This is a genomic window from Pseudomonas fluorescens group sp. PF-69 (genome assembly GCF_054481235.1).
The window spans coordinates 4,814,243-4,868,167 of record NZ_JBTMNC010000001.1 but is presented as its reverse complement, the minus strand read 5'-3'; the positions used below and the strand labels follow the sequence as shown (position 1 = coordinate 4,868,167).

61 protein-coding genes, 1 tRNA gene and 1 pseudogene (1 of these 63 running past the window's edge) are annotated in these 53,925 nt (G+C 59.3%); 37 read left to right on the top strand and 26 right to left on the bottom strand.

The features are described from left to right. Positions 1-495 precede the first annotated feature (495 nt). From ACX3YF_RS22980 to ACX3YF_RS22935, 10 genes are all read left to right on the top strand, one after another. Positions 496-687 carry a hypothetical protein gene (locus ACX3YF_RS22980; RefSeq protein ID WP_458974330.1) on the top strand — a complete coding sequence of 64 codons (192 nt, stop codon included), beginning with the start codon at positions 496-498 and terminating at the stop codon, positions 685-687. A 21-nt stretch (positions 688-708) separates the two neighbouring features. Next, positions 709-915 (top strand): DUF551 domain-containing protein, encoded by a 207-nt coding sequence (locus ACX3YF_RS22975; RefSeq protein ID WP_097135530.1) that lies wholly within the window; start codon positions 709-711, stop codon positions 913-915. A gap of 24 nt (positions 916-939) precedes the next feature. After that, positions 940-1,176: a hypothetical protein gene (locus ACX3YF_RS22970; protein ID WP_458974329.1), complete on the top strand. Its 237-nt coding sequence runs from the start codon at positions 940-942 to the stop codon at positions 1,174-1,176. Further along, complete coding sequence (locus tag ACX3YF_RS22965) at positions 1,173-1,406, top strand: hypothetical protein (RefSeq protein WP_458974328.1); 234 nt, start codon at positions 1,173-1,175, stop codon at positions 1,404-1,406. Before ACX3YF_RS22970 ends, ACX3YF_RS22965 begins: the two co-directional genes overlap by 4 nt. Continuing rightward, complete coding sequence (locus tag ACX3YF_RS22960) at positions 1,403-1,537, top strand: hypothetical protein (protein ID WP_458974327.1); 135 nt, start codon at positions 1,403-1,405, stop codon at positions 1,535-1,537. Before ACX3YF_RS22965 ends, ACX3YF_RS22960 begins: the two co-directional genes overlap by 4 nt. A gap of 161 nt (positions 1,538-1,698) precedes the next feature. Continuing rightward, positions 1,699-2,856 carry a hypothetical protein gene (locus tag ACX3YF_RS22955; RefSeq protein WP_458974326.1) on the top strand — a complete coding sequence of 386 codons (1,158 nt, stop codon included), beginning with the start codon at positions 1,699-1,701 and terminating at the stop codon, positions 2,854-2,856. Between the two features lie 53 nt (positions 2,857-2,909). Beyond that, positions 2,910-3,899 carry a RecT family recombinase gene (locus ACX3YF_RS22950; RefSeq protein ID WP_458974325.1) on the top strand — a complete coding sequence of 330 codons (990 nt, stop codon included), beginning with the start codon at positions 2,910-2,912 and terminating at the stop codon, positions 3,897-3,899. After that, complete coding sequence (locus ACX3YF_RS22945) at positions 3,899-4,561, top strand: lambda exonuclease family protein (RefSeq protein ID WP_458974324.1); 663 nt, start codon at positions 3,899-3,901, stop codon at positions 4,559-4,561. Before ACX3YF_RS22950 ends, ACX3YF_RS22945 begins: the two co-directional genes overlap by 1 nt. Positions 4,562-4,563: 2 nt before the next feature. After that, a complete protein-coding gene (locus ACX3YF_RS22940; protein WP_458974323.1) occupies positions 4,564-5,157 on the top strand; it encodes a hypothetical protein in 594 nt (197 codons plus the stop codon). A 69-nt stretch (positions 5,158-5,226) separates the two neighbouring features. After that, positions 5,227-5,706, top strand: a complete 480-nt coding sequence (locus ACX3YF_RS22935; RefSeq protein ID WP_458974322.1) for a hypothetical protein — start codon at positions 5,227-5,229, stop codon at positions 5,704-5,706. On the opposite strand, the gene ACX3YF_RS22930 is transcribed toward ACX3YF_RS22935, so the two are convergent. Beyond that, a complete protein-coding gene (locus ACX3YF_RS22930; protein WP_458974321.1) occupies positions 5,707-6,204 on the bottom strand; it encodes a hypothetical protein in 498 nt (165 codons plus the stop codon). It lies immediately after the preceding gene. A gap of 94 nt (positions 6,205-6,298) precedes the next feature. Continuing rightward, a complete protein-coding gene (locus tag ACX3YF_RS22925) occupies positions 6,299-6,529 on the bottom strand; it encodes a hypothetical protein (protein ID WP_458974320.1) in 231 nt (76 codons plus the stop codon). A 101-nt stretch (positions 6,530-6,630) separates the two neighbouring features. Between ACX3YF_RS22925 and ACX3YF_RS22920 the strand changes: the two genes are divergently transcribed. Next, positions 6,631-7,485: a DNA adenine methylase gene (locus ACX3YF_RS22920; protein WP_458974319.1), complete on the top strand. Its 855-nt coding sequence runs from the start codon at positions 6,631-6,633 to the stop codon at positions 7,483-7,485. Between the two features lie 36 nt (positions 7,486-7,521). Here ACX3YF_RS22920 and ACX3YF_RS22915 read toward each other — a convergent pair whose 3' ends face one another. Next, a complete protein-coding gene (locus tag ACX3YF_RS22915; protein WP_458974318.1) occupies positions 7,522-7,824 on the bottom strand; it encodes a hypothetical protein in 303 nt (100 codons plus the stop codon). A gap of 84 nt (positions 7,825-7,908) precedes the next feature. Between ACX3YF_RS22915 and ACX3YF_RS22910 the strand changes: the two genes are divergently transcribed. Then, positions 7,909-8,832 carry a DNA cytosine methyltransferase gene (locus ACX3YF_RS22910; protein ID WP_458974317.1) on the top strand — a complete coding sequence of 308 codons (924 nt, stop codon included), beginning with the start codon at positions 7,909-7,911 and terminating at the stop codon, positions 8,830-8,832. A gap of 44 nt (positions 8,833-8,876) precedes the next feature. Then, positions 8,877-9,515: a hypothetical protein gene (locus tag ACX3YF_RS22905; protein ID WP_458974316.1), complete on the top strand. Its 639-nt coding sequence runs from the start codon at positions 8,877-8,879 to the stop codon at positions 9,513-9,515. 65 nt (positions 9,516-9,580) lie between these two features. Here ACX3YF_RS22905 and ACX3YF_RS22900 read toward each other — a convergent pair whose 3' ends face one another. Continuing rightward, positions 9,581-10,126, bottom strand: coding sequence for a hypothetical protein (locus tag ACX3YF_RS22900; protein WP_458974315.1), 546 nt, complete (start codon positions 10,124-10,126; stop codon positions 9,581-9,583). 285 nt (positions 10,127-10,411) lie between these two features. On the opposite strand from ACX3YF_RS22900, the gene ACX3YF_RS22895 reads away from it, so the two are divergent. The 3 genes and pseudogenes from ACX3YF_RS22895 (at position 10,412) to ACX3YF_RS22885 (ending at position 11,856) form a co-directional block, all read left to right on the top strand. Beyond that, entirely contained in the window at positions 10,412-10,843 is a 432-nt protein-coding gene (locus ACX3YF_RS22895; protein ID WP_458974314.1) for a hypothetical protein, read from the top strand. Beyond that, positions 10,843-11,485 (top strand): annotated as a pseudogene (locus tag ACX3YF_RS22890) (morphogenetic protein). Before ACX3YF_RS22895 ends, ACX3YF_RS22890 begins: the two are co-directional and overlap by 1 nt. Next, positions 11,482-11,856, top strand: a complete 375-nt coding sequence (locus ACX3YF_RS22885) for a hypothetical protein (protein WP_458974313.1) — start codon at positions 11,482-11,484, stop codon at positions 11,854-11,856. The pseudogene ACX3YF_RS22890 and the gene ACX3YF_RS22885 overlap by 4 nt, the downstream one beginning before the upstream one ends. Before the next feature lie 274 nt (positions 11,857-12,130). On the opposite strand, the gene ACX3YF_RS22880 is transcribed toward ACX3YF_RS22885, so the two are convergent. Continuing rightward, a complete protein-coding gene (locus ACX3YF_RS22880; RefSeq protein WP_454838264.1) occupies positions 12,131-12,430 on the bottom strand; it encodes a hypothetical protein in 300 nt (99 codons plus the stop codon). Positions 12,431-12,665: 235 nt separating this feature from the next. On the opposite strand from ACX3YF_RS22880, the gene ACX3YF_RS22875 reads away from it, so the two are divergent. The 3 genes from ACX3YF_RS22875 to ACX3YF_RS22865 all read left to right on the top strand — a co-directional run bounded on the left by ACX3YF_RS22875 (position 12,666) and on the right by ACX3YF_RS22865 (position 14,490). Beyond that, a complete protein-coding gene (locus tag ACX3YF_RS22875) occupies positions 12,666-12,791 on the top strand; it encodes a hypothetical protein (RefSeq protein WP_454838265.1) in 126 nt (41 codons plus the stop codon). A gap of 459 nt (positions 12,792-13,250) precedes the next feature. Then, positions 13,251-13,457 (top strand): DUF4224 domain-containing protein, encoded by a 207-nt coding sequence (locus ACX3YF_RS22870; protein ID WP_458974312.1) that lies wholly within the window; start codon positions 13,251-13,253, stop codon positions 13,455-13,457. Position 13,458: 1 nt separating this feature from the next. Next, positions 13,459-14,490, top strand: a complete 1,032-nt coding sequence (locus ACX3YF_RS22865) for a tyrosine-type recombinase/integrase (protein ID WP_458974311.1) — start codon at positions 13,459-13,461, stop codon at positions 14,488-14,490. A gap of 82 nt (positions 14,491-14,572) precedes the next feature. On the opposite strand, the gene ACX3YF_RS22860 is transcribed toward ACX3YF_RS22865, so the two are convergent. Next, positions 14,573-14,659, bottom strand: a tRNA-Leu gene (locus ACX3YF_RS22860). Between the two features lie 615 nt (positions 14,660-15,274). On the opposite strand from ACX3YF_RS22860, the gene ACX3YF_RS22855 reads away from it, so the two are divergent. Continuing rightward, positions 15,275-15,817 (top strand): Hsp20/alpha crystallin family protein, encoded by a 543-nt coding sequence (locus ACX3YF_RS22855; RefSeq protein WP_458974310.1) that lies wholly within the window; start codon positions 15,275-15,277, stop codon positions 15,815-15,817. Positions 15,818-15,870: 53 nt separating this feature from the next. Here ACX3YF_RS22855 and ACX3YF_RS22850 read toward each other — a convergent pair whose 3' ends face one another. From ACX3YF_RS22850 to ACX3YF_RS22835, 4 genes are all read right to left on the bottom strand, one after another. Next, positions 15,871-16,296, bottom strand: a complete 426-nt coding sequence (locus tag ACX3YF_RS22850; protein ID WP_458974309.1) for an ATP-binding cassette domain-containing protein — start codon at positions 16,294-16,296, stop codon at positions 15,871-15,873. Between the two features lie 25 nt (positions 16,297-16,321). Continuing rightward, on the bottom strand, positions 16,322-17,695 hold the full coding sequence (locus ACX3YF_RS22845; RefSeq protein WP_196584719.1) for an MBL fold metallo-hydrolase RNA specificity domain-containing protein: 1,374 nt from the start codon (positions 17,693-17,695) through the stop codon (positions 16,322-16,324). A gap of 97 nt (positions 17,696-17,792) precedes the next feature. Further along, positions 17,793-18,713, bottom strand: coding sequence for a universal stress protein (locus tag ACX3YF_RS22840; RefSeq protein ID WP_103404658.1), 921 nt, complete (start codon positions 18,711-18,713; stop codon positions 17,793-17,795). Positions 18,714-18,789: 76 nt separating this feature from the next. Further along, positions 18,790-19,044, bottom strand: coding sequence for an Lpp/OprI family alanine-zipper lipoprotein (locus tag ACX3YF_RS22835; RefSeq protein ID WP_130208169.1), 255 nt, complete (start codon positions 19,042-19,044; stop codon positions 18,790-18,792). Between the two features lie 236 nt (positions 19,045-19,280). Here ACX3YF_RS22835 and ACX3YF_RS22830 point away from each other — a divergent pair, with 236 nt between their 5' ends. Both ACX3YF_RS22830 and ftsH read left to right on the top strand, forming a co-directional pair. Continuing rightward, positions 19,281-19,928: a BON domain-containing protein gene (locus tag ACX3YF_RS22830; RefSeq protein WP_196584718.1), complete on the top strand. Its 648-nt coding sequence runs from the start codon at positions 19,281-19,283 to the stop codon at positions 19,926-19,928. A gap of 20 nt (positions 19,929-19,948) precedes the next feature. Next, entirely contained in the window at positions 19,949-21,790 is a 1,842-nt protein-coding gene (gene ftsH, locus ACX3YF_RS22825) for an ATP-dependent zinc metalloprotease FtsH (protein WP_458974308.1), read from the top strand. 22 nt (positions 21,791-21,812) lie between these two features. Here ftsH and ACX3YF_RS22820 read toward each other — a convergent pair whose 3' ends face one another. Next, complete coding sequence (locus tag ACX3YF_RS22820; RefSeq protein ID WP_448646662.1) at positions 21,813-22,700, bottom strand: universal stress protein; 888 nt, start codon at positions 22,698-22,700, stop codon at positions 21,813-21,815. Between the two features lie 43 nt (positions 22,701-22,743). Further along, the gene (locus tag ACX3YF_RS22815) at positions 22,744-23,667 is read right to left on the bottom strand and encodes a universal stress protein (protein ID WP_288099456.1); all 924 of its coding nucleotides are present in this window, start codon (positions 23,665-23,667) and stop codon (positions 22,744-22,746) included. Positions 23,668-23,954: 287 nt separating this feature from the next. Here ACX3YF_RS22815 and ACX3YF_RS22810 point away from each other — a divergent pair, with 287 nt between their 5' ends. Together ACX3YF_RS22810 and ACX3YF_RS22805 are read left to right on the top strand one after the other, a co-directional pair. Further along, complete coding sequence (locus ACX3YF_RS22810) at positions 23,955-24,881, top strand: universal stress protein (RefSeq protein WP_448646663.1); 927 nt, start codon at positions 23,955-23,957, stop codon at positions 24,879-24,881. A gap of 194 nt (positions 24,882-25,075) precedes the next feature. Then, positions 25,076-25,639 carry a GNAT family N-acetyltransferase gene (locus tag ACX3YF_RS22805; RefSeq protein ID WP_458974307.1) on the top strand — a complete coding sequence of 188 codons (564 nt, stop codon included), beginning with the start codon at positions 25,076-25,078 and terminating at the stop codon, positions 25,637-25,639. A 46-nt stretch (positions 25,640-25,685) separates the two neighbouring features. On the opposite strand, the gene polX is transcribed toward ACX3YF_RS22805, so the two are convergent. Together polX and ACX3YF_RS22795 are read right to left on the bottom strand one after the other, a co-directional pair. Beyond that, positions 25,686-27,458, bottom strand: coding sequence for a DNA polymerase/3'-5' exonuclease PolX (gene polX / locus ACX3YF_RS22800; RefSeq protein WP_458974306.1), 1,773 nt, complete (start codon positions 27,456-27,458; stop codon positions 25,686-25,688). Between the two features lie 8 nt (positions 27,459-27,466). Then, complete coding sequence (locus tag ACX3YF_RS22795) at positions 27,467-28,111, bottom strand: c-type cytochrome (RefSeq protein ID WP_458974305.1); 645 nt, start codon at positions 28,109-28,111, stop codon at positions 27,467-27,469. Positions 28,112-28,384: 273 nt separating this feature from the next. On the opposite strand from ACX3YF_RS22795, the gene ACX3YF_RS22790 reads away from it, so the two are divergent. Continuing rightward, positions 28,385-29,752, top strand: a complete 1,368-nt coding sequence (locus ACX3YF_RS22790; RefSeq protein ID WP_130208187.1) for an erythromycin esterase family protein — start codon at positions 28,385-28,387, stop codon at positions 29,750-29,752. A gap of 12 nt (positions 29,753-29,764) precedes the next feature. Here the strand turns inward: ACX3YF_RS22790 and ACX3YF_RS22785 are convergent, their stop codons facing one another. Next, positions 29,765-30,433, bottom strand: a complete 669-nt coding sequence (locus ACX3YF_RS22785) for a dienelactone hydrolase family protein (RefSeq protein WP_458974304.1) — start codon at positions 30,431-30,433, stop codon at positions 29,765-29,767. Then, a complete protein-coding gene (locus tag ACX3YF_RS22780; protein WP_458974303.1) occupies positions 30,426-31,133 on the bottom strand; it encodes a phosphoribosyltransferase in 708 nt (235 codons plus the stop codon). Before ACX3YF_RS22780 ends, ACX3YF_RS22785 begins: the two co-directional genes overlap by 8 nt. 292 nt (positions 31,134-31,425) lie before the next feature. Between ACX3YF_RS22780 and ACX3YF_RS22775 the strand changes: the two genes are divergently transcribed. Next, the gene (locus ACX3YF_RS22775; protein WP_458974302.1) at positions 31,426-31,992 is read left to right on the top strand and encodes a bifunctional pyr operon transcriptional regulator/uracil phosphoribosyltransferase PyrR; all 567 of its coding nucleotides are present in this window, start codon (positions 31,426-31,428) and stop codon (positions 31,990-31,992) included. Positions 31,993-32,034: 42 nt separating this feature from the next. Then, positions 32,035-33,000, top strand: coding sequence for a ribose-phosphate diphosphokinase (locus ACX3YF_RS22770; RefSeq protein WP_130208195.1), 966 nt, complete (start codon positions 32,035-32,037; stop codon positions 32,998-33,000). A gap of 27 nt (positions 33,001-33,027) precedes the next feature. Here the strand turns inward: ACX3YF_RS22770 and ACX3YF_RS22765 are convergent, their stop codons facing one another. After that, positions 33,028-33,588: a nitroreductase family protein gene (locus ACX3YF_RS22765; RefSeq protein WP_130208197.1), complete on the bottom strand. Its 561-nt coding sequence runs from the start codon at positions 33,586-33,588 to the stop codon at positions 33,028-33,030. A gap of 255 nt (positions 33,589-33,843) precedes the next feature. Between ACX3YF_RS22765 and ACX3YF_RS22760 the strand changes: the two genes are divergently transcribed. The 3 genes from ACX3YF_RS22760 to ACX3YF_RS22750 are packed head-to-tail and all read left to right on the top strand — an operon-like array spanning position 33,844 to position 38,275. Next, complete coding sequence (locus ACX3YF_RS22760) at positions 33,844-34,668, top strand: polysaccharide deacetylase family protein (RefSeq protein WP_458974301.1); 825 nt, start codon at positions 33,844-33,846, stop codon at positions 34,666-34,668. Continuing rightward, positions 34,665-35,933, top strand: a complete 1,269-nt coding sequence (locus tag ACX3YF_RS22755; protein WP_458974300.1) for a putative glycoside hydrolase — start codon at positions 34,665-34,667, stop codon at positions 35,931-35,933. The genes ACX3YF_RS22760 and ACX3YF_RS22755 overlap by 4 nt, the downstream gene beginning before the upstream one ends. Further along, the gene (locus ACX3YF_RS22750; protein WP_458974299.1) at positions 35,876-38,275 is read left to right on the top strand and encodes a serine hydrolase; all 2,400 of its coding nucleotides are present in this window, start codon (positions 35,876-35,878) and stop codon (positions 38,273-38,275) included. Before ACX3YF_RS22755 ends, ACX3YF_RS22750 begins: the two co-directional genes overlap by 58 nt. Before the next feature lie 37 nt (positions 38,276-38,312). Here the strand turns inward: ACX3YF_RS22750 and ACX3YF_RS22745 are convergent, their stop codons facing one another. The 6 genes from ACX3YF_RS22745 to groL form a co-directional block, all read right to left on the bottom strand. Continuing rightward, positions 38,313-38,576: an acyl carrier protein gene (locus ACX3YF_RS22745; protein WP_130208203.1), complete on the bottom strand. Its 264-nt coding sequence runs from the start codon at positions 38,574-38,576 to the stop codon at positions 38,313-38,315. An 11-nt stretch (positions 38,577-38,587) separates the two neighbouring features. Then, positions 38,588-39,706 carry a dihydrolipoamide acetyltransferase family protein gene (locus tag ACX3YF_RS22740; RefSeq protein WP_458945059.1) on the bottom strand — a complete coding sequence of 373 codons (1,119 nt, stop codon included), beginning with the start codon at positions 39,704-39,706 and terminating at the stop codon, positions 38,588-38,590. A 37-nt stretch (positions 39,707-39,743) separates the two neighbouring features. Next, the gene (locus ACX3YF_RS22735; RefSeq protein ID WP_458945058.1) at positions 39,744-40,739 is read right to left on the bottom strand and encodes an alpha-ketoacid dehydrogenase subunit beta; all 996 of its coding nucleotides are present in this window, start codon (positions 40,737-40,739) and stop codon (positions 39,744-39,746) included. Continuing rightward, positions 40,736-41,719 carry a pyruvate dehydrogenase (acetyl-transferring) E1 component subunit alpha gene (gene pdhA / locus ACX3YF_RS22730; protein ID WP_448646675.1) on the bottom strand — a complete coding sequence of 328 codons (984 nt, stop codon included), beginning with the start codon at positions 41,717-41,719 and terminating at the stop codon, positions 40,736-40,738. The genes ACX3YF_RS22735 and pdhA overlap by 4 nt, the downstream gene beginning before the upstream one ends. After that, the gene (acsA, locus tag ACX3YF_RS22725; RefSeq protein WP_458974298.1) at positions 41,716-43,479 is read right to left on the bottom strand and encodes an acetate--CoA ligase; all 1,764 of its coding nucleotides are present in this window, start codon (positions 43,477-43,479) and stop codon (positions 41,716-41,718) included. Before acsA ends, pdhA begins: the two co-directional genes overlap by 4 nt. Before the next feature lie 86 nt (positions 43,480-43,565). Further along, entirely contained in the window at positions 43,566-45,182 is a 1,617-nt protein-coding gene (gene groL / locus ACX3YF_RS22720; RefSeq protein ID WP_130208213.1) for a chaperonin GroEL, read from the bottom strand. A gap of 274 nt (positions 45,183-45,456) precedes the next feature. On the opposite strand from groL, the gene ACX3YF_RS22715 reads away from it, so the two are divergent. After that, positions 45,457-45,954 (top strand): BCAM0308 family protein, encoded by a 498-nt coding sequence (locus ACX3YF_RS22715; protein WP_196585482.1) that lies wholly within the window; start codon positions 45,457-45,459, stop codon positions 45,952-45,954. A gap of 32 nt (positions 45,955-45,986) precedes the next feature. Here the strand turns inward: ACX3YF_RS22715 and ACX3YF_RS22710 are convergent, their stop codons facing one another. Further along, a complete protein-coding gene (locus tag ACX3YF_RS22710) occupies positions 45,987-46,118 on the bottom strand; it encodes a hypothetical protein (protein ID WP_448646677.1) in 132 nt (43 codons plus the stop codon). 72 nt (positions 46,119-46,190) lie between these two features. After that, positions 46,191-46,805 (bottom strand): hypothetical protein, encoded by a 615-nt coding sequence (locus tag ACX3YF_RS22705; protein WP_223272686.1) that lies wholly within the window; start codon positions 46,803-46,805, stop codon positions 46,191-46,193. A gap of 215 nt (positions 46,806-47,020) precedes the next feature. Here ACX3YF_RS22705 and ACX3YF_RS22700 point away from each other — a divergent pair, with 215 nt between their 5' ends. Further along, a complete protein-coding gene (locus tag ACX3YF_RS22700) occupies positions 47,021-48,982 on the top strand; it encodes an alkyl/aryl-sulfatase (protein ID WP_130208217.1) in 1,962 nt (653 codons plus the stop codon). A gap of 318 nt (positions 48,983-49,300) precedes the next feature. Here ACX3YF_RS22700 and ACX3YF_RS22695 read toward each other — a convergent pair whose 3' ends face one another. Further along, positions 49,301-50,380, bottom strand: a complete 1,080-nt coding sequence (locus ACX3YF_RS22695) for a GGDEF domain-containing protein (RefSeq protein ID WP_130208219.1) — start codon at positions 50,378-50,380, stop codon at positions 49,301-49,303. A 1,131-nt stretch (positions 50,381-51,511) separates the two neighbouring features. Between ACX3YF_RS22695 and ACX3YF_RS22690 the strand changes: the two genes are divergently transcribed. From ACX3YF_RS22690 to ACX3YF_RS22670, 5 genes are all read left to right on the top strand, one after another. Further along, positions 51,512-52,354, top strand: a complete 843-nt coding sequence (locus ACX3YF_RS22690; protein ID WP_458974297.1) for an AraC family transcriptional regulator — start codon at positions 51,512-51,514, stop codon at positions 52,352-52,354. Between the two features lie 61 nt (positions 52,355-52,415). Then, positions 52,416-52,631 carry a DUF6434 domain-containing protein gene (locus ACX3YF_RS22685; RefSeq protein ID WP_130208223.1) on the top strand — a complete coding sequence of 72 codons (216 nt, stop codon included), beginning with the start codon at positions 52,416-52,418 and terminating at the stop codon, positions 52,629-52,631. A gap of 170 nt (positions 52,632-52,801) precedes the next feature. Further along, positions 52,802-53,056 carry a helix-hairpin-helix domain-containing protein gene (locus ACX3YF_RS22680; RefSeq protein WP_458974296.1) on the top strand — a complete coding sequence of 85 codons (255 nt, stop codon included), beginning with the start codon at positions 52,802-52,804 and terminating at the stop codon, positions 53,054-53,056. Continuing rightward, positions 53,049-53,762, top strand: a complete 714-nt coding sequence (locus ACX3YF_RS22675; RefSeq protein ID WP_130211625.1) for a helix-turn-helix transcriptional regulator — start codon at positions 53,049-53,051, stop codon at positions 53,760-53,762. Before ACX3YF_RS22680 ends, ACX3YF_RS22675 begins: the two co-directional genes overlap by 8 nt. A gap of 44 nt (positions 53,763-53,806) precedes the next feature. Then, positions 53,807-53,925: the 5' end (the start) of a hypothetical protein gene (locus tag ACX3YF_RS22670; RefSeq protein ID WP_458974295.1), read on the top strand. Its footprint extends 190 nt past the window's final position; only the first 119 of its 309 coding nucleotides appear in the window; the start codon lies at positions 53,807-53,809; its stop codon lies beyond the right edge, outside the window.

Sequence of the window (53,925 nt, the reverse complement as noted above, 5' to 3'; positions counted from 1 at the left end):
AGGTTAATACGGCGCCAGATAATGCTGGTTGCCCCTCCGAGCGGTCGTCCCGAAAGGGTCCGCTCTCGCCGGAATCGCGCCTGGCCATCTGCACCCATTCAATAGGTGTCCACTGCCTGCCCAGTGAGCGAACGAAAGGAGTCACTGCCATGAAGCGCTAACCCGCCGTTGCCGAGCAACAGCATCCCCAGCCGCTACAGTGCTGGGCGCTTGGACCGACGAGAGAATATCGGTTCCGGAGAGCGCGCTTTGTCAGCGCCCCGCAGCGGGTATATCCCACAGGATCTGCTGGTGACATCAGCGCCGGACAAGTAACCGGAACCGCAGGCGAGTCCGAGGGCATAGCTGGCCAGACTCGACGCACGGGAGGAAGCGCTCCCCGCCTGCATCCCATCCCTTCCGACGCCACCCGCATGCACTCCCCTCCGCGCCCAACGGCAACCAGCGGAATGGATGAGTGCAGCCGAGTTTTGTTGGATCAACCAGGAGCGAGTCATGAACGAGCAACGAGCGCCACTTCCACGGTCGGCAGACAACGCTGACCAGATGAATCTGCCCGAGGGCAAGACCTGCAGCGACTGCGTGCATTGCCGCCGTTGCACGCTGATGTTTGGCCATATCCCCGCTGATGAGTCTTGCGACTGGAGCCCATCGCGTTTTCGTGAGGCCGTGCCAGTCACCGCCTAACCCCAAACACTGGAGGTCGCCATGAGCGATTGGATTAAGTGCAGCGACAGACTGCCGCCGATTCGCCAGAGGGTTCTGGTTTATCGCCTGGGCAAGAAGACCAACGACGGTCCGTTCTTCGCCATGACCTGCGGCAACGAGCATCGCCCTTGGCGCTACATCGACGGCGACCGCTGCGACATCACGCCGACTCACTGGCAGCCGCTCCCCGCCCCGCCAACCGAATAACCACCCGCCACTCTGGAGGCGACCATGGCAACCAGCTATGCAGACAGTGCGCAGGCCCGAGAGTGGGACCGGCGTTTCGACCAATACGGGCGACCTAAGCCGACTTCGTCTGAGCTGTACCATGATTATGAGGCCGCCGAGTTGCGCCTTGATCAAAGAAGGCGAATGCAACTTGCCGAGCGTAAGGCTAGCGCCAAGCGGATCAAAGTCGCCGTCGAGCAGATCGGCGACTTCTTCGGCCTGAATGGGGCCAAGCCATGAACGAGCAAGAGAGAAGACACGACATAGCCGTCGGCTGGATCGTGGCCGAGATCGACAACCTGATCTGCGACCTTGGCAAGCCCAATGCCAGTGCAGCAGCTACGTCCTCAATCACCCTGGCCTACATGCTGCGCGCCATTGACGATGCTGAGCACCGGCAGTACCGGGCGCGAATCGACGAGATCTATGTCAACTACAACGCATCGCTAACGCAGGGAGCTGCAGCATGACCATCATCGCCCGAAATGCCAAAGCAATGACCGAAGCCCTGCACCGACAGGGCTTTTTTCTGGTCGCCGACCTGCCAACTCGCATCAGTATCCAGACGCGCCGCGGAATGCTTATCGCGCGGTTGTCGTGACCAGCCGCCAGCGCTACCGGCGCCGCGCCATCCGCTGGACCTCAGCGTTTGTCGGCTTCCTGTTCATCTCCATCGTCCTGCTGGCACCGGCAATCGGCGGCCTTGCAACTCAATAACCCTCACACCTTTCAAGGCTGCGCACCGCGCGGCAAGGAACTGTTATGTCCGCAAATACCAAACAAGCACTGGCACAAGAGTCGCTCGAAACGAGCGAAATCGACACAAAGAACCCTGTTGCTCCTGCAGTTGCCGTCACCGACATCGCCGAGTATCGGCCGCATGAGGAACAGATCGTCCGTTTGGAAACCAGTTACGGGAAGCTCGTCGTTGACTGCTCCACCAGTGAGGGCTTGGCGAGCGCGAAGGAAGTTCGAGTTGATATCCGCGACGTGCGCTACGCCTTGGCAAACACCACCAAGACCGCACTCGTTCCGTATCAGCAGAAAGTCAAAGAGGCCCAGGCTCGCGTCAACCAGGTCAAAGAGTTTGGCGAAACGCTGAAGGCTCGCGTCCTCGTGCTTGAAGAGCCCATCGACGAAGCAATCAAGGCCGAAGAAAAGCGCGTAGCTGACGCCAAGGCCGAGCGCGAGCGTGTCGAGGCTGAGCGAGTCGAAAGCATTCGGGCAAAGATTACTCGCTTCAATTCTGTAGCTGCTGCATATGCGAGCCGTAGCGCTGCCGATATCGCAACAGTCCTCGAAAGCGTCAAGGTATCGGTGATTCTTCCGGAAGAGTACGCCGAGTTCGAAGCTGAAGGCACCATCGCCCGCGACAACGCTATTGAGCAGCTGGAAACGCTGCACAGAGCTGCCGTTGAGCGAGAAGAGGCAGCTGCAAAGCTGCTGGCCCAGCAGAAAGAACTGGACGAACTACGCGAGAAGCAACGCATTGCCGACGCTGAGGCTGAGGAGTTTCGCAAACAACGTGCCGAGGAAGATCGCCTGCGCTTGAAGAAGCAGCAGGACGATCTAGACCAGCAGCGCCGCGACATGGAAGCACAGCAGCGTAAACAGCGTGAGCAGCAGGAAGAGCAACAGCGCCAGCAGCGCGAACGCGATGCACAGTATCAGCGTGACCAGGAAGAGCTGGCCCGTCTGCGTGCCCAGGCTGCCGCACCAGTTCCAGTCACTCCAGTGGCTGCCCCAGTGGTCGCAGCGAAGGCCGATGTTACGCCTGTCAGCGCACATGCAGCCGCTGCCGAATCCGATGACGTCACTACGGCTGCACCATCGGTTGACGACATTGTCGAGGTTGTAGCCCTGGGCTTCGACGTAGACCTCGAGACTGCTCGCGCCTGGCTTCGCGCCATCCGCTTCTAACCCCTCTTTCCATCTAACGGTCGACACACCCCTTGGCGGCCACGGAGAGCGCAATGAACGATTCAGACACCCAAGCACCAACTGGCATCGCCACTTACCACGATCCATCCCACAACGCGGCCGCGCTCATTCTCGACCCAGGCACCATGAAGTCGATGAGCGACCTCGCGCTGATGATGTCGAAAGGCGTGACAACCGTCCCAAAGCACTTGAAGGGCAATCAGGCTGACTGCATGGCAGTTGTGCTGCAAGCGATGCAGTGGCAGATGAACCCATTTGCCGTTGCGCAGAAGACGTTCATCGTCAACGGCGGTGCATTGAGCTACGAGGCGCAGCTCGTCAACGCAGTGATCACCGCGAAGGCGCCAGTCAAGGGTCGCTTGAACTTCGAGTGGTTCGGTGCCTGGGAAAACGTCATCGGCAAGATGCGCGAAGTTACCAGCAGGACCAAGAAGGACGAGGACACTGGCGAGTTCAAGAAGTACCGCGTTCCGGGCTGGAGCTTTGAAGACGAGAAAGGTCTTGGGATCAAGGTCTGGGCGACCTTCAAAGGCGAAGACGAGCCGCGCATTCTTGAGCTTATGCTCACCCAGGTGCGCACGCGTAACTCTACGCTTTGGGCGGAAGATCCCAAGCAGCAGATCGCCTACCTAGTGACTAAAAAATGGGCGCGACTGTTCTGCCCTGACGTCATCCTCGGCGTTTACACCCCCGATGAGTTCGAAGACTCATACGGTGGAGAAATTGACATCACCCCTGTGAAGCAGGCTGAGAACACTGCGGCCGCCTCCAGCGTGTCGTTCGGCCCCAAATCCCCGTCACCGGAAATCGACGGAGTATTCGCCGATCTTTTGGCCGTCGCGAAACAGCAGGACATCGAAGCCTATGCCGCAGCTTGGGCAGGTCTCAAGCCGAAGCAGCGCGCAGCAATCGGCCTGGAGTGCCATGAAGCGCTCAAGGCCATGGCGGCAACTGTTGATGGCGACTTCACCGAAATAACTGGCAACCACGACGACCTGTCGCAGGCCGAGGAGGCGGCGTAGTGAGGGCGGAACTTCAGGGTACAGAGAAGTGGCATGCCGACCGATCAGGCCGAGTGACAGCCAGCCGGTTTAAAGACGTGATGGCCTGGGGGAAGCCTGACAAAAACGGAAAGCGCGAGCCCATGGGCGCGCGTACGTCGTACATGCGTGAACTGTGTTTCGAGCGGCTGGCAAAGAAGTCGAAGCACAACGTCAGCAGCGCTTCCATGAAGTGGGGTCACACCGAAGAACAGAAGGCTCAGGACGCCTACGAGATGCTGACCGGTAACATCGTCGTGCCGTCAGAGTTCATCGTGCACCCGAAGTACGACTGGCTCGGCTGCTCGCCAGACGGCCTGATCAACGATGACGGGGGCACCGAATCGAAGTGCCCCTTCAACGAGGCGATACACGTCAGGACATGGCTCGAAGGCATGCCCGAGGAGCATATGCCTCAGGTCCAGGGCTGCATGTTCGTCACCGGCCGGAAATGGTGGGACTTCCTATCGTTCGATTCTCGCCAGGACGAAGAGTGTCAGCTCTACATCGAGACGATTTACCGCGACGAAGACTACATCGCCAACCTGCATAAGGAACTCGTCCAGTTCAACTTGGAACTAAATCGCATGGTTGATGAGGTCGCAGACCGAGCTCGTGCGCAAGCCCATCGATTGGGAGCTTAATCATGATCAGCAACCACCTCAGTCTGGTCGAGCAGCTTCGACCCAAGTCAAACGAACTGGCAGCCCAGATCGAACAGTACCTGGCCGCTGGCGGCAAGATCGAAGAAGCCGAGCCCTACAACTACAAGCCAAAGCCGATCAGCTACAGCAACCAGATGCCACCGGCACCGAAGCCATTTGTTCGGCGTCGGGTTGAAGCGCATCCCCCGACACCAATCGCACTCGACCCAATCCAGCAAGCGCGCGCAAGGCTGGTCGATCAAGTTCGTGAGTTGAGCAGCACGCACACCCAAGTGGAAGTTGCGGCAGCCGTCGGCATCAGCAGGAAGGCTATCTACAACATCGCCAAAGAGCATGACATCACATTCCAGCGCCCAACCCGGGGCGGCGCGAATGACGCGCTGCGTAAGGAGCAAGCAGATGCCAGAGACGCAAAGTATGCCGAGCGGATCAGGGCCTTCCTGGAGCGTGGAATCTCCCGGCGCCAGTGCTGCGGAAAGCTGGCCATTGGCAACAAAGCCTTCGAGCGAATCATTGCCGCCCACGGCATCGACTACCCGAAAGCGCGCCAAGGCAGAACCTCATGCGTCGCATAGCTCGAGTTCAACAACGCAAACGACAAACCTGGCTGGTATTGCCGGCCAGTGGGATAGAAGAGGTAGGTCATGGCGATGACAGGTCAGCAGCGATCGGCCAAAGCTGCACAAAAGCGTCTGTCAATGAACGAGGTGGAGTTACGGCACTCAGTTCGCTGCGGCATCAAGCAGATGCTGGAAGACCTCATGCGCTGGAACGAGATTAGCGAGATGGGCGAGGCTTTGCAGCTGCTGATCCTAAATGCCAAGCCTGAAAAAGCGCTGCTGTATCGAGACTCGGATATCCCGCTACTGCCGACCGAGATGATTCGGCATCACGCAAGACAAGGCATCCAAGACCGGCTTGATGATCTGGCTGGCCAGATGTTCGGCGCCAGTCATAAGCATGTGATCGAGCTGCTGATCATGTGCGCTCACGGCGCAGGGCCTTCGGGATCAGCTGAATTCCTTCGGGTTCCGCGACACGAAATCACAGTTAGCGAAAACGTGTCGCGGAAACTGGAGCTGGCCTATCGGCGTGAAGAGCTGCGGGTAGGCCTGGATGATTGATTATTCAAACAGGAACCCAGGAAACCTGCTTCTTGCAATTAGCAATGGCTCAAGGGCAGGAACTCCTCGGCGTCCAGCTGTATTGGTATACACCCTTAGACGGCCTCCTTCTGGGGCCGTGATCAGCACCTGGTATGACTCCTCATCCCCTTCAACAGTGTCCTGCCTTGCAGTAATCATCCTGTGAAGCTCTCCAGCTGTCAGTCCGCAGATATCTTGCTCCTCCACGCAGACAAGGCAAACGAACACATTCCGATAGTGCTCTTCAGCGTCCTCAAGCGAGCCTATTTGTTCGGCTGTGAAGGTAAATTGATACTCGCCGGTAGGTTTTGGCTCACTACCGTACTTCAAGAAGATACAGGTGTTGTCATTGATCAGAAATGCGTTTGTAACCTTGTTTCCTCTGACATAGAGCGGGTTGATTGCTGTGAAGCGCTCATGCTCGGCGATCTGCATTAATGCGGCGCCCAGCGTCATATGCTGCGTCCGGATCTTCATAAAACTGTCCCTGTGATATCCCGGCCCCGTGCCGGTCACCCGTAATACCCCAACCCAAACCAAATTGCCACCACCGGTCACGGAGGGCGGCGCCCTAGCCAATATCTCGGTCTACCCAGTGCTTGGCGAGCCAGCTTGGAATCAACAGTGTTCGGGATGCATCAATTTTCTTGTCGGCATCTGGCAACTGAGCAACTTCAACACCGAAGTAAACCATCCAGCTTCCATCGGCCTGCATTTCGAGAGCTGTTAAGTACGTCCCGACCTCTACTTCGGTCAGACCGCTTTGCTCTGCGATCAATTTGTTGGAAGGTTTCCCATCCATTTCAGGCTCCTTGATCCGGCTCCATGCCGGGCCGAACACAAATACCCCACTTCAACGAATCACGCCAGCCAGCGAGGCAAGCGTCTGCATGGAAATCACCTATGACCATCACCGCACCGGTCATCCGCTACCACGGTGCCAAGTTCCGGCTTGCGCCGTGGGTACTGCAACATTTCCCACCACACACGTGTTACGTCGAGTCGTTCGGCGGCGCCGCCGGCGTGCTGATGCAAAAGCCTCGATCGTATGCCGAGGTGTACAACGACCTGGACGGCGACATCGTGAACCTGTTCCGCGTCCTTCAGGATCCGGTCTCGCGGTCGGGACTCACCGAACGATTGGTTTTCACGCCCTACTCCCGGGAGGAGTTCGAGCTTTCCTGGGAGCCAAGTGCCGAACCGATCGAACGAGCCCGGCGGACGATCATTCGCGCCCAGATGGGTTTCGGGTCTGCTGGCGCAACGAAGGGCGTCACCGGTTTCCGCATCGACACGAAGCGACAGTATAGAACTGCGCAAGCACTCTGGGCGACATATCCTGAACAGCTTGCCGAGGTTGGCCAGCGCCTGACAGGTGTACTCATCGAAAACAGGCCGGCGATTGAGGTCATCAAAGCACACGACGGGCCGCACACCTTGCACTATGTCGACCCGCCATATGTGCACGACACCAGGTACAAAGGCGCATCGAGCGGCCGGTACTACAAGCACGAAATGGACGACACGGCGCATCGTGAACTGCTCGGGGTTTTGCTCGAGCTAGAAGGTATGGCCGTTCTGTCGGGATACCCGAGCGACCTGTACGCGGAAATGCTGCCGGGCTGGGCCTGCTACAGCACGTCGGCGCGGATCAGCGCCGGCCGCGGCACTGCCAGCCGAACGGAATACATCTGGCTGAACCCAGCCTGTGTCGATCGCGTCAGTCAAATCGGCCTGGACCTCGGCGAACGTGCCTGACCCCTCGCCTATTGCGCTGAGCGAAGGCCATTTTTGCTAAAACCGCGGGAGATCTTTGATCTTCCTACCAAGATTGTTTCGATCATCGATTCCGAGAACATCGTCGCCAGTTGAGTCAACGCTGACCGTTACATAACCGGTAAGCGCGGCATGCCCATCCGTATTAATCAGGGTATCGATTTTGGCGCCACCTTGAACGGCAGCGACTAACCACGACCTAGTTTCGATCCGGCTTGGACCAGTAGCACTGATTTCACTGCCGGTGAAATGAGCAATTTTGAACAGCTCGGGCACGCCTGACCTGTCGAGCCTTACGCCGACTACGACATCAATAGCCATCTCAATCTCCTTGGTCCGGAACCATTCCGAACCATCAACCAATAGCCCACAAACTCAAATCACGCCAGCCGGCGAGGATCCCCTATGCCCACAGCAATCGATTTGTTCGCCGGCCTCGGCGGATGGTCTACCGGTGCACGCGATGCCGGTATCGACGTTCTTTGGGCCGCCAACCATTGGCCGGTCGCGGTTGAGTGGCACAGCGCCAACCACCCGGAAGCAATCCATATCTGCCAGGACCTGCACCAGGCGGATTGGTCGAAGGTCCCAGCACACGACATCATGCTGGCTTCGCCGTGCTGCCAAGGCCATTCGAAAGCCCGCGGCAAGAAATCCGGAAACGCCCAGCACGACTCCTCCCGCTCGACCGCCTGGGCGGTGGTATCGGCTGCCGAGTTCCACCGGCCTGAAGTGGTGCTGGTTGAGAACGTCGAAGAGTTCACAGACTGGGCATTGTTTCCCGCATGGTCGCAGGCTATGGCCGCACTGGGCTACATGATTGCGCCCCACGTCGTTGATTGCGCCGATCTCGGCGTGCCCCAGCACCGCGTCCGCCTGTTCCTGGTCTGCACACGCAGCAAGTCGCCACTGATGCTCGAGCTGCACCGGCGCCAGCATGTACCTGCTGCCAGTTTCCTCCAATTTGAAGCGGGGCGGTGGTCTCCGATTGAGAAACCGGGCCGGGCCCAGGCTACCCTTGACCGAGTGCGCAACGGCCGGGAGCGCTTCGGCGAACAGTTCATCATGCCGTACTACGGCAAAGGCTCTGGGCTGACCGGGCGCGACATCAACCGCCCGATCGGGACCATCACCACGCTCGACCGCTGGGCATTGGTCCGCGGCGGCGAAATGCGAATGCTCTCGGCAAACGAGGCGCTCGCGGCCATGTCGTTCCCCGCCGACACCCTACGTCCGGACAATCACCGACTGACCATGCACATGGCGGGCAATGCAGTACCACCGCTGGCCGGGCAGCGAATCATCGAAGCGCTCAAAGCAGCCGCATAAACCCACCCTCCACCGCCCGGGCATGCCCCGGCATAGGACGCCCCATGCCCACAGAAAACAAACCGGCCGAGCCGCTGAAGATTGAGCGCTCGACAGTCACGAAGCTGGTGATCACCGGCGCGCCGCGGCTCGACCCGATTACCGTGTTCCTAGAAGACTTTGGCCGGCGCGACTGCCCGACTGAATCGAACCCGAACTACCAGACAGCCCAGGGCAAGATCACCATCAACTGCTGGGACGAGAGCTGGAACGCTTACTGGGGCGGCATGGGGCCGCGCACCGTCGCCGAGTTCGTCGCCGACTGCGGTTGGGACTACGTCCTGAATTGCTTGGATCGTGGCATCAGTTCCACTGTCTTCAGCGGCGACGCGCTGTACGCCCTGGCAAAGAAGTGCATCGTCCAGCGCCGGCGGCAACAGACCGGGCGCCACGACTGGGAGCTCGGCGAACTGAGTAAAGGTGAAGCACGCGAGCTTTGGCAGGACATCGATGTTCTGCGCAGTATCGAGAGTTCAAACGAATGCTGGCATCAAAGCAAGCTACTGACAGAGCTGTTCGGCGAGGAGTGGCATTACCCGATCGATGGCAAGGCTGTCGAAGAGAACCACGAGTTCACGTACCTGCGCCGAGTCGTTGAAGCGGTACAGGCCGCGCTGCGCCAGGAACAACAGATGGCGGCATGAGGCGCATCTACCCCAGCGGCCCAATGACCGGTCTGCACAAAATCGAATTACAGTTTGCATAGACATTATTTGCCTTGCACCACTCGAACATGTGCACGGCTTATGGACTTGTAGACGCGAATCGATCGTAAAAGCGGCCACCAGTCGTATAGAAAAATCTGCATCGGTCGCCACATTGCAACCCAGCCACCTATCACCAGGCTCTCGCGCGCTATGTTGATGACAGGGTCAGCTCCAAGTTGACGAGAAACATCGGCCAAGATTAGGCACACGCTCAAAAACGAGATGCCAATCAATAGGCTAATACGGCCGTCACGAAGGAGATATTTCAACTCGCCGCGTACGAGGCCTGCCTTATGATCAAAGTAATTGTGGATTGCCTCGGCCATGATCGCGCTTGGCTCACCTTCTGCAGGCAGGTGCTCGAGGTGGATTGTAATCCTGAGCCGGCTGCCCGATTTGAATTCCGCTGCCCAGGTCTCGATGAACGCTTCCGCTTCGCGATCGAGATCCTTGTTAAGAAAAGGTGTCGGATCCATCGAGTTGAACAACTGCGCAAGTTCGCGTACCCGGAGTTGAAGGTGATGCTCTGGTGATGACTTTTTTTTCATCGCGCTACTCGATTGTCATGCGTTGGCAGTTTCGAGTCTCGCGACTCACTTTCGCTACGCATCAGTCTAGCGGTCGACCTTTCTCCAACTCTACCGTATCTCGCTGCTCGGGAACCGAACATCTGGTTGGCTATACCTTTGGCGAATATGCACGCGCATTCCAGAAAGGAAATTCAAAAAAATATGCTTAGCAGGCCGGCGAGTAAGTAACGCCTGAGCAACACCTTGCAGTAACTCCCTCCCCCTTCAAAGTCAGCCGCTATAGCGGCAAGGACGAGCTCGCCCATGGAAAAGAAAAAACTCGGCCCGGACCATTACCGCTACGTCGACGAACTCGACCCAAGAGGCCTTGAAGTCACTTGCAAGAAGTACGTGGTTGTCGGTGAAACCCAGCAGTGCTGGTACATCTTGGAAGAATTCCACGACAACCTCTTCGGTGGGTCGCTACGTGAATCCCAGGTCAAGAAGTACCGCAAGCGCGTCCTGAAGGATGGTGGCGATCATGGCCGGCGATTCGCTTACATCGATAGAGCCCTGGCGCTGCGCTCGTACAAACAACGCAAGTCCTGGCAGATCCGCCATGCCCAGCTTTCGCTTGAGCGGGCCCAGGCCGCCATCAGGTATTTCGGCGACACCAAGACCGAAAGCACCGTGCCACCCGACAGCCTGGTGGTCCCGTGCGAATACATCCAAGCCATGAACTGGAGCGAGTGCTGATGACCATCTCACCACAACCGAAAGAACGCCCCATCCTGTTCTCGGCACCCGATGGTGCGCGCCATTCTGGAAGGCCGGAAGACGGTCACGCGGCGGCCGGTGAAGATTCAACCGCGCTCGAAAGCCGACATCGGCAGCTACGGCCTCAGCCAGCCCTTCATCCGCAACCCAGATGTGTCGAAGGCCAACCCGACGTGCCCATATGGCCGGCCTGGCGAGCGGCTGTACGTTCGCGAAACCTGCTTCATCAATGATTATCGCGAAGCGGGCGTGCCGGTGGACGAGCGAGCGGATTGCGAAATCCACTACCGAGCCGACGGGATTCCAGACTTCGAGGGTGAGGAAGAACTTATCCGTTGGCGTCCAAGCATTCACATGCAACGCTGGGCCAGCCGCATCCTTCTGGAGATCACCGACGTACGCGTCGAGCGGTTGCAAGACATCACGCCAGAACAGGTAACCGCTGAAGGCGTAAGCACCCGCGGCGAAGCAATGTGGGGAAGTCGATGGTGGGTAGATGCGCCTGAGCAGGCTATCGAGGACGCTCGAAGGGACTTCGCTGATCTTTGGACTTCCACCGGTGGCAACTGGGACGCGAACTCGTGGGTCTGGGTCGTCGAGTTCAAGCGGGTGACGCCATGAAGCTGACAGAAAAACAGCAGAGCGTCCTCGACGAACTGAGCAAGATCGGACGGGAGAACGCATACCGGTATCGCGGCGTTACGCCTCACCTTCACCGGAATGACTGCGAGAAGCTGGCCAAGGGTGACCAGGCGTGTGTGTTCGGCCTTGGCGGCCTGACCTATCAGGTTGGGCACCGCCTCGGGGTTGCTGCGCCCTCCGTGCTGAGCATCTTCAAGGCGCTTCAGCGGAAAGGACTGGTGATTCGCGAGGAGACCTATCCGGATTACCTGCGAGCGCGGTACTGGTGGCCTGTTGGTCTGGCTGCGGAGTTGGCTGGCGAGTTGACGCCATTATCGCCCTCACCTATATCGCTGATTCCTTCGGAATGAAGGGCTGTTCTCTTGGGCATTTTCAATTTCATTGATCGCTTCTTTCAACAACCCTACCCTGCTCCACTTCAATGATTCGTCTCCCTTAATTACCTCGATCGTCATCCGACATAACTCATTAACATCCACGCCCTGAAGTCTCGCCGTCCCAATGACGTATCTCAGTGCAGTCTCAAGCGCAGTAATTCGATCCTCGGCCATACGCAATACTCTCTACAGATAAAAATCGTAGACAAAAAAACTTCACCGCCCAAGTATGCCCCGGACTCCCTCCCTATTGCGGGGAAGCCGCTCGGCGATAACTCGCACCTCCGGAAGTAGCCAATTGACGAGCTCGACCGACACCCCAAGCCAGAACTCTTGTCATTGATTCTCCTGGGTGTGAGTCATCAGTCTCTTCATGCAGCGCCATGCCATCGGGAGCATAAATCCCGATAAACATCTGAGTCGTTCCGGCACTCGAAAGCCTGACTTTAACGTCAATGTAAGTACCGTCATTGAGAGTTTCATCGTGTGTTCTGATGTGGAGCTTAGGGTCTGCCCACTCCCAAAAAACATCGCCTCGAATCCTCATGAATCCCTCCTGCAAGTTCCTTGTGAGGGTCAACAAAGTCAAAAACTAGCCCCATTCGAACGAAGTGCAACAGTGCCGAAACAGTATCGGACAGCTGGTCTCAATAGCTGTACGAATTTAAATCTCTCGTACAACTTTCAGCCGCTATAGCGGCAAGGACAGGTATTGCCCAATGAAAAGAACAGTCGTACTGATCGGAAAGGCGGTCGTGAACTTTCGAAAGGTAATTGAGGACATGGATGACGACGAGGTTGCCGAATTGGTAGCCAGCGATGACTTACGCGGGGCGCAGATCGATGACGATGACCTGCTTGATATCGAGTGGATTCATGACGATGTCGACATCAAGGTGACCCCATGATCGCCCTCGCCTGGTTCGTCTGCGTGTACTGCTACAAGGGGCCGCGCCGGTAAGGGTTCGCCCCGCCAGCTACCTTCAGGGGAGAAAGCGTGTACGCAACTGGCGAGGCGAACGAATAAACCGTAGCTCGCCTGCTCAGCCTCCATCTCACCCTTCATCTGATTTCACAATCCACCTACCAGCCTGCCGGTGAACGGCGGGCGAGGAATTCGTATGTCTGAACGAATCCCATGCTCTCAATACGACGAGCACACCGCGCGGTGCCGCAGCGGCCACCCGTGTATCCATTCGACCTGCTGGGGTGGGCCTTCTGGCTGTCACGCATGCCGCACCCAGACCAGCGTCCCGATGTGCATGCAAGAAGATCTACCGCCCCACCTCGTACGCGATAACGGCCTGCCATTGGGATGGCCAGCACAATAACCACCTTCTGCCGCCACGCGCGGCATGGAGCAGCTCATGACCATCCAGTTTCTATCACACGAGGAGGTTTGCGAGCTCACCGGCGCGCGGACCAAGGCGGGCCAGATACTCAACCTGAAGAAGAATGGCGTCCACCACACGATTAAAGTGAACGGCTGGCCAAGTGTTACCGCCATGGCGGTGACCGCGATCGGAACGTTTGAAGCGGAAAAACCCGCATGGAAATCACGTAAGGCCAGCTGACATGGGACGACGACCAAGTAAACCGGGCTCCATCGCCCGGCTGCGGGAGCGCAAGAAGGCCAGCGGCCGAGTCTTCTACTATTACGACACTGGCGGAAAGGACCGCAAAGAAATTCCGCTTGGGAGCGATTACGGGCTTGCGATCATGGAGTACGCGAAGCTGGAGCGTGACCGCACAGCGACCGATCTTGTCGCCAAAGTCATAACTTTCCGCTATGTCGCCGAAAAATATATGGTCGACATTGTTCCCACCAAGGGTAAGGCCACGCAGTTCGATAACAAACGCGAAGTGAAAAACCTGATCGCGTTCTTCGATGATCCGCCCGCGCCACTGGAAACGATCGAGCCGTTGCACGTTCGCCAGTACCTCACCTGGCGCAAGTCGGCACCCGTCCGGGCGAATCGTGAAAAAGCGCTGCTCAGCGCCATCTGGAACTACGCCCGGGACAAAGGCTATACGTCGCTCGCCAACCCCTGCGCGGGCATCAAGGGCAACAAAGAAACTGGACGGGACACGTACGTTGAGGATGCGCTGTTCAAGCGCGTGCACGATAAGGCCGATGTTGGCCTTCAGGATGCCATGGACCTTGCCTATCTCACCGGCCAGCGGGTGACCGACACCAGGTTGATGGATGAGCGGGACGTGCGCGACGGGCAAATTTGGGTGCTGCAGGGCAAAACAAAGGCAAAGCGTCGGATTGAGGTGACTGGCGAGCTGAAGGTTTTGATTGATCGAATCATGTCCAGAAAGTCAGAACACAAAGTCCGCTCGACGCGGCTGATCGTTACAGAGGACGGCACACCAATGACGGTGGCGATGTTGCGCAGGAGGTTTGACTTGGCCAGGGAGGCGGCCGGGGTGAAGAAATCTGAATTTCAGATGCGGGATTTACGCGCCAAGGCAGGTACGGACAAAGCCGAGTCCAGCGGTGACATCATGCAGGCGAGAGATCAACTTGGGCATACGACCGTGGTGATGACTGAGCAGTACATCCGCAATCGCATGGGCAAGAAAGTCACTCCTACTAAGTGAATTGCGGACCAACATCAAAATAGCGGACCAGAAACAAACAAGGGTTTGCATCAGCTTTCGCCCGCAAACCCTTGATTTAAGATGGTGCCCGAAGCCGGAATCGAACCGGCACGCCCTTACGAGCGGGGGATTTTAAGTCCCATGCGTCTACCAGTTTCGCCATTCGGGCGGTAGCGCGGTGAAGCGGTCTGACGTCTGGCCAATATGATCTGGCAGCCTGACCCTTGTGCAGCAGAGGGGGGAATATATACATCCCGTCCTGGTGAAGCAAGTTCGCAAATGTACTTTTGCAGACTAAATCTTTCAAGCTAACGCTAATAAAAAAGCTCCGTAAATCATGGATCTACAGAACTTGTTTAAGGGTGCTGGCCAAAGTCGGAATCGTACCGCCCCAGGCGAATGTCTTGCCCACTGAAAAAGCCGTGCAGAACAGTAGGCTAGCACGACATGAGTTGCGCAAGCCACTGATATTCAAGGGATGTGCCCGTCGAAAATCACTGGCTGGCCTCATTCCCCAAGCCTTGGCCCCTCTCGGTGATGGCGTTTATCGGACAGCAATAGTGTTTGCCCTCCTCCTGATCTAAATCAAACACGCTTTGGGCGTTTACGCAGAAATTAGAGTCAGCACTCGCCCCTTGAATCGGTGTCTGCGCAAACGCCCGTCTCGCGAAGGCTGCCCATGAAAACGCACCCGCAAGGCCCGAGACGGAACATTTTTGACTACCCGTTTGATCTGAGTGGACTGACATTCGCAGCCTGCCCTTCACCATAGGAGTCATGAAAAATGAGCAATTCCGTGAAAAAAATGCCCGAGCATCCCGACGAAAAGGCCAGCCAGCACCCTGTGACGACAGACCTTTGGCGACCGCTGGAAAAGCTGCGGCAACAGGTCGATCACCTGTTCGACGACTTCAATCGCAGCTCGAGCCTGTCGCCATTCGGACGCGGGCTGTTCGATGTCGAGCCCTTCTGGAAGCGTGAGCTGACAGGACACGGCATGCCGGCCGTGGACATCAGCGAAAAAGACAAAAGCTTCGAAATCACCGCCGAATTGCCCGGCATGGATCAGAAGAACATTGAGATCAAACTGTCGAACGGCAATCTGATCATCAAAGGCGAAAAGAAAGAAGACAAGGAAGAAAAAAGGAAGGGTTACCACCTTAGCGAGCGTCACTATGGCTCCTTCGAGCGGATGTTCAACCTGCCCAAAGGGGTCGATGCCGACAAGATCGAAGCGAGTTTCAGCAAAGGCGTGCTGAGCATCTCGTTGCCGAAAAAGCCCGAAGCGATGAAAGCGGATAAAGTCGTGCCAGTCAAAGGCGAGTGAATCCCGGGCGACAGCCCCCACCTTGCCGGGAAACCGGCAAGGTTTTTTTGGTTCTACACAACTTGCCGGGGTCGTGCCCTCACCTCACCCCCTGAAAATGTCGAACGGCTCGAGCACCCTCCCAAACGCCAGGCCAGTATTCCAGAACGTGATGATCGCCAGGGCAATGGCGACGCGTTGTTGCTCACCACCGGAAAGCTTGACCGGCAGAATGCCCCCCCGATCCTTGACTCCGACCACTTCCAGGCATTGATCGTGACCGTCCCGGCGTCGGGCCGCAATATGCCGGAAATCATGCTCAGCAGCGTGGTCTTGCCACTGCCCGACGGCCCGACAATGAACACCATTTCGCCAAACTGCGCGACCAGCGCCACCTCATCCACCGCCTTCATCCGCGCATTCCCTTCACCAAACCACTTGCTCAGCCCGCTGGAAACGATTGCCGGATGATGGTCCGTGGCGACTGCGGCGATGCTCATGCGTGCTCCTGCCCTGTGCCGGACGTCAAGGCGGGTCGATGTGGGTCAGGTCGACGCTGTCGCGATATTCCGGCACCGAGACCGACCAACCCAGTTCCAGGCTGATGCGTCGGCGCAGCACATCCGAAGCGTTAGGCTCTCCGTGCACGACATAGGTGTGTTTGGGAGGTCGCTTGAACCCGCGCAGCCATTGCATGATTTCGTCGGCGTCCGCATGGGCGGACAAGGTTTGCATCGGCACCACCTCGGCCCGGATCGGTACATCCCTGCCATGGATCCGCACCGAAGGCGCCCCCGCGACAATCTGCGCGCCTCGGGTACCACCGGCCTGGAAGCCCGGGACCAGCAAGGTGTTGACCGGGTTGGGGGCCAGGGTCTTGAGGTGGTGAATCACCCGTCCCCCGGTGGCCATGCCACTGGCGGCGATAATCACTGCCGGGGTGTTGCGCTGGTCCAGTTCGATGGAGTCCTTGGTGGTGCGTACGAACTGCGCCACATGGCACATGCCTTCGCACTCCTCCAGTGACAGCCGGTGCTCGCTGCGAAACCGTTGGTACAGCAGCGTGACATCGGTCGCCATGGGGCTGTTCAGGTAGATCGGCAAGTCCGGGATGGCGCGTTTCTGCATCAACCGGTACAGGTGATACATCAACAACTGCGCGCGCCCGACGGCAAACGATGGCACCAGGGTGATGCCATGGCGCAACGCGGTGCGGGTGATGACGTCCGCCAACTGTGCTTCAGGGTCCTCGTCCGGGTGCTTGCGATCGCCGTAGGTCGATTCCACCAGCAAATAGTCGGTCTGTTCGATGAGTTCCGGGGCGTACATCAAGGGATCGTTCGGCCGTCCCAGGTCACCGGAGCACACCAGCGTGGTGCCATCGGCCACAATCTCCACGGTGGCGGCGCCCAGAATATGCCCGGCGCAGCGCATAAAAAGGCTCATGCCGGGAACAATTTCCACCCGGTGGTGCAGTTCGATCGGCCGCAAAAGTCTCAAGGCCCGTTGCGCATCCTCTTCGGTGTAGAGCGGCAACGCCGGCGTGTGCTTGGAGAACCCGTGCCGATTGGCAAACTCGGCTTCCTCTTCCTGCAAGCGGCCACTGTCGAGCAGCAGGATCTTCACCAGTTCGCAGGTCGCGGGCGTGGCGTAGACCGGCCCGCGATAGCCATTGCGCACCAGCACCGGCAGGTAGCCGCTGTGATCGAGATGAGCGTGGGTCAGGACGATGGCATCGAGGTCGTGGACGGGCAACTGGAACGCTTCCCAGTTATGCAGGCGCAATTGCTTGTAGCCCTGGAACAATCCGCAATCGATCAGAACATGCTGGTCACGATGCTCCAGCAAGTACTTGCTGCCGGTGACCGTGCCCGCCGCGCCAAGAAATGTCATGCGCATGGCCGTCTCCTTGAAGGTTCATGGGAGCGCTATTGATCGCTCTTTTCGACCCATGTGCAGTTGATTTTAATCAACGATCGCCGCGACAAATGACGCGTCAGTCGAGCCAGGGCAATGGTTTGACGACCACCAGGCTGCACGGGGCCTTGTTCAACACGCTTTCGGCGGTGCTGCCGATGAACCGGTCGATCCCATGGGTGTAGGCCGTGCCGAGCACCACGATGTCGAAGGCGTGCTCCCGGGCGACCCGCGTAATCACCCGATGAGGGATTCCCGCCTCCAGATGCCGGCGTTTTTGTTCAATCCCGTAGCGCTCGGCCAGTTCATCGAACGCCTCTTGCTGCGCATCGTTGATTGCGTCTCGCAAACTGGCATCCAGCGCGGGGGTCGGCAGACTCGCCACCGAGTCGCCCGTCACCGACCAACTGTTGACGTTGAGCAGGTGTAAAGCCGCGCCACAGGAGGCCGAGAGCGTCGCTGCAAAATCAAGGATCCGGTCATTCAGGCCCTGGGTCATTTCCTCCAGGTGCGACAGATCGACGGCGGCGAGGATCTTCAACGGTTTCGGGTTTTTCGCACCGGTCACCAGGTGCAAGTGCGCCGGACAGTCGCGCAGCAACAGCCAGTCCAGGGGACGGTGAAACGCGCGGTCGAGAGCCGGGACATGCTGGGTGTCCTTGATCACCAGGTCCGGATGGAAGTCATTCACATACGCGAGCACGTGCGCCAGGCTGTTCCTCGCCCAGACCACCTCCGTGGTCACCGGCAGCCCGACGCAGCGGTGGAACCTGGCTTGCTGCTCCAGCCACTGGCGATGCACCTGCAAGTAGCCTTCCCGTGCCTGGGCCATGGCGTCGTGGTCAAACAGCCCGGCCACTGCCAGCGACTGGATATAGTCGAATGCAACGATGTGCAGCAACGCCCCGGTTGCACTGGCCAAGGCATGGGCCCGATCAAACGCCGGGGTGCGAACCCTCTCGGAAGGCGCTATCAACAGGATACGTTTAAGTTTCACCATCACAGACCTCGCCCTGACCCCGTATACCGGCGTAATGCTCATCCGACGTCCTGTCGGTCCTTCGGGCAATCACTCATCACTTGCGCGTCGCCTTTTCCAGCATCCGGCTGGCGCGCGTATTCGCCTCATCTGCCGTGCGTTGCGCCTGACTGGCGGCTTGTGCTGCCTGTTCCGCCTTGTTGTAGGCCTCGTCGGCCCTGAGTCGTGCGGAAGCGGCATTGTTTTCGGCGGACTCCAGCCGGGCGTCGATTTCCTCGGCGTGCTTGTTACTGCACCCGGCCGTCGTGGCCAACAAAACACTCAGCAAAGCAACGGACACATACTTGTTCATGGTGATTCCCTCGGTTGAATGCATCTGAAAAATCTCGCACAACTGGACCCAGTATTCGGGTGTCAACGCTTGCGCAATCTGATTTTTGTCAACAGATCGCTGACTGGCGGTCTGCACAGCGCTCACTGAAGCCTTGTTGATTTAGCTCAAGGTCTTTGTGTCGATCAGGCGTAAAAAAAACAGACCGGGTTCATGTGACCCTCCGTCATCCCGTATAGCCGACACAGGACACGATCATGAGTGACTTGAGCCTACGTAAAACCATTCTGGAAGAGCTTGAGTTCCAGCCCCACATCGACGCCGCCCACATTGGCGTGGGCGTCGAAAACGGCGTTGTCACCCTCTCCGGCCACGTCAGCAGCTACGCGCAGAAAGTCAGTGCCGAACACGCGGTAAAGGCCATAAAAGGCGTGCGCGCCGTGGCCGAAGAAATCCAGGTCAGGCTGGAAAAAGGCGCTGGCACGGCGGACGACACCATCGCGAACCGCGCCTTGAACATCATCACCTGGAGCTCCGATATTCCAGAGGGCGACATCAAGGTCATCGTGCAAAAAGGCTGGATTACCCTCGAAGGCCAGGTGGACTGGCAATACCAGAAAGAAACCGCAGAGCGTGCAGTGCGCAAATTGTCCGGTGTGGTGGGCGTGGACAACCGTCTCACCCTTCGTCCGCGGGTAGATGTCGTCGATATCCAGCACAGCATCGAAGAAGCCCTCAAACGCAATGCCGAAGTCGACGCCAAGGCGATACGCGTCAAGGTCGAAGGCGGCGTGGTGAAGCTCGAAGGCCGGGTGCATTTCTGGCGTGAGCGTCAGCTCGCGGAACGGGCCGCCTGGGCGGTGCCTGGTGTCAGCCAGGTGGACGATCAATTGCTGATTGCCTGAGCCATGTGCGAGCCAAGTTCATGAAAAAAAATCACCAGTGGAACCTGTCCTACTTCCTGATCGCGTTTGTCGTGCTCAGCACGGTGCAAATGCTGTTTATCGAACGGCGTGCGGTGCAGAGCATTCCGTACAGCCAGTTTCTGCAGTTGCTCAGCGAGCAGAAAGTCAGCGACTTGCAGATCGAGAAAGACCAGATCAACGGCAAACTCCAGGAGCCGATTGACGGGCACAACCACTTCTCGACCGTGCGTGTCGACCCGACACTGGCCACCGACCTCGCCCATTCGGGTGTCGGGTTCACCGGGGTCAACGAAAACACCTTCCTCGCCAGCCTGCTGGGCTGGGTTCTGCCCTTTGTCCTGATCATGGTGCTCTGGCACTTCCTGTTTCGCGGGCTGGCGGAAAAACAAGGCATGGGCGGGCTGATGAGCATCGGCAAGTCCCGGGCCAAGGTGTTCGTCCAGCGCGACACCGGGATCACCTTCGCCGACGTGGCCGGCATCGATGAAGCCAAGGCCGAACTGGTGGAGATTGTGTCGTTCCTCAAGGACAAGGAGAAATATGGACGCCTGGGCGCCCATATTCCCAAGGGCACGTTACTGGTCGGCCCGCCGGGCACCGGCAAGACCCTGGTCGCCAAGGCCATCGCCGGTGAAGCCGGCGTACCGTTTTTCTCGATCTCCGGTTCGGAGTTTGTCGAGATGTTCGTCGGCGTCGGTGCCGCCCGTGTCCACGATTTGTTCGAGCAAGCGCGACAGGCGGCGCCCTGCATCATTTTCATCGACGAACTCGACGCCCTGGGCAAAATGCGCGGCGTCGGCGCGTTCGGCGGCAATGACGAAAAGGAGCAGACCCTCAATCAGTTGCTGGCCGAACTGGACGGTTTTGACCCGCGTGAAGGCGTGGTGCTGCTGGCCGCGACCAACCGGCCGGAGGTGCTGGACCCTGCCCTGCTCAGGGCCGGTCGCATCGACCGGCAGATTCTGGTCGATCGCCCTGACCGCAAGGGCCGCCAGGCGATCCTCAAGGTCCACCTGCAAAAGATCACTGTGGAACCCGGCCTCAATGAAGAGCGAATCGCCGACATCACCACGGGATTCACCGGCGCCGACCTGGCCAACCTGGTCAACGAAGCAGCCATCGTGGCCACCCGCCGTGGCGCCGACGCCGTCAGCCTCGACGACTTCACCGCCGCCGTGGAACGCATTGTCGCCGGGGTTGAACGCAAGAGCAGCGTACTGCGCCCCGAAGAGCGCCAGGTGGTGGCCTATCACGAGATGGGGCATGCCCTGGCTGCCAGCAGCCTGCCGGCCATGGACCCGGTGCACAAGGTTTCGATCGTGCCGCGCGCCATCGGTTCGCTGGGCTATACATTGCAGCGGCCGACCGAAGATCACTTCCTCATCAGTTGCCAGATGCTCAAGGACCGAATCGTGGTGCTGATGGCCGGACGTGCTGCCGAATACCTCGCCTATGGTCAGATTTCCACCGGCGCGGCCGATGACCTGGCCCGCGCGACGGATATCGCCCGGCAATTGATCACCCGGTTCGGCATGAGCCCCGAGCTCGGTCAATCGGTACTGGAACGCCAGAGCGCGACCTACCTGGGCGAGCGTATGCAGGGCATGGGCGAGAAAGATTACTCGGAACAAACGGCCAGGGAGGTGGACCTGGGTATTCGCGCCCTGCTCGATGAAGCCTATGGACGGGCCAAGGCCTTGCTTGAGAGTCGTCGCGCCGATCTGGACGCGGGTGCGCGTCTGCTGCTGGAAAAGGAAACCCTGACGCCTGAAGAGTTCCCTGCGATCCTGCCGCTAAAAACCGCTCCGGCCTCCGCACGGGTGACAGTGACCTCATCCTGAGGCCTGTCACCCTTCAACGCTTCTAGACTGCCATGACGCAGCAAGGGACCTGATAAAGAATGTGTTCGGTCGTACTGCCCAGAAGCTTGTCCACGCCACCGGCGGACTGGACTTTTCCCATCACGATCACATCGACGTTCTGCTCGTTGGCAAACTCGCTCAGTGCCGAGACGGGGTGACCCATGACGAAGTGTCGATGATCGGCGGCCACCCCGTACTGGCTCGCCAGCTTGAGGAAGTTTTTCTCGAGATCCTTGCGCAACTCCCTGGTGAGATCAGCGAGCGCCAGGCCGTCCATGTCTGCCAGATAACCCGCCGAAATGTCGCAGGCGTAAAGCAGATGCAGGTCGGCACTGCATTGCATGGCCAGGGAGGTCGCTTGCTGAATGATCCGCTCGTTGAGTTCGTTGTCCGGCGATTCCTTGTCTGACACCTCCACCGCCGCGACAATCTTGCGCGGCAAGACGAAGCTGCTTGCGCCCACCAGGTACACCGGTATCGGACAGTGGCGCAGCAAGTACCAGTCCAGGGGAGTGAAAAAGGCGCGCTTGAGCAAGGACTCATGCTGAACCTCCTTGATCAACAGGTCGGGCTGCATCTCCGCGACATGCGCCAGGACGTCTTCGCGCAGGTCATCGGCCCAGGCCACCTCGATCGTCACCTCGAGTCCCCGGGTGCGCAAATTGTCGGTTTGCGCCTTGACCCAGTCGCGGTGGTCCTGCAGGTAGGCTTCCCGCGCCGTTTCCCGGTCACCCTGTTCAAGAAAGGACAAAAGGTCCAGCGGCCCGATCAACCCTGCGATATGCAAACTGGCGCCGCTGGCCTTGGCCAGCGCGGCCGCATGATTGATCGCCGGGGAATGACGCAAGGCCGGGTTGATGATCAATAACAGCTTTTGGTACTGGCTCATGATCTGCCTCTAATCAGGTGAGTGTTCGATTGCAGCGATCCGCTCAGGACTGCAACATCCGGTCTGGCTTGATCGCCAACACATCGCAGGGCGCCCGATGCAACAATTGCTCGGCCGTGGCCCCCAGCAACTTTTCCAATCCCTTGTTCTGAACCGTGCCCATGACAATGACATCCGTGTGGTGGTCGACTGCGAAGCCACAAATGCTCGGCACCGGCACGCCCTCCATGAAGTGACGACATTCAGGTGGCACGCCATGGCGTTCGGCGATCGCCGCAAACGCCTCGTGCTGAACGGATCCCAACGCTTCATAAATGCCGGTGGCCAGCGGCAATGCGCCAAACCCCATGTCCTGGGTGTACAGGGATGTCCAGTCAAACACATGCAACAGCTCCAGCCGGGCATTGCACACCTCGGCCAACTTCACGGCGGCGTCGATGATCTGGTCGTTGAACACATGATCCTGCTCTTCACCGCGCAGCACGTCGATGATCGCCAACACATTGCGCGGGCGCGCATTGAGCGGATGGGTCACCAGATGCACCGGCACCGGACAGTCGCGTAATAGCTGCCAATCCAGTGGCATGAAGAACACGCGTTTCAAGGCAGGTTCTTCCTGCGCATCCTTGATGATCATCGCCAACGACATTTCATTGACGAATTGCACAATCTCCTCGTAGGGGTGCTGGACCCACACCACTTCGCTGGTGACCTCAACGCCGAGTTTGCTCAAGGACTCGGCCTGTTCGGTGAGCCATTGCCGATGGGTTTTCAGGTAGCCGTCAATGGCCTGGCTGATTTGCTCGGGGGCAAAAAAACCGGCTACCGCCAAGGCCTGGACATAATCAAACGCCACAATGTGCAGGGGCAACTGCAGGGCATGGGCCAACGCGCCGGCCCGGTCGAATGCGGGCGTACGGGTCATGGTGGTGGGGGCAATCAACAGTAAGCGCTGATGCTGCGACATGGGACACCTCGGCACACGGAAATGGCATGGAATAGACCTACAGAATGAACGCACCACGTTCCGTCGACTTGATCTTTGTCAGTTCTCGTTGAGCTCGGATCCGTTGAGCAAACGGCCAGCCACATCACGCTCGCCGCATGTCGGGCACCGTTGTCCTTGCCACCTCTGTTTGACAAAGATCAAGCCCCGTTCCAGAGACGGCCGCAGGATAAAGGCTGGGTTCACCGTGCGGGTGCGTCACGTCACTGCGCATTAGCGTCCAAACCATTATCGACGGGAGAGCTGCCATGCCTGATCAACCACGGTTCATGCTGGTCGTTTCGCACCAGATGGAAAACACACCGGCTTTCGACCGGGCCGCCGCGCTGGCCAAGGCTTCGGGCGCAGCACTGCACATCGTCGCGTTCGATTACCTGGAAGGCCTGGCGAGTGCTGGCGTGGTCAATGACGAGGCGCGCGAGCAGATGCGGACCGACTATGTCGAGCGCCATCGCCAATGGCTGGAGACTCAGGCCCGTCCGTTGCGCAAAATCGGCATACCCGTCACCACCGAAGTGGTCTGGGTGGAAAGACCCTTGCAGGAAATCCTCATTCATATCAAAGAGCAGCCGATGGCCTTGCTGATCAAGGCACTGGAACACGAGTCACTGCTGTCACGCCTGATGTTCACCCCCCTGGACATCCATCTTCTGCGTCAATGTCCGGTGCCATTGCACTTTGTCAGCCAGGTACAGCACGACTTGCCACGCCGCATCGTCGCCGCCGTCGATCCTTTCCACCGCGACGGCGAGTACAAAAATTTCAATGACCGGATTCTTCACGAGGCGTTAAAACTGGCGACCACCTGTAACGCCGAACTCGACGTGATCTATGCACACGACCTTTCCTCCATCAGCGCCGAAGAATTCGGCTTTGATAACGCCACGACGTTTTTCTCCTCGAGCAAAGCCAAGACCCTGTTCGATGCGCAGGCCGATGCCTTCCACGAACTGGCTGAACGCAACGGCATTGCGCCGGAGCGCCAGCACATGATCATGGGTGACCCGGCCAAGGTCCTGGCCAGCTACGCCGATGCCTATGACATTGACGTGATCGTCATGGGGCGTATCGGTCATCGAGGCATGAGCCGTCTGGTGGGCAGTACGGTGGAACATCTGCTGTACAAAATGCCCTGCAGCGTCTGGGTGATTTCGCCGCAAGTGCTGGCTGAATGATTAAAGCCGTGACCAGGCGGCTCACTTTGCCGGTGGCAACCGGCAGGCAAAACGGCCACCGGTCCAGGCTGCCTGCTGGCGGTGCCCAGTGCTGATCCAGATCATGTTCGACAACCGCCGACGGTGTAAAAAGAAGTGAACCATGCGGTTCATCACTGCGCGCCAACCTTTGATACCGGCGGGAGGATCGTCCGATGTTCACTGTCAAAAATCATGATTTTCGGTCCGCTGAAGCCTATGCCAAAGTCACTGGTCAATACTGGATCGAAGCACTCCGGGATGGTCGTCACGTATTGATCCGGCAATTGACGGATAAAGACCGCGAGCGTGAATACGCCTTCATCAAGCGCCTGTCCCCCGAGTCCCGGCACATGCGATTTCTCGCGCGGGCCAACGAACCGCAAAAAGCCATGCCCGGCCCCTGGGTGGACAAAGACAACAAACAGCGCAGGGCGTACATCGCACTGGTCCACGAGGATGGCCAACTGATCGAGATCGGCGTGAGCCGCTATGGCGCCACAGGTGAGCACAAATGCGAATGTACCGTGACAGTCGCCGAAGAATGGAAGCAGCTGGGGTTGGGTACGTTGCTGATGGAGCACCTGATCACGGCCGCGCGCAAGAATGCGTTCCACCACATTTACGCGGTCGACGAATCCAGCAACGCGCCCATGCGTGCTCTGGCCAGGTCCCTGGGTTTCGAGACGCGCAACGATCCCTTCGAGACCAGCAAGGTCGTTCACCTGCTGTACCTGTAATCGTCCGCCCCCCTTATGGCACGGGATTCCGATCGGCGTTGATCGTTCAGATCGCCCCGCTGCCGCCACCGCGTAAAAACGTCTTGAGCCCGCTCAGCGAGCGGGTATTGAGTACGTCGCGCTTTTCGAGCCAGGCGCGACGGGCCTGGGCGACGCCGTAGCGCAAACAGGAAAAATCAGCGCTGCGATGGGCATCCGAATTGATGCTGATGAGCACGCCCTGCTCTTTGGCGTACTGGCAATGGATATCGAACAGGTCCATGCGCTGCGGTTGCGCGTTGAGCTCCAGGCAGCAGCCCCGCGCGGAGGCAGCGTTGATGATTGCCGGCAGGTCCATGTCCAGAGGCGCGCGCTCACTGATCAGCCGACACAGCGGGTGAGCCAAAATGCTGAAGTAACGATGCTCCATGGCTTTGAGCAGGCGTCGGGTTTGTTGCGGCGATGGCAGGCTGAAATGACTGTGGACGGCGCCCACTACCAGGTCCAGGCGCCCGAGAACATCGTCCGGCAAATCCAGGCTGCCGTCCTCGAGAATATCGACCTCGATACCCTTGAGTAAGGTCATCCCCTGCAAGCGGGCGTTGAGCGCATCGATCTGATCGATTTGCTTCAACAACCGGTCAATGTCCAGACCATGGGCCACCCTCAGGGAACGGGAATGGTCGGTAATCGCCAGGTATTGCAACCCGGCCGCCCGCGCCGCACACGCCATCTCCTCCAGGCTATTGCTGCCATCCGAAGCGCTTGTATGGGCATGCAAGTCCCCCTTGAGGTCGCTCAACTCGATCAGCCGGGGCAAGCGATCTGCCAGCGCCGCTTCGACCTCGCCTCGACCTTCGCGCAGTTCCGGCACGATCCACGGCAGGCCCAATGCCCGATAAACCGCATCCTCGGTGGCGCTGGCCACGCACGCCCTGGCCTTGAACACGCCATATTCATTGAGTTTGAGGCCTTGCTTGCGGGCCCGCTGCCGAATCGCGATGTTATGCGCCTTGCTGCCGGTGAAATACACCAGTGCCGCGCCATAGGCCGCCGGCTTGACCACCCGGATATCGACTTGCAGGCCCGAACCCAGCACGACGCTGGCACGCGTGCGCCCTTTGGCCAGCACACGGGTCACGTCCGGATGGCGGATGAAATGCCCACTGACGTCCACAGACGGCCCGGCAGCCACGAGGATATCGATGTCTCCGATGGTGTCGCGCAGGCGTCTCAGGCTTCCGGCGACCGTTGCCGTCTCGACACCGGGCATCTGCCGCAGGTACTCGGTCATTCTCTGTGCCACCGGTTCCACGAACGCCAAGGGCCAACGACGTTCCTTGGCGAGGCCCTCCTGCACGGCACTCAACAGTCGGGCTTCCAGCTTTTCGCCGAAGCCGGGCAGATGGCGAATACGCCCCTGCTCAGCGGCCTGGCACAACTGCTGCGCGGTTTCGATGCCCAGGTCGTGGTAGAGGTGCTTGACACGTTTGGGTCCCAGACCGGCGATGGTCAGCAGTTCAACCAGTCCGGGCGGCACTGTCGACTGTAACCGCTGGCGCAGGGCGCAATCGCCAGTGACGACGACTTCGTTGATCTTGCCGGCCAAATCGACGCCGATCCCCCGCAGCTTGGGCAGTGATTCACCGCGGGCGATGCGTTGCGCCACGTCAAAGGTCAACGCTCTTAACGTCCGCGCTGCATGACGGTAAGCACGGATCCGGAAGGGATTGGCGTCCTCGATGTCCAGCAGGTCGGCAATGTCGTCAAAAATCGCGGCAATCTCGTCATTGCCCATCAGACGACCGGCCTGCGGCGACGAAGGCTGCAAGGCTGGCACAAGAGGCACTATTTCTTCGCCCCCTGCGACGCCAGGTAATGAGCGACCGACTCGGCATCCTCATCCGTCATCGCGTGAGCAACCTGCTGGGTCAGGTCGCCCCGGGGATGCGGTTCGGTCTGTTGAAAAATCTTGATCTGCCCCGCCAGGTAGGCGGCATGCTGACCTGCCAGTCGCGGCACCTGGCCACTGCCCTGCCCCTGAGCACCATGACAAGAACTGCACTGCGCGACGCCGGCGCCTGGCAAGCCCTGGCGAAAGATCAATTCACCCCGCGCATCCGGGGGATCGGCATCCGCCTTCATCGGGCTCCGGGTTGAAAAATAGTCCGCCAGTTCGGCAATCTGGGTTTGCGTCAAACGGGTAAAGCCCCACATGTACTGGGCGCCGGTCTTATCGCTGCGTCCATGGTTCTTGAAGTCAGCCAGTTGCAGCTTCAGGTACTCCTTTTGTTGGCCGGCCAACTTGGGGAACGTCGGCGAGACGGATTCGCCCGTCAGCCCATGGCACTGGGCACACACCTGGTCCGCCATGGCGATACCGGACATGGGCGAGGTTTGCTGCCCTGACTCCTCGTTCGAATGGGTACAGCCCGTGAGCATCGCTACGCAGAGGGCAACAACACAATGTGCCTGGTTGAAAGTACGCTTCATGGCAGTGGCTCCATGGTCTACGCCCTGCGTCCAGCTGATCACAACCCATTCGGAACACTGCCTATCGCGTCAGGGCATATCGGGCAGTCTGCGAATGCTTGATCCAGACACCTTCTCTTAAGCCGTTGCAGCCTTTATTGACGAAACTCAATTTTCCCTCTGAATCAGGGTGTAGGAATAAGCAATCAGGTAACCAAGCGCCCCGCAGGGCCGAGCCTGGACACCCGGCGTGATTCTGCTGGCGGGTTAACCCACTCATAGGGGATGACAGTCATGAATACAGCCTCGCAAGACCTGCTGGACACATTTGCCGGCTCGCCCCGGCGCATCGACGAGGCCGCCATCGCGCCGCTTCTGCGCCAATACGCCGAACCGCTGCCGGAACTGGATGCTCCTGCCTTTGGTGAAATGTTCGATCGCTATGCCGATGCACGCGTCGTGATGATCGGCGAAGCCAGTCATGGCACCCGCGATTTCTATCGAACCCGCGCCGCCATCACCCAAAGGCTGATCGAGCAGCACGGCTTCAACATCGTGGCCGTAGAGGCCGACTGGCCCGATGCAGGCCATGTCGATCGTTATGTCCGGGGCCTGGCGCCCTCGGCCTGGAAGCGCCACATCTTCAGCCGATTCCCGACCTGGATGTGGCGCAACGCCGAGGTCAAGACCTTCGCCCACTGGCTGCATCGGCACAATCATCAACTGGCGCCGGAACGTCGTGTCGAATTCCGTGGCCTGGACGTTTACAGTTTGCGCAACTCGATTCATGAAGTGCTGAGCTATCTCGACGGCGTGGACCCGCAACTGGCCCACGAAGCCCGGCGCCGCTATGGCTGCCTGACCCCCTGGCAGGACGACCCGGCGCTGTACGGCCACTTCGTCGAACGCGGCGGCCTGATGCCCTGTGAACAATCGGTAGTGGACCAGCTCAACGCCATGCTCGCCGAACAATTGGCCGGATTCATCAAGGACGACGAGGCGTTTTTCAACGCGGCGCAAAACGCCCGGGTGGTTCAGGCGGCCGAACAGTACTACCGGGCAATCTATCGAGGCTCGACCGCCTCCTGGAACCTGCGCGACCGGCATATGTTCGACACGTTGCAGGCATTGCTCGAGCATCGCGGTCCGCAGTCCAAAGCCGTGGTCTGGGCCCACAACTCCCACATCGGCAACGCGGCGGCCACGGAAATGGGCTGGAAGGGTCAGTTCAACATCGGCCAGCTATGCCGCAGCGCCTTTGGGCGCGACGTGGTGCTGATCGGCATGAGTACCGACCGTGGCCGGGTCGCCGCGGCCGACGACTGGGACGGCGAGATGCATATCAAGGACATTCGGCCGTCTCGCCCGGACAGTTGGGAACATCAGTTCCTCAAGGCCGGCGTGCCGGCGTCGTTGACGGACTGGCGCGACCCTCAGCGCACGGCGCTGCGCCGGGTATTGTCCAAACCATTGCTGGAGCGCGCCATCGGGGTGATTTATCGCCCCGAAACCGAGCGTGGCAGTCACTACTTCGAAGCGATGCTGGTCGAACAGTTTGACGCGATGATCTGGATCGAACAGACCCAACCGGTCACGGCGCTGCCACTGCCAAAGAGCCAGACCCTCGAACCCGAAGACGACACCTTTCCGTTTGGCGTCTGAGCCGTTCAAGGCTCATCGTGCCGACTGGCGGCCACCTTGCAGATGCGTTTCAAACCAGTCGCCAGCCAGTCGGGCGACTTCCTCGAGGGTTCCGGGCTCTTCGAACAGATGCGTAGCGCCCGCCACCACGTCCAGACGCTGCACGCAGCACAAGGCCTGGCAGCTTCGCTCATTCAATTCGAGCACCACCGGGTCCCGTGCGCCGACGATCTGCAAAGTGGGCGCCCGGACTTGCGCCAGTACCGGTCCCGCCAGGTCGGTTCGCCCTCCCCGGCTGACCACCGCGTGCACCACGTCCGGGCGCGCCGCAGCAGCCAACAGCGCCGCCGCCGCACCGGTGCTGGCGCCGAACAGACCGATGCGCAGCGAGCGCAAATCCGCGTCCCGGCCCACCCAGTCGATCACCTCCACCAGCCGCCCGGCAAGCAAGTCGATATCGAAACGCAGCTCGCCGGTGAGGTTATCCAGGCGTTGCTCCGGCTCCGTGAGCAGATCGAACAACAGCGACCCCAGTCCCCGCCTGGCCAGCGACTCTGCGACGAACTGATTACGCGGGCTCAGACGGCCGCTGCCGCTGCCGTGAACGAAGATCACCAAGCCGTCAGCCTGCAGCGGCAGACGCAAATCGGCCGATAGCTCAACGTCTTGCAAGTCCATCTGGCGGGATTGAGGCTCAGTCATCGAAAGGCTCCCGAGAGGAGGCGTCACTGGCGGCTTCTCGCTGCCAGGCCCGATGCAACAAATCAATGACTTCCTCATCCGAGGTCTGGGGGAAGCTCAAGTACCAATATCCGATCGACATCATCCATTCAGGCATGAGCGGACAGATCACTTCATCGACTTCGAAGCTCAGCATCTCCACCGTTTCCAGTGGTGCAACCGGCACGGCGACGACGATGCGAGCAGGCGCCTGCAGGCGCACCGCGCGGATAGCCGCCATCATCGAGGCACCCGTTGCCAGGCCGTCATCGATCAGAATCACCACCTGTCCCTTGAGGTGCAAGGGTGGCCGGGCGCCCCGGTACAGTCGCTCGCGCCGCTGCAATTCCTGTGTTTCGCGCGCCACCACCGCCTCGAATGCGGCCGGGGAGATCGGGTGAGCCCGCATCGCGTCTTCATTGCGGATCTGGATACCGCCACTGGCAATGGCGCCCATGGCGAACTCCGGGTTCGATGGCACGCCCAGCTTGCGCACCAGCATCAGGTCCAGGCGCACGTCCAGGGCCTTGACCACTTGATAGGCGACCGGCACGCCGCCCCGGGGCAAGGCCAGGACGATGACATCGGGTCGCTGCGCGTATTTGAGCAACGGTTCCACCAGGCGTTGACCGGCTTCGACGCGGTCCTGCAAGGTGGTTTGCAATGAGGGACTTTGAGTCATGGAAAACCTCCACCGACGGTGAGGCCTGGGGTGACGTTACGCCAGGTTGGTGGCGTGTTGAATGATCCGGTCATTCAGCTCGCGCTTCGCAGACGCCGGCTAAGGCACCCGCGTTGAATCAGGTTGCTCCGTTGAGGGCGTCATGGCGTTGATCAATATCAAATCCCCGCGCAAAAACGCGTATTCACGCATTGGTATCGAGCGTCATTTCAGCGCACTTGATCAATATCAATAGGGCCCGGACCTTACGGTACTAGGTTAAAAAAGAATTGGTCCTCGACAGGAGATGTGCATGGCGCCCCTCATTGCCAGTCAGCGCTTGCGTTTGTATGACAGCGACGAACTCGATGGCGTACTGCTGGCGATGGCGCACCAGGCCGCGGCCTTGTTGCCGCCCACTCAAGCCGCACTGATTGGCATCCAGCGCCGTGGCGAGCCTCTGGCACAGCGTCTTCAGCAGCATTTATCACGCCTGACCGGACAACCGGAACTGCCGATCTACCCGTTGAAGGTCAAGCGCTATGCCGACGATCTCAAGGTGTTGCATGCTCACACCGAACTGACCGAGAACCCGGTGCTCATCGGACTGGATCTGGCCAATACCACCCTGCTGGTGGTCGATGATGTGCTGTTCGAAGGCCATTCGCTCCTGCGCACCTGCGCGTACCTGGCGCAACTCGGTGCCCGTCGGGTCTACACTGCAGTTCTGGTCGACCGGCATGTCTGCCAGCAGCCGATTCGTGCCGACATTGTCGGCGTGCATCTTCAGGTCGCCGCCCAGGACATTGTCGAATGCAACGTCCCGCCCTATGAAACGGAGTTCTGCATTGAAGTCTGGCGTCATGGGGCCGCCCGATGACGGCGCAACTGTTCGCTCGATGTGCCTCAAAGGAGCCACCCCATGCTCAGCCATCGCCCGCTTCTTTTCGCTCTGCAAGGCAGTGAGGACTACGCAACCGGTGTCGCGCAGCGACTGGGCTGCCCGCTGGCGCTTCATGAGGAGCGCGACTACGAAGACGGCGAGCATAAATGCCGGCCGCTCGAATCGGTCAACGGTCGCGAGGTCGTGGTGTTCCATTCCCTGTATGGGGATGACCGGCAGAGCGCAAACGACAAGCTGTGCCGCCTGTTGTTTTTTTGCGGCGCCCTCAAGGATGCCGGCGCTCGCCATGTGCAGGTGGTCACGCCTTACCTCTGCTACGGGCGCAAGGATCGTCGCAGCCAACCACAGGACCCGACGATCACGCGCTACGTGGCGACCCTGATTGAAGCCTGTGGCATCGATCGCCTGATGGCGCTGGAGGTGCATAACCCGGCGGCGTTCGACAATGCCTTTCGCATTCCCGCGCGGAACGTGCACTGCGCGGAATTGTTCGCCCGGCATTTCGCCAGGTACGTCGGCGACGCCGATGTGGTGGCGGTGTCCCCGGACTCCGGCGGCGCCAAGCGCGCCGAGCAGTTTCGCCAGGCCCTGGAACGACAACTGGGGCGCCCGGTGGGCAGTGCGTTGATGGAAAAACACCGTGTTCACATGACGTTGACGGGCACCCTGCTGGTCGGCGATGTCGCGGGCAAGACCGCCATTGTGTTCGACGACCTGATCAGCACCGGTGAAACGCTCAAACGTGCCGGCCTTGCCTGTCAAAGAGATGGAGCAGCCCGGATATTCGCCGCCGCCACCCATGGCTTGTTCACCAACGGCGAGCAGATGTTTGACCCGCCGTTGTTCGAGCACATTGCGATTGCTGACGGCGTACCGCCGTTTCGCCTGTCCGCCGACTGTGTGAAGCAGCATGTGCACGTCGTCGACAGCACCGCCCTGATCGCCACCTTGCTCGCGGAAAGTGGCGCTTTTGATAGCGTTTAGGCAGGTGCATCGGTCTTGGGCGTGAGATCAACCGATCCAGCGGATCACCGGTTCCTTGTGTGCGACGGGCACCGGGTTGGTCTCCGGATAGCCGACGATGATCGGCGCCACTGGCGCCCACTCGGCCGGCAGGTCGAGGGTCTTCTTGCCCTGCGGCGTATTGAAAAAGCTTTGGGCGAAACCGATCCAGCAGCTGCCCAGCCCTTCGGCGTACGCGGCAAGCATCAGGTTCTCGGCCGCCAGTGAGCAGTCTTCGACAATCCACTGTCCCTGCACATTGCCTGAGATGAGGATGAGTGCTGGCGCGTGGTAGAAAATCTGGAAGTTTTCGTCAGTCAGCAACCCATGGAAGTGCCCGGAGTGCGGGCCGGCCGGCATTGTCGCGAGCATGTAGGCCTTGGCTTCACGGGAGATCCGGTCCAGCAGTTCCTGGTCGCGGATCACCGTGAACGTCCATGGCTGCTGGTTCACCGCGCTGGGCGCCTGGATAGCGGCGTTGATCAAACGACGGATGATTTTTTCATCCACCGCTTCAGTTGTGTACTCGCGCGTCGAGCGCCGTCCGGAAATGGCCTGGTCAATGTTCATGAAGGCGTACCACAAAATGAGGGGCGTTCCATAAAGTCGGCCAGCCACGGGCACCCGCTGTTGATTTAGATCAAATCGACGCCGAACCAGCCTTTCGTTTCGTCTGAAGTCTCACCTGCGGCGGTGCGAAACGACGGCGCAGGAATTTGATCTGCATCAGAAGGACGCGATGGGCTCACTGCACACTGGATACGCCCGGCTCGCTCTCGCGAGAGGGGCAATGCGGGTGGAAATGGCTCGCGCAGGAGCGCTGGAATGGGCGTAAAACTCAGGCTGCGGTGGCTGATGGGCGTCATGCTGGTGTGCATTGGCGCGCTGGCCTGGGGGGCAGACAGCGCCGTGCTGCGCGTCGAACCCCGTGTGACGATTCTGGTTTACCACCGTTTTTCGGACTCGGCGGACGACTCGATGACCGTGCGCCTGATCACCTTCGAATCCCAATTGCGTGTCCTGCGCGAGCATGGCTACCAGATCGTGCCGTTGCGTGAGGTCGTAAACTGGCTGCGCGATCCGGATGCAACGTTACCGCCCAAACCGGTGGTGATCACCGTCGACGACGGGCATCGCTCGGTCTACGAAAAACTGCTGCCGGTGCTGCTGCGCGAACGGTTCATGGTCACGCTGTTTATCTATCCGTCGGCGATATCCAATGCCTCCTATGCCATGACCTGGGAGCAATTGCGTGCCCTCAGACAGACCGGGCTGGTGGACATCCAGTCGCACACCTTCTGGCATCCCAATTTCAAGGTCGAGCGTCGACAGCGCACGCCGGCGGATTTCCAGCAATTTGTCCGCACTCAATTGAGCAAATCCCGTCAACGTCTCGAAGCGCAAACCGGTGCGCAGGTCGACATGCTCGCCTGGCCGTTCGGTATCTACGATGACGAGTTGATCAGCCTCGCCACCGACGAAGGCTATACAGTCGGCTTGACACTGGACGCGCGCAAGGCCGACCGGCACGCACGGCTGCTGGCACTGCCGCGTTTTCTGATGACCGATGCCTACGGCGCAAAAGCGTTCGCCCGCCTGCTCGGCGAACCCGAGACCCCGCCCGTGCCCGCAACGGGGATCACACCATGACGTTGACGCGCCTGTTGAAGCCTCGGGTGATCCCGGCGTTGTTTATCGTCACCGCCCTGCTGGCGGGTCAGGCCCAGGCTGTCAGCGGCGTCGTGCTCGACGCCAGTACCCGAGCCCCGTTGGCCGACGCGATCATCACCACCTCGGCGGGTGTGACGCGAACCGACGAGCAGGGGCGATTCGACACCGATGGCCCGAGCGAAAGCGTCGCGGCCCGCGCTCCGGGTTATCTGCGCAGCGAAGCCAAGGTGTCCGGGGAAACACCCGTGACACTCGCGTTAACCCCCTTTCGCCCGAAAGCCGTTTACCTGTCGGTATTCGGCGTAACCAGCGCGACCCTGCGCAACGGGGCCGTCAGCCTGGCCGACCGCACCGTGATCAACGCCCTGGTCATTGACCTCAAGGGCGACCGCGGCCTGACGCCCTATCGCAGTGCGGCGCGTGAAGCGATTGGCGCGGCGGCGCGCACGACCACGCGCGCGCCTCAAGTGCATGACTTTCCTGGGCTGGTTGCCAGGCTGCATGCGCAACAGCTGTACCTGATCGCGCGAATCGTGGTGTTCAAGGACGATCCGCTCGCCGACGCCCATCCGCAGTGGAGCGTGCACACCGCTGACGGCACACCCTGGCGGGATGGCGAAAACCTCCAATGGATGGACCCGTTTTCGCAGGAGGTCTGGCAGCACAACATTGATGTCGCCGAGGAGGCGGCGCGGATGGGCTTCGATGAGGTCCAGTTCGACTATGTGCGCTTTCCAGACAAGAGCGGCCTGCGCTTTGCCCAAGCGAACACCCGGGTCAATCGGACCGAAGCGATCGTCGGCTTCCTGGAGGCAGCACGCACACGGCTTGCGCCCTATAACGTCTTCATCTCGGCAGACATCTTCGGCTACGTCTGCTGGAACCTCGACGACACCGCGATCGGCCAGCAAATCGAATTGCTCGGCGCACCGCTCGACTATATTTCGCCGATGCTGTACCCGTCGGGCTTCACGTGGGGACTGCCGGGCTTGACCGATCCGGTAGATGATCCCGGCCAGATTGTCAGGCGTTCCCTGGCCGAGGCGATGCATCGCACCCGTCTGCCGGGGGTGCGCTTTCGTCCGTGGCTGCAGGCCTTTCGCGACTATGCGTTCGATCATCGCCCGTTTGACGCGACGGCGATCAGGGCGCAGATCAACGCTGCCGATGCCGCCGACTCCGATGGATGGATGCTATGGAACCCACACAATCACTACGACGCCGCCGACCTGCCCCAACGTTGATCGCCAGGCTGATGCGCTGGGCCGTGTTGCCTGGCCTGTTGCTGGCGGCGGCAATCGCTGGCGCCGCCGAATTCGATGCAGCCGCGCGCCTGCAAGTCGCACGGATCGTCGAGGGGCAGATCGCCGCCGGACGCCTGCCTGGGGCCGTCGTGCTGATCGGCGACTCCACGCACGTGCTCTATCGCCAGGCCTTTGGCCAGCGCGCGACAACCCCCTTCCCCGAGCCGATGGCACTGGATACCGAGTTCGACCTTGCGTCGCTGACCAAAGCCATCGCCACCACCACCGCAGTGATGCAGCTGGTCGAAGCGGGCAGAATCGATCTGGATAAACCTGTCGCTCGCTATTGGCCTGCCTTTGCCCTGCCTCGTAAAAACGCGATCACCGTGCGTGAGTTACTCGCGCATACCTCGGGGCTGCCGGCAGGCCTGCCTGCGCAGCCTGCGAAAGCCGGGCGAGAAGCGGTGTTGAGCGCCATCGCGGCACAGCGCCTGCGTAGCGAGCCCGGCGAACGGGTCATCTACAGCGACCTGAATTTCGTGGTGCTCGGCGCATTGGTCGAACGCATCACCCACCTGCCACTCGACGCCTATTGCCGGATTCATATCTTCAACCCATTGGGCATGGGCGATACGGTCTTCCTGCCGGACACTGAGCGCATGGCACGTAGCGCCCCGACCCTCGCCAACAGCACCGGCACGCTGCGCGGGCACGTACACGATCCGACAGCGCGCTGGATGGGCGGCGTTTCCGGCAATGCCGGGCTGTTTTCCACCGCCGACGATCTGGCCCGCTTCGCGCAGATGATCCTCAACCAGGGGCGCGCGGGCAGCACCCGGATACTGCGCCCCGAGAGCATCGCCGCCCTTGCCGCCCCGGCCTCTGCGCTCGCGTCCACGCCGTGGCGCGGCCTCGGCTGGGAATTGAGCGCGCCACTGGTGCAGAATCATGACCGCCTGCCGCCGATCGGTGTCATCGGACACACCGGCTACACCGGGACGGGCCTGTGGATCGATCAGGTCACACAGCAGTTCATTGTCATCCTCACCAACCGCGTGTACCCGGACGACCACGGTGACGCTCGCCCGCTTCGCGCGCAGTTGCTCGCGCTGCTGGCAAGCCGCGCCGCGCCGGCAAGCGTCGCGCAAATCGGGCAGGTGTTGCCGTCAGCATTGCCGGCGCTGCATGTCGCCACTCGGCTGCCGACTTCCACCGGCCCGGTGCAGGTCGGTATCGACGTACTGGAGGCCCAACAGTTCGCCCCGCTCGCCGGCCTGCGGGTGGGTTTGATCACCAATCGCAGCGGTTTTGACGCCCGGGGCAGGCGCACCATCGACGTACTCGCGCAGGCGCCGGGGGTCAGCCTGACGGCGTTGTTCTCGCCGGAGCACGGGCTTGACATCGATGTCGATGAACGCGTCGGCGACACCCGTGACACCGCCACCGGCCTTGCCGTACACAGCCTCTATGGCGCCACGCAGCGCTTCCCGGCGCAATCGCTGCGGGCTTTGGATGCGCTGGTGTTCGACATCCAGGATGCCGGCGTGCGCTTCTTCACTTATGAGACCACGCTCGGCTACGCGCTCGAGGCCGCTGCGACCCGGGGCATTGCACTGTTCGTGCTGGACCGGCCTGACCCACTGGGTGCGCAGCGATTCGGCGGCCCGGTGCTGGACAGCCGCCACCCATCGTTCACCGGCTACTTCCCGGCGCCGCTGCAGCCAGGCATGACGGTCGGGGAGCTGGCGAGCCTGTTCAATCGCAGCAAGCACATTGGCGCGGACCTGCGCGTCGTGCCAATGCAGGGCTACCGACGCGCCATGACGTTTGCCGACACCGGCCTGGGTTGGGTGCCACTTTCACCGAACCTGCGCACACTGACCCAACTCGACTTGTACCCGGATGTCGCATTGCTCGAAGGTGCGAATGTGAGTGTGGGGCGCGGCACACCGCATCCGTTTGAATGGATCGGCGCGCCGTGGATCGATGCGAAGCGGCTGGCGACCGCGCTTAACGCGCTGGGGGCTGGCGCGCATTTCGAGCCGGTCGATTTCGTCCCGACCGAGGCCACGTGGCGCGGTCAACTCTGTCACGGGGTGAGCATCAGCCGCGACCCGCCAGCCGATGCCGTGCCGGTCGCAAGCCTGGGACTATCGTTGCTTGCCACCCTGCACGGGCTCTACCCCGATATCTTCGACTTTGCGGCAACCCGCGATTCGGTCGGCTCGCCCACCGTGTGGCAAGCGATTCGCGACGGCGCTACCCCGACTGCGGCGCAAGCACTCGACGCCGCGCCGCTCGCGCGCTTTGCGCGACTTCGGCAGCAGAACCTGCGTTATTGAGCCAGTGAACAAACTATTCGGTCAGTCGCAACGCCGATCAAATGCCGGCCTGCGCGGAGTTGGACTTTTGCTCGAGGTAGGTGATGAGCTTGTCCAGGGTGTCCACGTATTGGTAATCGCTTTCGGCAATGGCAATTCCCAGACGCCGGTTCAGCGCCTCGATGAAACGAAGCCAGTCCATGGAGTCCAGATCGACCTCTTCGCGCAGTGACCTGTCGGCACACAACTGCTCGGTCTCCAGTTCCGGGGCAATGCCCTTCAAGGCACTCAATACCTCATTGCGGATCATTTGCCGGTCCATATGTCCTCTCCTCAAAGGGCCTCAGGGGATTGCAACAGGCGGCGGACTTCGCCCAGAAATCGCGCGCCATAATGCCCGTCGCTGACGCGATGATCGGCGGACAAACTGCTGATGACGGTTGGCATGACACACAGCTGGCCATCGTTCACCCAGGGCCGTTCGCTGATCCGACCGAAGCCGACCAAGGCTACTTGGGGTGGATAGATCACCCCCAATACGCTGTCCACGCCCTGATCGCCGAGTTGAGTGACCGTTATCCCCGCGCCTCCCAACTCGGAGCTGCGCAGGGACCCGCTGCGGGCACGTTCCACCAGACTGGCCAGTTCACTCATTAGAAGCGTCAGGGGTGTGTCCGCCACATGATGCAGGACCGGGGCGACCAGCCCGCCCTGGCGCAAGGTGATGGCCACCCCAAGATCAGTACCGGGTGCTGGCGTGAAAGCATCGTCGCGCCAGAAGCCGTTGAGCTGAGGATAGTTGCGCAGGGCCAGCGCCACCGCCTTGAGCAGCAATACACTGGGCAGCAGGCGTTCCTGAAGCGTGCTTTGCGCATTGTGTACCTGGAGCCAGGCCATGGCCTTATCCAGGGCGATGGTTTCGCTGAGGTAATAATGGGGAATCTCGCGCTTTGAACGACTCATGGCCGCGGCGATCGTGCGACGCATGGCTTGGTCCGGGTCAGGCGTGGGCGCCGCCCGGGCCGCTGTTTCGATGTCTTCCAGGGTAATGGCTCCCTGTGGACCATGGCCTTTCAATTCACCGGTACCGATTCCCAACTCGGCAGCACGCTTGCGCGCCGCTGGAGAAATCCGCGGACGCCGCCCGGATGACAACTGCTCTGCACTCTGCAGCGGTGCGGGCGTCGATGCTGGTCGCACACTTTGCGCACTTTCCCCCGGTTCCAATAACCAGGCGATGGCGGTACCGACCGGGACCCTGGCGCCGATATCGATCAGCAGTTGCAACACCGTGCCGTCATGCCAGCACTCGACGTCGATGGCCGCCTTGGCGGTATCGACGACGGCGATGACCTGCCCCGGCTTGACCACGTCGCCAGGATGGACTTTCCATTCCAGCAACGTGCCTTCATCCATGTCAGCGCCCAGGGAGGGCAGTTTGAATTCGATCATCGTTTACCGCCCTGGCCCGAAACCCGGATCCGCCACGTCATGGTGTTCCCCCTGACAGGCCCTGGCACACGGCATGAGCCGCCGCGACGATGCTCGACACTTGTGGCAGCGCCGCTTCTTCCAGATGCCGGGGATAAGGAATCGGCACCTCGGCGCTGCACACCCGTGCCGGCGGCGCATCCAGGTCGAAGAAGGCTTGTTCGATGATTCGCGTAATGATCTCGGCGGACAGGCTGCCGCTGCGCCATCCCTCATCGACCACCAGGGCTCGACGGGTCTTGCAGACAGAGGCCATCAGCGTCTTGTCATCCAGAGGGCGCAGTACCCGCAGGTCGATGACCTCGCAATCAATGCCCTCCCCGGCCAGTTGTTCGGCCGCCTCCAGGGTTTTGCCGAGCGTGCCGCCATAGGTGATCAGGCTCAGGTCCTTGCCGGCGCGGCGTACCTTGGCGCAACAGATGTCCACGGCGTCCCACTCACCTGTATCGCCCTCCAGATTGTAGAGCTGGGCATGTTCGAATATCAGCACCGGATCCGGATCCAGCAGCGCGGGCCAGAGCATGCCGCGTGCGTCTTCGACAGTCGCCGGTGCGAGTATTTTCAACCCGGGAATATGGGCATACCAGCCTTCCAGGCTGTGGGAGTGTTGCGCCGCCAGCTGGCGTCCGGCGCCGGTCGCCATGCGCACGACCAAGGGCACGGAAAACTGCCCGCCGGACATGTGCCTCAACGCAGCCGCCGTATTCATCAGCGGGTCCAGGGCAAGCAGGCTGAAGTTCACGGTCATGATTTCGACAATCGGCCGCATGCCGCCCAAGGCCGCGCCGATACCCGCCCCGACAAAACCCAACTCGGACAACGGCGTATCGCGAATGCGTTCAGGGCCGAACGTTTCCAGCAAACCCAGTGAGACGGCGTAGCTGCCACCGTAGCGGCCGACGTCTTCGCCCATCAGAAATACCCGCGGGTCCCGCTGCAGTGCTTCACGCATTGCCTCGCGCAAGGCTTCGCGATAGGTCATTCGGGTGCTCATGACGCCGCCCCCGGTGTGTAGACATCGCGAGACACATCCTCGAGCGGCTCCAGAGTGCCGCTTTCGGCATAGGTAACGGCGGCCTCCACTTCAGCGTCCACCTGGGCCAGGATCGCCAGAAATCCGGGTTCGTCCAAAAGGCCTTCAGCCTTGAGCCGCGCGCTGTACGTATGAATCGGGCCACGACTCTTCCATTGCTCCACCTCGTCCTTGTCCCGGTAAAGCTGTGGATCGAACATCGAGTGAGCACGGAAGCGATAGGTACGAAACTCCAGGAAAAAAGGCCCATGCCCGGCGCGGATGTGTTCAACCGCCTGACGAGTGGCTTCATACACGGCCATCACGTCCATGCCATCCACAGACCGGTTGTCTACTTTGTACGCCGAGGCCTTCGCACACAGGTCGGTTTGCGATTGCGAACGCTCCAGGGCAGTCCCCATCGCATAGAGATTGTTTTCGCAGCAAAACAGCATCGGCAGTTGCCACAAGGCGGCCAGGTTGATGGACTCATGAAAGGCCCCTTCGGCCATCGCGCCTTCACCGAAAAAACAGGCACACAGACGCGATCCACCTTGCATGCGCTCGGCGAGCGCCAGGCCGACCGTCAGTGGCAAGCCGCCTGCCACGATGGCGTTTCCGCCGAAGAATCGTGTCTTGGCATCGAACAGGTGCATTGAACCACCACGCCCTCGCGAGCAGCCTTCCTGGCGCCCATACATCTCGGCCATGATCGCGTTCATCGCAACCCCCTTGATCAGGGCGTGACCATGCTCTCGATAGGTCGCGACCACCGCGTCGTCAGTGGCCAGTGCATGCAGAACGCCGGCGGCTACCGCCTCCTCGCCGATGTACAGGTGCAGAAAGCCACGAATCTTGCCCTCCCCATACAACTCTCCCGCCCGCTCCTCGAGACGGCGGATGCGTACCATGTCCCGTAACAGGTCGAGAGCGAGCTGCGGGGACAGCCGTGGCAGGCTCATGACGGACGCTCCATGCTGGATGTATCGCCTTCAGGCAGACCCAGTTCCCGGGCTCTGAGCAGACGCCGCATCAGCTTTCCGCTGCGGGTGTGCGGCAGCACTTCCACAAACTCCAGTTCCTTGGGCGCGACGACCGCCCCCAGGCGCTTGCGTCCATGACCGAGCAACTCGTCGTGCAGGGCTTGGCTGGCGGTGAAACCGGCCTTGAGTGAAACAAAGGCCTTCACGGTTTCACCCAGTAGAGGGTCGGGTTTGCCGATCACAGCGGCCTCCGCCACGGCCGGGTGTTCCATGAGGGAGCTTTCGACTTCGAACGGACCGATCAAATGCCCGGCCGATTTGATGACGTCGTCACTGCGACCAATAAACCAGAAGTAACCATCGGCATCACGGCGCACCAGGTCACCGCTCAGATACCACTCTGCGACAAAGCAGCGACGATAGCGCTCCTCCTGCCCCAGGTAGGCTCGGAACATCGCGGGCCAGGGCTGTTTCAGGGCAAGATCACCGACCTCGTTATCCCCCAGAAACACCAATTGCCCGGCGTCGCCCCGCGCAACGATGGCCGCCTCTACACCCGGTAGCGGTTTGCCCATGGAACCTGGCTTGATGGGCATGGCGACCGTGTTGGCGATCATGATGCCGCCGGTTTCGGTCTGCCACCAATTGTCGTGGATCGGCAGCCCAAGCACCTCCTGACCCCACCAGACGGCCTCGGGATTAAGTGGTTCGCCGACACTGGCAATAAACCGCAGATGCGCAAAGCGATGGCTGCGCGCCAACGCGGCACCGGCTTTCATCAACAGGCGAATAGCCGTAGGGGCGGTATACCAGACCGTTATCTGTTGTTTCTCAAGTATCCGGTACCAACGTTCGGCATCGAACTCGCCGCCCTCCACCACACTGGTGACGCCGAGCAACAACGGCGCAAAAATGCCATAGGACGTCCCGGTCACCCAGCCCGGATCAGCCGTGCACCAATAGACATCATCGGGGTGCAGGTCCAAGGCATATTTTCCTGTGACGCTGTGGGTCAACGCCGCACCATGAACATGCAACACGCCTTTCGGCGTGCCCGTCGTACCGCTGGTGAAGTGTAAAAGTGCGGGGCTGTCGGTTGTTGTCGATGCGACGGTGAACGCCTCCTCTGCCTGTGCCAGCAGTGGATGCAAACTCAGCGTGCCTTCCAAAGGCGCCGTATCCCCACCACCTTCGTCATACAGCAGAACATGCTTGAGGGCGGGCAAGCGCTCACGAATAGCCGCGACTTTGCGGCGGTAAAGGCTTTCGCTGGTCAGCAACACACTGGCTTCGCCAAGACGCATGCGGGTTTCCATGGGTTCCGGGCCGAAGGCACAGAATAATGGCGACACCACGCAACCCAGTTTCAGGCCCCCGAGTACACCAAGATAAAGCTCCAGCCCCCGGTCACAGAGCACAAACAATCGCTCGCCGGGCAGTACGCCCAGTTTTTTCAATACATTGGCAAAACGGTTGGTCAGGATGCTCAGTTCGGCGTAGCTGATGTCGCGACCGCTGCCCTTGCGATCAAGAATACGCAATGCCGTATGCAATCGATTCTTGCCCTGCGCGTGCCGATCCACGGCTTCAAAGGCGAGGTTCAAACCGCCTCCCGGTAAACCAGCCAAAGCGCGGGCTTCGCTCTGCCATGAAAAGGCCTCTCGCGCTTGCACGCTATCGATCCAGTTCGGCGTCAACGGCAAGTTCGCCAGGGTTTTCTCAATGATCGGCGGATGCATGCTCATCCCCTTCAATAGCGTACGGTTCAACCGAGCCAGTCACCCTGGCGGCTTCCGGGCAGGTCAGCAGTGCCCATTCATCGCAATCACTCGGGAAACGCTGGCTGGACGGGTGATTCCTTTTCGGGAATGTCGGTGATGGTTGCCTCGGTCAACAGCAGGATACTGGCGACCGAAACGGCATTTTCCAGGGCAACGCGCACCACTTTGGTCGGGTCGATAATGCCGGCTTCGTACATGTCCACATAGCGATTGGCGGACGCATCGAAACCCACGTTGCCGGGCTCGGCAAGCATGCGTGCAACCACGACCCCTGCATCCACGGCCGAGTTCTCGGCGATGAGCCGGGCCGGCGTTTCCAGTGCCCGACGCAGAATTTGCAGGCCGGTCCTGGCATCCCCCTCATACCGCGCTTCCTCGGCGGCGAGGATCGGTACGGCCTTGAGCAGCGCCAGGCCTCCCCCCGGCACAATGCCTTCCGAGATCGCCGCCCGCGTCGCGCTGATGGCATCATCGAGTGCGTCCTTGCGGGCTTTCATTTCCGCTTCGGAAGGCGCGCCGACACGAATCACCGCGACACCGCCGGACAACCGCGCCAAACGTTCCTGGAGTTTTTCCCGGTCGTAATCGCTGGTGGTGCTGTCGATTTGCGCACGGATCTGCTGCAGGCGCGTGGCGATGGCCTCGGGGGCGCCTGCACCACCGATCAGAGCGGTACTGTCCTTTTGCACCACGACTCGATGCACTCGCCCCAACTGGCTCAACTCCATCTGTTCAAGGGTGATGCCCAGGTCATTGGAAGCCACCGTGGCCCCGGTCAGAATGGCGATGTCCTGGAGCATTTCCTTGCGTCGATCCCCAAAGCCCGGCGCTTTGATCGCTACAGCCCGCAGGACACCGCGTATCTGGTTGACGACCATGGTGGTCAGCGCTTCGCCTTCGATGTCGTCGGCGATCAGCACCAGCGGCTGACCGCTTTTGGCAATGAGCTCAAGCAACGGGAGCAAGTCCTTGAGGGCGCCGATCTTGTGGTCACAGAGCAGCAGGTAGGCATCATCGAGTTCGACCTGCATCTTCTCCGCGTCCGTGACGAAATACGGTGAGACATAACCTCGGTCGAATCGCATTCCCTCCATGACTTCGACCACGGTTTCGGTGGTCTTGGACTCTTCGACGCTGACGACGCCTTCAACGCCGACCTTTTCCAGCGCGTCTGCCACCAGTTGGCCGATCACCGCATCGTTATGCGCCGACAACGTGGCGACCTGAGCTTTTTCCCTGGGTGTGCTGACCGGGCGCGACTGGGAAGCCAGCGATGCCACCACCAACGACAGTCCACGATCCAGACCGCGCTTGAGGTCGATCGCGCTGGCACCTGCAACGACGTTGCGTATGCCATCGGCCAGGATGGCATGGGCCAGTACCGTCGAGGTGCTGGTCCCGTCCCCGACCGCTTCGCCTGTGCGTTCCGCTGCCTGTCGCAGCATTTGGGCGCCGAGGTTTTCCTCGGGATCGAGCAGGTCGATGCGCTTGGCAATGGTCACGCCGTCATTGCACACCGTCGGATTGCCCCATTTATTCTGCATCAGCACCGATTTTGATTTCGGCCCCAGCGTGACACGTACGGCGTCCGCCAACTGTGTGGCGCCGCTCAGGATTTTCTCGCGAGCCGTCGCACGAAACAGGATTTTACTGTGGGCCATCAGGTTGCACTCCTGCCAGATCGCTAACAAATGCCTTCCTGCAGCTTGTAGGAAATACCCCCGGCAACCTTGACTTTTATCAACAATGCCAGCCTATCGCCGCGCCCTTTTGGGGGACCTCGGGAGAGTCACCACTGCAGTGCGTTGACCGACTGTCAGCACTCGCCCCCAAGTTGATAAAAATCAATCCGGGCGACTAGAAATCGAGTCCCAATGAAGGGGTGAAATCCACAACGGTTGGATTTTTTCAATCTCACAGGCGCGGAGAAAAACCATGGACAAGTATCAGCAGAGCCAGAAAAACCAACTGTTCAAGACAGACACCCACGACCCCTATCGTTCGCAACGCTTTGAAGGTTCGGCCATCTGCCCACAGTGCGACTCGGTTTACCAAGCCGGCAACTGGACCTGGAAAACGCCTGAAAACACGGTCATCCACGACGCGCAAGCCGTGAAGTGCCCGGCGTGCCGCCGCATCGATGACAACATGCCTGCGGGGACGCTGACGCTTTCGGGCAGCTTCTTGCTCAGCCATCGCACTGAAATCGTCAACCTGATCGAACACACCGAGAAAAAGGAAAAAGCCGAGCATGCCCTGGAGCGCATCATCAACCTGACTGACTCAGGGGATGACCTCATCGTCACCACCACCGGCATCCATCTTGTCCATCGCATCGGCCATGCGCTGGAAGCCGCGTACAAAGGCGATTCTGACTACCGGTACGGCGATAATGAGTATGGCTTGAGCGCCACGTGGAGACGTGACGAATAACACCGTGCGCGAGGTCTCTGCCCCTGCCTCGATCAAACCTGGCGCCGCGGTTTCCTGAAGCCCAGCGCCCGGGCGATCACGCCACGGGGCAAATGCCGTTCACCTGCTGGTGTCTCTTCAAGTCCGGTTTCGGCGGCCGACCCTTCGCTTTGGTGACCTTGCATCGGGGATGAAGCTCCATTGGCGCGAGATCGGGGGCAGCCTGCGTGCTACCGGACAACATTCGGCAACTTCATTCAGAGGGCCAGGCGCGTGGCCAATCCGGAATTGGGCACCCACAGGGTATTGATGCAAATGGCCTCTTCCGCTTCCGTCACCGGTTCGAGTGACTGCGGATCAAACCAGTGCCGATTGACCATGGCCAGGCGAACGATACCGTTCTTGTCGAGGAGCGTTTGCGCCAGGCATTCGCACAGGGACCGTGGCAGCGCTTCTTCGAGGGAGTCGATGTCGGCACCTTCAAGCTCGATCTCGAAACGTGCGGTGCATGTACTCACCAAATCCTGCACCGTGTAGGAGGCGTAGCGAAACGCCGTGAGATATCCCACCGTCAGCACCAGCACAATCGACATCAGGATGCTGGCCTCGCGCGTCCAGGACTTCGTGCCCGGCCGGCGCAGCCACCTGAGCACAGTGCCCCTGCCCCAGTGCTGGACCGCGAGAACCCCGCTAATGAATTTATTGTTCGTCATGACCGGATCTCTCGCCCAGGTTTTGCCAGAAGCATGGCGCCGATTGCCACCTGGCGTTTGATCTGGATCAACCAGCGCACAACCGGGGCACCACTGGATGACGTCCGGCGCCATTTGGCTGGGAGCCGGTCTGTCGGGCAGCGCCAGGTCGAACGGCATCGTGTGCGCATTCGCTGACTGCTTGATTTTTCTCAACTCGATCCAGGCCCGGTGCCGTCAATACTCAACGCGCATTGAACGCGAAACTGACAATGCCCGCAGTGCGTTGTGCAGTCACCGTTTCATGGCCTGCGCGTTGCGTTGACCGGTACGAAATGATTCCCGACGTTAAACGTGGTTTCGGGAGTGTTTTTGCAGACATGAGGAGAAACGACATGCTGGCTCCCAAACCAATAGCAATCGCAGTCATCTCGGCTTGCATCAGCATGGGCGTGGTGCAGGCCGCGCCCAACGAGGCCAGCGATGCGACTCGAAAGGCCAACGATGCCTTGCTCAGCTATTTGCCCTTTGCCAACCAACAAGACTTCGAAGACGCTCACCACGGCTTCATTGCCGATTTACCCAGCCCTGTGATCAAGGGTGATGCGGGCAATACTGTTATCGATCTGTCCCAGTACGACTTCCTCAAGACCGAAGGCCCGACACCGGCCACCGTCAACCCGAGTTTATGGCGGCAATCGAAGCTGTTGGCCATTCGAGGTTTGTTCACCGTGGTGGATGGCATCTATCAGGTTCGCAATATCGACCTGGCCAACATGACCTTCGTGCGCGGCAAGACAGGCTGGATCGTCATCGACCCGTTGACCTCGGCAGAGACCGCCAAAGCCGCACTGGCGCTGGTCAATGAGAAAGTCGAAAAGCTACCGGTGTCGGCCGTGATCTTCACTCACTCGCATGTCGACCACTTTGCCGGTGTGCGTGCCGTGGTCGATGAAGCCGATGTGAAGTCCGGCAAAGTGCCGGTGATCGCACCTGAAGGTTTCATGGAGGAAGCGGTCAGTGAGAACGTGTTTGCCGGCACGGCGATGAGCCGCCGTGCTTCTTACATGTACGGCAACCTGTTGCCAAAAGGCCCCAAAGGTACCGTCAGTGGTGGGCTGGGTATCACCACGGCAGCGGGCAACATCACGCTGCTCGAACCGAACAAACTGATCGAGCGCACCGGGGAAACACTCACCGTCGACGGGATCGAGGTGGTGTTCCAAATGGCCCCTGGTACCGAAGCTCCGGCCGAAATGTTGTTCTACTTCCCGCAATTCAAGGCCATAGACCTGGCGGAGGATGCCAACCATACCGTGCATAACATCCTCACCCTGCGCGGTGCGAAAGTTCGCAGCGCACAAAAGTGGGCCAGCGCGCTGGGACAAACCATCGAAATGTGGGGATCGGATGCCGTGGTGTCGTTCGGCAGTCACCATTGGCCGCAGTGGGGTAATGATCGCGTGGTGCAGCATCTGGAGAAACAGCGCGACCTCTACAAGTACATTAACGATCAGACGCTGCGCATGGCCAATCAGGGCATGACGATGAATGAGATCGCCGAGGCATTCGTCCTGCCTGACAGCCTGGCCAAGGAATTTTACAACCGGGGCTACTACGGCAATCTCAAACACAACGTGCGCGCGACCTATCAACTGTATTTGGGTTTCTGGGACGGCAACCCGGCAAATTTCGATCCGCTGCCACCGGTAGAGGAAGCGAAAAAATATGTCGAGATGGTCGGCGCCGACAAAATGATCAAAACAGCCAGGGCGGCCTACGCCAAAGGCGAGTATCGCTGGGCAGCCACGGTGGCCAACAAGGTGGTCTTTGCGGACTCGAAAAACCAGGCGGCCCGTGCAATAGAAGCCGATGCCCTGGAACAGATGGGTTACCAGGCCGAGTCCGGCCCGGCGAGAAATTTTTACCTGTCCGGTGCGCAGGAGCTGCGTGGGGGCGTGAAAAAAATGGTCACGCCCAATACCAGTTCACCTGACATCATTCGCGGCATGACCACTGAAATGTTCCTCGATTTCCTCGCCATTCACCTGAATGGCCCGAGAGTCGGCGAGAAGTCCTATGCCTTCAACCTCAACTTCCCCGACACCCAAACCAAGTACATTTTGACCATCGCTAACGGTGTCATGAACTATCGCAAGGACAAGCAACTGGATAAGGCCGACGGCACGGTGACGCTGAACCGGACCACCCTCGATGACATTGCCCTGGGCAAACTGAAATTGGGCAATCTGTCAGAAAGCGGCGAAGTGACCATTGACGGCGACAAGGCGAAATTCAAGGAGATGCTGACCAACTTCGACAAGTTCGACTTCTGGTTCACCATTTCTGAACCTTAGCCCAGGCGAACCAGCGGCCCGTAAGGAGTACTGCCCGTCGCGATGGATCATTGCCAGCTGGGCCGGGCTTCTTGTTTTTGCGACATCCTTTTCACGCAGCGCTCACAGGATGGAGCGCAAATTACCCGTACTCCTTTGCAGAATCCCAGCTAGGCCCGCCCGCATGCGGGCCATTTTTTTGGACCCGAGAAAGGCGCTGGCTCCTCGACCGGCTCAACGTTACTCGGTCCGTGCGGCCCGGCAGCAGATGAGGGCCCGGCGCCAAGTCTGCCGGCCGAAGCGAAAGCTGCTGCCAGGCAGTGAACACTTCGGGGGCCTTTAGTCGGGCCGGAAGAAGGTGTAGCGGTCCTTACCGCTGAGCTTTGACTCATACATTGCGTGGTCTGCTTTTATCAGCGCGGCATGCAAGGTGTCGGTTTCGATCCGGGTTACGCCCACGCTGACGGTTGCCGGGTAGCGGCTGGACGTTTCGCGCACCCGTTGGCACAGGGTGTCGACCAAGCGTTCGGCATCCGCCTGCGTGACACCGGACAGGTAGACCCCAAACTCTTCTCCCCCAAGCCGGGCATATTCATGATCGGCCATGATGTGCTTAATGTCGGCGGCGATGCGCTTCAGGACTTCGTCACCGATGTCGTGGCCATATACATCGTTGACTTTTTTGAAGTTGTCGACATCGACCATGGCCAGGTAGCACTCGCCACTTTCTGGTGGGGTGCTCAGGTGGTTGCTGGCCCGTGTCATGAACGCGCGGCGATTGGGGATCTCGGTCAGGGTGTCAATGTAGGCGCGCTCTATCAGTAACTTGGCCATGATGTAGTTGTGCAGCTTGGATCGGCGCAGCTTGAGGTAGGTGTAAATGGTCAGCGCGCTGATAAAGACGGCGGACAGCAGAACCATGGTACCGCTGAAGTCGAACAGAGACAGTGTGGTCATCATAAAGGGGTTGAGGACAACCCAGGCGATGCCCAGCACGCCGAAAAATGCTTCTCGGCTCAAGGGTAATACCGAGGCACTATAGAGAATGCTGGAGGCCGAGAGGATCAGCCAGGTCGGGTGCAGGTGGGCCGGCAAGCCCTCGATACCCAAGCGGATGCCCAGGCAGATCATGAGCACATACACGAGGTTTAGCAGGTGGAAGTGGCGGGCTTTACGAGCGACCCGCTGTACACCGACGGTGATGAGCAGTAGCACGACGAGCAGCAGCGAAAGAGCGTAGTGACGTTGATCGCCTATAAAACCAATAATTAGGTCGAACAACACCCAAATGCCGATACCTCCGATATAAATCAGCCCACTGAAGTTATGTAACCGCTCGACGTCGTATTGATAAAACTCGTATTGGAGGGCTTTGGGTGTTGCTTGTTTCGTTACTTCATTCTCAATCGTCTTGTACATCGGCAGCCTTGCTTGCAAAGGTGTTGCGGGTCGTTCATCTATTAGGCTGCTAGCGTAACTGAAATCGGGGGCAGTAACCGCCTGCCCCTACTTTAGTATCTGTGCGATACGGCGATTTGCACCTCATCGTCCACGCAGCGAACCGGCCAGACACGTCGCTGCTGCTCGGGGGACGATCAATCAGACACGCCAGACGCTGTCCTGCCCTATATCAAGGAGCGTCACAGTCGGATCAGTGAGTGGTCTCAGCTGATAGAGAAGCTACAGACCAACGACGATCAACTACGCCGAACCTACATTGAAATTCACTCTAGCGTTAAACGAGTAGACATCATTGGCGTGCAGCCACTGGCTGAGGACAGGATTCGGGTTAAAGCAAACATCACGCTGAAGCCGCAAGGAAACATGAATCAAGAAGACACTTTCGCTTTGGTTGACGGGAAATGGGGGCTCTCTGCTCGCTAAATAGGCGCGGCAGGTTTATCGGCATACGTTTCTCCAAGCGAAAAAAAGCCCGCACTTGACGGGTTTCTAAAGGAAAAATTTTTAAGGGCTGTCAATAGGGTGCCCACCCAGGCAAAAACAATAAACCTGGCGGTACAGCGTGCGAGGCAAACAAAAATACAGACAGAAGCAGCATAGAAAACACGATGACAAAAAAACGATGCATCCTCACTCCTTGAGTTGTAGCCGTCTTCCCAGCGAACAGATAGCCACATGATATCACCAGACTTTCCTTTTAGGTCCGCTGCCCGCGCAGCCGGTAAGCATCATTGCAGCCATGACTGCCAGCAAATTTTCACTGCTGTCCACCCCAGGAAGGTGGAGAACATTGAATCGCCCCGTGCCTGACCAGGCATCCAGACTCAAAAAAGCCCAGCGCGAGGGCTGGGCTTTCTATCATCCTTGAAGTAGACGAACGCTTGTACGCGTCCAACCAAGACACCTTTACCTAAAGCGTCAACTTGAATAAGTGCCTCGGCAATCCTTTCGATGAAATCCTCATAAGCTAGAGCGAGGAGACGTGGAGGTCTCTTATACGCTCTGGGTGGAAAGCAGAAACTGCAAGAACGATCAAATGCTTCCCCCGTCCATTTGATAATGTTGCTCTAGCGTTCATGGAGGTTCGTCATGCTGAATATCGAGAGAGCCCTGTGGTACATCGAGTTGGAGCTAGGATCTCACCTCGATCTAGGACGTGTCGCGCGCCATTGCAATATGTCTCCTTTTGCACTGGCCCGTTTATTTCCGCTGTCGACGGGTTGGTCGGTGATGCGTTACATCCGTGCGCGGCGTTTGAGCCAAGCGGCACTGACCTTGCGTCAAGGTGCACCGGATATCCTGCAAGTTGCGCTGGATGCTGGCTACGGTTCACATGAAGCTTTTACGCGTGCCTTCTGCGATCTGTTTGGGTTCACTCCGAAGCAGGTTCGTGAGCACGAGGATGAACACCTCTCACTGGTGGAGCCTTTACGCATGAAAGAAAGGAAGCTCATAACCCTATCTGAACCCCGCTTTGAAACTAGATCCGAGTTTTTCATTGCTGGTCTAGGGGATCGTTTTACCTTCGATAGGAACGAAGGGATCGTCAGTTTGTGGCAAGCGTTCGCCCCTTACATAGGGAGAATACCAAGTCAGGTAAACTGCTGGAACTATGGACTATGCTGTAATCCTGAAGAGGATGGTAGTTTTGAGTACATTGCTGGCACAGAGGTGTCCAGCGTCGACAGTCTTCCTCCCGCTTTTAGGTACTTCAAAGTGCCTCAGCAAAACTATGTCGTGTTTCGACACCAGGGCCATATCTCGACAATCCATCAGACATTCTTCACCATTTTCAATCACTGGTTGCCTGAATCTGAATATGAGCTTGCCGACGCTGCTGAATTCGAGCAGTACAGCTCTGATTTCGAACCATCCCGAGGTAAGGGTTACGTGGATGTGTGGATACCGCTTGCAAGAGCCCAAGCATCCTAATTGTGGGATCTAAGCCTGCTATAAATCTATAAATCAGACCACTAGGTATGGAGTCTGCCCAATGAGTTTTAACTGGCACAGTGATCAGCTCACTAGAAATACGACAGTTTGCAAGAGTTATCGAAATACACAGAATGTTCGCAGATTCATGATGGAACACTGCGGCGTGGACTTTAAATTTGACAGGGCTTTTATGGCCTGGATACGTAATGACGTGCCTAAAACTCTCGGAGAAGTCGTCGATGAGTGGCTGCACCAACATCGCGATACCAATTGAGCGCGCGGCAAGTATCAGGCCATTAACTCTTCAAACGGTTGCCTATTTGGTAAACATCTGCCAAACCCACCTTCCTGATGCTTACGCTGAGGACGATGGAGTCCATCTATTGAGATGCCCTCTCCCGTCGGGCAAACTCCGGCTCATTGGCCGATAACAGGAGTTTACGGATGCCATTTCCACTGACGGAACATAATGCCTTGTTGGCCCTAAAGGGCGTAGGGCCGGCCGTTATCACTCGCCTTGAGCAGATGGCCATTGACTCGCTAGCTGTGCTCAGCAAAGCGAATGCTTGTGACATCCTGGCTCAGACATCGGCAGCAGTGGGATCGACTTGCTGGAAGAATAGCCCACAAGCTCGGGCCGCCATTAACGCGGCCATTGAGCTTGCAAAGGACTCTCAGTTGAGCGCACCTAGTGCGTAAAGCTGATCGCTTATTTCAATTGGTAAATCTGATTCGTGTCCATCAGCCAATCTCTGCTGAACGACTGGCTAGCCGAATTGGCGTTTCCGTTCGCTCAATCTATCGATACATCGACGACCTTTCCTTCAGTGGAATCCCAATCTATGGTACCGCTGGCGTGGGGTATGCCTTGGATGCCGATTTTGAGATGCCGCCTTTAACGTTGAACAGGCTCGAACTGGATGCATTGATGCTCGGGATGGAAATGCTTTCAGCTTCCGCCGATAACGATCTAAGTGCTGCTGCAAGGATGTTGTTGAGCAAAATCTCAGCGTCCATAGTCCATCACAAGGTTGACCCCAGCACGGCAAAAATCAGGGCACTTGGAACAACACCTTCCTCGACGCGTGGCCATCTGGCAACCCTTCGAAATGCCATCGAAAACGCCCAGGCGCTGAAGATAACTTATACCAGCTTGGACGGTGCGGTTTCGCAACGCCTCATTTCCCCCCTTGGCCTTTTCTACTGGGGAGGAAAGTGGACAGTTGGAAGCTGGTGTAGTGCCAGGGCGGCTTACCGTGATTTTCGGGTCGATCGCATAGCCTCCATCGCTATTGCCCAACAACCATCACCCGACAATCCTGCCCTTGATCTCCAAGCGTATATGAAGCACCAGGCAAGCCAGTGGAAAGCGATCACCTCTACTGACACTACGCTGTCAGTATGAGCCACTGATAATTGGGACTCCTTAACACACAGAAGGTCATCCCTATGCAGCACTCATCTCATGTACTCGAATTAGCCATTTTCAAGGTCAAACAGGAATGCGTTGAGCAAGTGCCTGTGCTCCGCGCAGGGCTTCGTGAAACGTTAAAGACCTTTCCTGGTTT

What these genes read in the sequence shown, in the direction of transcription:
- ACX3YF_RS22980 (WP_458974330.1), top strand. Translation starts at nt 496, where the DNA reads ATGAACGAGCAACGAGCGCCACTTCCACGGTCGGCAGACAACGCTGAC.
- ftsH (WP_458974308.1), top strand. Translation starts at nt 19,949, where the DNA reads ATGAAAAAAAATCACCAGTGGAACCTGTCCTACTTCCTGATCGCGTTT.
- ACX3YF_RS22930 (WP_458974321.1), bottom strand. Translation starts at nt 6,204, where the DNA reads ATGAAGATCCGGACGCAGCATATGACGCTGGGCGCCGCATTAATGCAG.
- ACX3YF_RS22970 (WP_458974329.1), top strand. Translation starts at nt 940, where the DNA reads ATGGCAACCAGCTATGCAGACAGTGCGCAGGCCCGAGAGTGGGACCGG.
- ACX3YF_RS22765 (WP_130208197.1), bottom strand. Translation starts at nt 33,588, where the DNA reads ATGAACATTGACCAGGCCATTTCCGGACGGCGCTCGACGCGCGAGTAC.
- ACX3YF_RS22710 (WP_448646677.1), bottom strand. Translation starts at nt 46,118, where the DNA reads ATGCAAGGTCACCAAAGCGAAGGGTCGGCCGCCGAAACCGGACTTGAA.
- ACX3YF_RS22885 (WP_458974313.1), top strand. Translation starts at nt 11,482, where the DNA reads ATGAAGCTGACAGAAAAACAGCAGAGCGTCCTCGACGAACTGAGCAAG.
- ACX3YF_RS22785 (WP_458974304.1), bottom strand. Translation starts at nt 30,433, where the DNA reads ATGACTGAGCCTCAATCCCGCCAGATGGACTTGCAAGACGTTGAGCTA.
- pdhA (WP_448646675.1), bottom strand. Translation starts at nt 41,719, where the DNA reads ATGAGCCTGCCACGGCTGTCCCCGCAGCTCGCTCTCGACCTGTTACGG.
- ACX3YF_RS22895 (WP_458974314.1), top strand. Translation starts at nt 10,412, where the DNA reads ATGGAAAAGAAAAAACTCGGCCCGGACCATTACCGCTACGTCGACGAA.
- ACX3YF_RS22835 (WP_130208169.1), bottom strand. Translation starts at nt 19,044, where the DNA reads ATGAACAAGTATGTGTCCGTTGCTTTGCTGAGTGTTTTGTTGGCCACG.
- ACX3YF_RS22925 (WP_458974320.1), bottom strand. Translation starts at nt 6,529, where the DNA reads ATGGATGGGAAACCTTCCAACAAATTGATCGCAGAGCAAAGCGGTCTG.
- ACX3YF_RS22935 (WP_458974322.1), top strand. Translation starts at nt 5,227, where the DNA reads ATGGCGATGACAGGTCAGCAGCGATCGGCCAAAGCTGCACAAAAGCGT.
- ACX3YF_RS22810 (WP_448646663.1), top strand. Translation starts at nt 23,955, where the DNA reads ATGCCTGATCAACCACGGTTCATGCTGGTCGTTTCGCACCAGATGGAA.
- ACX3YF_RS22690 (WP_458974297.1), top strand. Translation starts at nt 51,512, where the DNA reads ATGCTGAATATCGAGAGAGCCCTGTGGTACATCGAGTTGGAGCTAGGA.
- ACX3YF_RS22920 (WP_458974319.1), top strand. Translation starts at nt 6,631, where the DNA reads ATGACCATCACCGCACCGGTCATCCGCTACCACGGTGCCAAGTTCCGG.
- ACX3YF_RS22780 (WP_458974303.1), bottom strand. Translation starts at nt 31,133, where the DNA reads ATGACTCAAAGTCCCTCATTGCAAACCACCTTGCAGGACCGCGTCGAA.
- ACX3YF_RS22805 (WP_458974307.1), top strand. Translation starts at nt 25,076, where the DNA reads ATGTTCACTGTCAAAAATCATGATTTTCGGTCCGCTGAAGCCTATGCC.
- ACX3YF_RS22855 (WP_458974310.1), top strand. Translation starts at nt 15,275, where the DNA reads ATGAGCAATTCCGTGAAAAAAATGCCCGAGCATCCCGACGAAAAGGCC.
- ACX3YF_RS22755 (WP_458974300.1), top strand. Translation starts at nt 34,665, where the DNA reads ATGACGTTGACGCGCCTGTTGAAGCCTCGGGTGATCCCGGCGTTGTTT.
- ACX3YF_RS22975 (WP_097135530.1), top strand. Translation starts at nt 709, where the DNA reads ATGAGCGATTGGATTAAGTGCAGCGACAGACTGCCGCCGATTCGCCAG.
- ACX3YF_RS22875 (WP_454838265.1), top strand. Translation starts at nt 12,666, where the DNA reads ATGGATGACGACGAGGTTGCCGAATTGGTAGCCAGCGATGACTTACGC.
- ACX3YF_RS22940 (WP_458974323.1), top strand. Translation starts at nt 4,564, where the DNA reads ATGATCAGCAACCACCTCAGTCTGGTCGAGCAGCTTCGACCCAAGTCA.
- ACX3YF_RS22705 (WP_223272686.1), bottom strand. Translation starts at nt 46,805, where the DNA reads ATGCCGTTCGACCTGGCGCTGCCCGACAGACCGGCTCCCAGCCAAATG.
- ACX3YF_RS22790 (WP_130208187.1), top strand. Translation starts at nt 28,385, where the DNA reads ATGAATACAGCCTCGCAAGACCTGCTGGACACATTTGCCGGCTCGCCC.
- ACX3YF_RS22735 (WP_458945058.1), bottom strand. Translation starts at nt 40,739, where the DNA reads ATGAGCACCCGAATGACCTATCGCGAAGCCTTGCGCGAGGCAATGCGT.
- ACX3YF_RS22815 (WP_288099456.1), bottom strand. Translation starts at nt 23,667, where the DNA reads ATGTCGCAGCATCAGCGCTTACTGTTGATTGCCCCCACCACCATGACC.
- ACX3YF_RS22695 (WP_130208219.1), bottom strand. Translation starts at nt 50,380, where the DNA reads ATGTACAAGACGATTGAGAATGAAGTAACGAAACAAGCAACACCCAAA.
- ACX3YF_RS22745 (WP_130208203.1), bottom strand. Translation starts at nt 38,576, where the DNA reads ATGGACCGGCAAATGATCCGCAATGAGGTATTGAGTGCCTTGAAGGGC.
- ACX3YF_RS22760 (WP_458974301.1), top strand. Translation starts at nt 33,844, where the DNA reads ATGGGCGTAAAACTCAGGCTGCGGTGGCTGATGGGCGTCATGCTGGTG.
- ACX3YF_RS22950 (WP_458974325.1), top strand. Translation starts at nt 2,910, where the DNA reads ATGAACGATTCAGACACCCAAGCACCAACTGGCATCGCCACTTACCAC.
- ACX3YF_RS22685 (WP_130208223.1), top strand. Translation starts at nt 52,416, where the DNA reads ATGAGTTTTAACTGGCACAGTGATCAGCTCACTAGAAATACGACAGTT.
- ACX3YF_RS22715 (WP_196585482.1), top strand. Translation starts at nt 45,457, where the DNA reads ATGGACAAGTATCAGCAGAGCCAGAAAAACCAACTGTTCAAGACAGAC.
- ACX3YF_RS22700 (WP_130208217.1), top strand. Translation starts at nt 47,021, where the DNA reads ATGCTGGCTCCCAAACCAATAGCAATCGCAGTCATCTCGGCTTGCATC.
- groL (WP_130208213.1), bottom strand. Translation starts at nt 45,182, where the DNA reads ATGGCCCACAGTAAAATCCTGTTTCGTGCGACGGCTCGCGAGAAAATC.
- ACX3YF_RS22770 (WP_130208195.1), top strand. Translation starts at nt 32,035, where the DNA reads ATGCTCAGCCATCGCCCGCTTCTTTTCGCTCTGCAAGGCAGTGAGGAC.
- ACX3YF_RS22900 (WP_458974315.1), bottom strand. Translation starts at nt 10,126, where the DNA reads ATGAAAAAAAAGTCATCACCAGAGCATCACCTTCAACTCCGGGTACGC.
- ACX3YF_RS22910 (WP_458974317.1), top strand. Translation starts at nt 7,909, where the DNA reads ATGCCCACAGCAATCGATTTGTTCGCCGGCCTCGGCGGATGGTCTACC.
- ACX3YF_RS22830 (WP_196584718.1), top strand. Translation starts at nt 19,281, where the DNA reads ATGAGTGACTTGAGCCTACGTAAAACCATTCTGGAAGAGCTTGAGTTC.
- ACX3YF_RS22850 (WP_458974309.1), bottom strand. Translation starts at nt 16,296, where the DNA reads ATGAGCATCGCCGCAGTCGCCACGGACCATCATCCGGCAATCGTTTCC.
- ACX3YF_RS22905 (WP_458974316.1), top strand. Translation starts at nt 8,877, where the DNA reads ATGCCCACAGAAAACAAACCGGCCGAGCCGCTGAAGATTGAGCGCTCG.
- ACX3YF_RS22740 (WP_458945059.1), bottom strand. Translation starts at nt 39,706, where the DNA reads ATGATCGAATTCAAACTGCCCTCCCTGGGCGCTGACATGGATGAAGGC.
- acsA (WP_458974298.1), bottom strand. Translation starts at nt 43,479, where the DNA reads ATGCATCCGCCGATCATTGAGAAAACCCTGGCGAACTTGCCGTTGACG.
- ACX3YF_RS22820 (WP_448646662.1), bottom strand. Translation starts at nt 22,700, where the DNA reads ATGAGCCAGTACCAAAAGCTGTTATTGATCATCAACCCGGCCTTGCGT.
- ACX3YF_RS22750 (WP_458974299.1), top strand. Translation starts at nt 35,876, where the DNA reads ATGGATGCTATGGAACCCACACAATCACTACGACGCCGCCGACCTGCC.
- ACX3YF_RS22955 (WP_458974326.1), top strand. Translation starts at nt 1,699, where the DNA reads ATGTCCGCAAATACCAAACAAGCACTGGCACAAGAGTCGCTCGAAACG.
- ACX3YF_RS22915 (WP_458974318.1), bottom strand. Translation starts at nt 7,824, where the DNA reads ATGGCTATTGATGTCGTAGTCGGCGTAAGGCTCGACAGGTCAGGCGTG.
- ACX3YF_RS22775 (WP_458974302.1), top strand. Translation starts at nt 31,426, where the DNA reads ATGGCGCCCCTCATTGCCAGTCAGCGCTTGCGTTTGTATGACAGCGAC.
- ACX3YF_RS22870 (WP_458974312.1), top strand. Translation starts at nt 13,251, where the DNA reads ATGACCATCCAGTTTCTATCACACGAGGAGGTTTGCGAGCTCACCGGC.
- ACX3YF_RS22840 (WP_103404658.1), bottom strand. Translation starts at nt 18,713, where the DNA reads ATGGTGAAACTTAAACGTATCCTGTTGATAGCGCCTTCCGAGAGGGTT.
- ACX3YF_RS22880 (WP_454838264.1), bottom strand. Translation starts at nt 12,430, where the DNA reads ATGAGGATTCGAGGCGATGTTTTTTGGGAGTGGGCAGACCCTAAGCTC.
- ACX3YF_RS22965 (WP_458974328.1), top strand. Translation starts at nt 1,173, where the DNA reads ATGAACGAGCAAGAGAGAAGACACGACATAGCCGTCGGCTGGATCGTG.
- ACX3YF_RS22795 (WP_458974305.1), bottom strand. Translation starts at nt 28,111, where the DNA reads ATGAAGCGTACTTTCAACCAGGCACATTGTGTTGTTGCCCTCTGCGTA.
- ACX3YF_RS22845 (WP_196584719.1), bottom strand. Translation starts at nt 17,695, where the DNA reads ATGCGCATGACATTTCTTGGCGCGGCGGGCACGGTCACCGGCAGCAAG.
- ACX3YF_RS22865 (WP_458974311.1), top strand. Translation starts at nt 13,459, where the DNA reads ATGGGACGACGACCAAGTAAACCGGGCTCCATCGCCCGGCTGCGGGAG.
- ACX3YF_RS22680 (WP_458974296.1), top strand. Translation starts at nt 52,802, where the DNA reads ATGCCATTTCCACTGACGGAACATAATGCCTTGTTGGCCCTAAAGGGC.
- ACX3YF_RS22960 (WP_458974327.1), top strand. Translation starts at nt 1,403, where the DNA reads ATGACCATCATCGCCCGAAATGCCAAAGCAATGACCGAAGCCCTGCAC.